The 41,922-nt window shown below is 70.4% G+C and carries 43 protein-coding genes and 1 riboswitch (1 of these 44 cut by a window edge); of the genes, 13 read left to right on the forward strand and 30 right to left on the reverse strand.

Annotation, left to right across the window (positions count from 1 at the left end):
- The 3 genes from RBJ65_RS20695 to RBJ65_RS42130 all read right to left on the reverse strand — a co-directional run.
- A protein-coding gene (locus RBJ65_RS20695; protein ID WP_306323240.1) for a Gfo/Idh/MocA family protein crosses the window boundary here: on the reverse strand, nt 1-815 show its 5' portion. The gene continues 91 nt to the left of window position 1, outside the view; 815 of the gene's 906 nt are visible here — the first part of the coding sequence; it begins with the start codon at nt 813-815; its stop codon lies off the left edge, out of view.
- Between the two features lie 17 nt (nt 816-832).
- The gene (locus RBJ65_RS20700; protein ID WP_372341439.1) at nt 833-1,576 is read right to left on the reverse strand and encodes an FAD-dependent monooxygenase; all 744 of its coding nucleotides are present in this window, start codon (nt 1,574-1,576) and stop codon (nt 833-835) included.
- 94 nt (nt 1,577-1,670) lie between these two features.
- Complete coding sequence (locus tag RBJ65_RS42130) at nt 1,671-1,889, reverse strand: hypothetical protein (protein WP_372341438.1); 219 nt, start codon at nt 1,887-1,889, stop codon at nt 1,671-1,673.
- 120 nt (nt 1,890-2,009) lie between these two features.
- Between RBJ65_RS42130 and RBJ65_RS20705 the strand changes: the two genes are divergently transcribed.
- Both RBJ65_RS20705 and RBJ65_RS20710 read left to right on the forward strand, forming a co-directional pair.
- Nucleotides 2,010-2,588 (forward strand): TetR/AcrR family transcriptional regulator, encoded by a 579-nt coding sequence (locus RBJ65_RS20705; protein ID WP_372341445.1) that lies wholly within the window; start codon nt 2,010-2,012, stop codon nt 2,586-2,588.
- Between the two features lie 191 nt (nt 2,589-2,779).
- Nucleotides 2,780-3,280, forward strand: a complete 501-nt coding sequence (locus RBJ65_RS20710) for a hypothetical protein (RefSeq protein WP_306323239.1) — start codon at nt 2,780-2,782, stop codon at nt 3,278-3,280.
- Nucleotides 3,281-3,315: 35 nt separating this feature from the next.
- Here RBJ65_RS20710 and RBJ65_RS20715 read toward each other — a convergent pair whose 3' ends face one another.
- The 7 genes from RBJ65_RS20715 to RBJ65_RS20745 all read right to left on the reverse strand — a co-directional run bounded on the left by RBJ65_RS20715 (nt 3,316) and on the right by RBJ65_RS20745 (nt 9,516).
- Entirely contained in the window at nt 3,316-3,888 is a 573-nt protein-coding gene (locus RBJ65_RS20715; protein ID WP_306323238.1) for a hypothetical protein, read from the reverse strand.
- A gap of 67 nt (nt 3,889-3,955) precedes the next feature.
- Complete coding sequence (locus RBJ65_RS20720) at nt 3,956-4,639, reverse strand: uracil-DNA glycosylase (protein WP_306323237.1); 684 nt, start codon at nt 4,637-4,639, stop codon at nt 3,956-3,958.
- Between the two features lie 170 nt (nt 4,640-4,809).
- Nucleotides 4,810-6,387 carry an ABC transporter substrate-binding protein gene (locus RBJ65_RS20725; RefSeq protein ID WP_372341437.1) on the reverse strand — a complete coding sequence of 526 codons (1,578 nt, stop codon included), beginning with the start codon at nt 6,385-6,387 and terminating at the stop codon, nt 4,810-4,812.
- 164 nt (nt 6,388-6,551) lie between these two features.
- Entirely contained in the window at nt 6,552-7,319 is a 768-nt protein-coding gene (locus RBJ65_RS20730) for an SDR family oxidoreductase (RefSeq protein WP_306323236.1), read from the reverse strand.
- Nucleotides 7,320-7,336: 17 nt separating this feature from the next.
- The gene (gene fabG / locus RBJ65_RS20735; protein ID WP_306323235.1) at nt 7,337-8,098 is read right to left on the reverse strand and encodes a 3-oxoacyl-ACP reductase FabG; all 762 of its coding nucleotides are present in this window, start codon (nt 8,096-8,098) and stop codon (nt 7,337-7,339) included.
- A gap of 222 nt (nt 8,099-8,320) precedes the next feature.
- Nucleotides 8,321-8,710 carry a DUF3037 domain-containing protein gene (locus RBJ65_RS20740; protein WP_306323234.1) on the reverse strand — a complete coding sequence of 130 codons (390 nt, stop codon included), beginning with the start codon at nt 8,708-8,710 and terminating at the stop codon, nt 8,321-8,323.
- The gene (locus RBJ65_RS20745) at nt 8,707-9,516 is read right to left on the reverse strand and encodes a HipA family kinase (protein WP_306323233.1); all 810 of its coding nucleotides are present in this window, start codon (nt 9,514-9,516) and stop codon (nt 8,707-8,709) included. The genes RBJ65_RS20740 and RBJ65_RS20745 overlap by 4 nt, the downstream gene beginning before the upstream one ends.
- Nucleotides 9,517-9,683: 167 nt before the next feature.
- Between RBJ65_RS20745 and RBJ65_RS20750 the strand changes: the two genes are divergently transcribed.
- Complete coding sequence (locus RBJ65_RS20750; RefSeq protein ID WP_306323232.1) at nt 9,684-10,184, forward strand: Rieske (2Fe-2S) protein; 501 nt, start codon at nt 9,684-9,686, stop codon at nt 10,182-10,184.
- Here the strand turns inward: RBJ65_RS20750 and RBJ65_RS20755 are convergent.
- Nucleotides 10,171-10,854, reverse strand: coding sequence for a cysteine hydrolase (locus RBJ65_RS20755; protein WP_306323285.1), 684 nt, complete (start codon nt 10,852-10,854; stop codon nt 10,171-10,173). The two genes, RBJ65_RS20750 and RBJ65_RS20755, sit on opposite strands and share 14 nt — an antisense overlap.
- Before the next feature lie 140 nt (nt 10,855-10,994).
- On the opposite strand from RBJ65_RS20755, the gene RBJ65_RS20760 reads away from it, so the two are divergent.
- On the forward strand, nt 10,995-11,459 hold the full coding sequence (locus RBJ65_RS20760; protein WP_306323231.1) for a pyridoxamine 5'-phosphate oxidase family protein: 465 nt from the start codon (nt 10,995-10,997) through the stop codon (nt 11,457-11,459).
- Between the two features lie 176 nt (nt 11,460-11,635).
- Here the strand turns inward: RBJ65_RS20760 and RBJ65_RS20765 are convergent, their stop codons facing one another.
- Nucleotides 11,636-12,553, reverse strand: a complete 918-nt coding sequence (locus RBJ65_RS20765) for a LysR family transcriptional regulator (protein WP_306332159.1) — start codon at nt 12,551-12,553, stop codon at nt 11,636-11,638.
- 75 nt (nt 12,554-12,628) lie between these two features.
- Here RBJ65_RS20765 and RBJ65_RS20770 point away from each other — a divergent pair, with 75 nt between their 5' ends.
- The gene (locus RBJ65_RS20770) at nt 12,629-13,591 is read left to right on the forward strand and encodes a DMT family transporter (protein WP_306322608.1); all 963 of its coding nucleotides are present in this window, start codon (nt 12,629-12,631) and stop codon (nt 13,589-13,591) included.
- Nucleotides 13,592-13,701: 110 nt separating this feature from the next.
- On the opposite strand, the gene RBJ65_RS20775 is transcribed toward RBJ65_RS20770, so the two are convergent.
- Nucleotides 13,702-15,033: an aminotransferase class I/II-fold pyridoxal phosphate-dependent enzyme gene (locus tag RBJ65_RS20775; RefSeq protein ID WP_306322609.1), complete on the reverse strand. Its 1,332-nt coding sequence runs from the start codon at nt 15,031-15,033 to the stop codon at nt 13,702-13,704.
- 37 nt (nt 15,034-15,070) lie between these two features.
- On the opposite strand from RBJ65_RS20775, the gene RBJ65_RS20780 reads away from it, so the two are divergent.
- On the forward strand, nt 15,071-15,784 hold the full coding sequence (locus tag RBJ65_RS20780; protein ID WP_306322610.1) for a pyridoxamine 5'-phosphate oxidase family protein: 714 nt from the start codon (nt 15,071-15,073) through the stop codon (nt 15,782-15,784).
- A complete protein-coding gene (locus RBJ65_RS20785; RefSeq protein ID WP_306322611.1) occupies nt 15,784-16,434 on the forward strand; it encodes an FMN-binding negative transcriptional regulator in 651 nt (216 codons plus the stop codon). The genes RBJ65_RS20780 and RBJ65_RS20785 overlap by 1 nt, the downstream gene beginning before the upstream one ends.
- 4 nt (nt 16,435-16,438) lie before the next feature.
- Here RBJ65_RS20785 and RBJ65_RS20790 read toward each other — a convergent pair whose 3' ends face one another.
- The 3 genes from RBJ65_RS20790 to RBJ65_RS20800 form a co-directional block, all read right to left on the reverse strand.
- Nucleotides 16,439-17,404 carry a DMT family transporter gene (locus tag RBJ65_RS20790; RefSeq protein ID WP_306322612.1) on the reverse strand — a complete coding sequence of 322 codons (966 nt, stop codon included), beginning with the start codon at nt 17,402-17,404 and terminating at the stop codon, nt 16,439-16,441.
- Nucleotides 17,405-17,687: 283 nt separating this feature from the next.
- Nucleotides 17,688-18,701, reverse strand: a complete 1,014-nt coding sequence (locus RBJ65_RS20795) for a DMT family transporter (RefSeq protein ID WP_372341411.1) — start codon at nt 18,699-18,701, stop codon at nt 17,688-17,690.
- Between the two features lie 126 nt (nt 18,702-18,827).
- Nucleotides 18,828-19,337: a Clp protease N-terminal domain-containing protein gene (locus RBJ65_RS20800; RefSeq protein ID WP_306322613.1), complete on the reverse strand. Its 510-nt coding sequence runs from the start codon at nt 19,335-19,337 to the stop codon at nt 18,828-18,830.
- A gap of 257 nt (nt 19,338-19,594) precedes the next feature.
- Here RBJ65_RS20800 and RBJ65_RS20805 point away from each other — a divergent pair, with 257 nt between their 5' ends.
- Entirely contained in the window at nt 19,595-20,023 is a 429-nt protein-coding gene (locus RBJ65_RS20805) for an SRPBCC family protein (RefSeq protein ID WP_306322614.1), read from the forward strand.
- Between the two features lie 117 nt (nt 20,024-20,140).
- Here the strand turns inward: RBJ65_RS20805 and RBJ65_RS20810 are convergent, their stop codons facing one another.
- Complete coding sequence (locus RBJ65_RS20810) at nt 20,141-20,791, reverse strand: PadR family transcriptional regulator (RefSeq protein WP_306322615.1); 651 nt, start codon at nt 20,789-20,791, stop codon at nt 20,141-20,143.
- Nucleotides 20,792-20,974: 183 nt separating this feature from the next.
- On the opposite strand from RBJ65_RS20810, the gene RBJ65_RS20815 reads away from it, so the two are divergent.
- Nucleotides 20,975-21,787, forward strand: coding sequence for a PhzF family phenazine biosynthesis protein (locus RBJ65_RS20815; protein ID WP_306322616.1), 813 nt, complete (start codon nt 20,975-20,977; stop codon nt 21,785-21,787).
- Nucleotides 21,788-21,805: 18 nt separating this feature from the next.
- On the opposite strand, the gene RBJ65_RS20820 is transcribed toward RBJ65_RS20815, so the two are convergent.
- The gene (locus RBJ65_RS20820) at nt 21,806-22,585 is read right to left on the reverse strand and encodes a CPBP family intramembrane glutamic endopeptidase (RefSeq protein ID WP_372341412.1); all 780 of its coding nucleotides are present in this window, start codon (nt 22,583-22,585) and stop codon (nt 21,806-21,808) included.
- A 213-nt stretch (nt 22,586-22,798) separates the two neighbouring features.
- On the opposite strand from RBJ65_RS20820, the gene RBJ65_RS20825 reads away from it, so the two are divergent.
- Complete coding sequence (locus RBJ65_RS20825; RefSeq protein WP_306322618.1) at nt 22,799-24,562, forward strand: substrate-binding and VWA domain-containing protein; 1,764 nt, start codon at nt 22,799-22,801, stop codon at nt 24,560-24,562.
- Nucleotides 24,563-24,600: 38 nt separating this feature from the next.
- On the opposite strand, the gene RBJ65_RS20830 is transcribed toward RBJ65_RS20825, so the two are convergent.
- On the reverse strand, nt 24,601-26,121 hold the full coding sequence (locus RBJ65_RS20830) for a glutamate-cysteine ligase family protein (protein ID WP_306322619.1): 1,521 nt from the start codon (nt 26,119-26,121) through the stop codon (nt 24,601-24,603).
- A gap of 589 nt (nt 26,122-26,710) precedes the next feature.
- Between RBJ65_RS20830 and RBJ65_RS20835 the strand changes: the two genes are divergently transcribed.
- Nucleotides 26,711-27,295, forward strand: coding sequence for a hypothetical protein (locus RBJ65_RS20835; protein ID WP_306322620.1), 585 nt, complete (start codon nt 26,711-26,713; stop codon nt 27,293-27,295).
- A 392-nt stretch (nt 27,296-27,687) separates the two neighbouring features.
- Complete coding sequence (locus RBJ65_RS20840) at nt 27,688-27,888, forward strand: DUF5999 family protein (protein WP_306322621.1); 201 nt, start codon at nt 27,688-27,690, stop codon at nt 27,886-27,888.
- A 57-nt stretch (nt 27,889-27,945) separates the two neighbouring features.
- Here the strand turns inward: RBJ65_RS20840 and gcvP are convergent, their stop codons facing one another.
- The gene (gene gcvP, locus RBJ65_RS20845) at nt 27,946-30,831 is read right to left on the reverse strand and encodes an aminomethyl-transferring glycine dehydrogenase (RefSeq protein WP_306322622.1); all 2,886 of its coding nucleotides are present in this window, start codon (nt 30,829-30,831) and stop codon (nt 27,946-27,948) included.
- Between the two features lie 185 nt (nt 30,832-31,016).
- Nucleotides 31,017-31,112: riboswitch (glycine riboswitch) on the reverse strand.
- Between the two features lie 174 nt (nt 31,113-31,286).
- On the opposite strand from gcvP, the gene RBJ65_RS20850 reads away from it, so the two are divergent.
- The gene (locus RBJ65_RS20850) at nt 31,287-31,670 is read left to right on the forward strand and encodes a PRC-barrel domain-containing protein (protein WP_306322623.1); all 384 of its coding nucleotides are present in this window, start codon (nt 31,287-31,289) and stop codon (nt 31,668-31,670) included.
- Here the strand turns inward: RBJ65_RS20850 and RBJ65_RS20855 are convergent.
- From RBJ65_RS20855 to RBJ65_RS20900, 10 genes are all read right to left on the reverse strand, one after another.
- On the reverse strand, nt 31,637-33,043 hold the full coding sequence (locus tag RBJ65_RS20855) for a DNA polymerase IV (RefSeq protein ID WP_306322624.1): 1,407 nt from the start codon (nt 33,041-33,043) through the stop codon (nt 31,637-31,639). The genes RBJ65_RS20850 and RBJ65_RS20855 overlap by 34 nt on opposite strands.
- Before the next feature lie 70 nt (nt 33,044-33,113).
- Nucleotides 33,114-33,734: a MerR family transcriptional regulator gene (locus tag RBJ65_RS20860; RefSeq protein ID WP_306322625.1), complete on the reverse strand. Its 621-nt coding sequence runs from the start codon at nt 33,732-33,734 to the stop codon at nt 33,114-33,116.
- 193 nt (nt 33,735-33,927) lie between these two features.
- Nucleotides 33,928-34,401: a bifunctional nuclease family protein gene (locus RBJ65_RS20865; protein ID WP_005475662.1), complete on the reverse strand. Its 474-nt coding sequence runs from the start codon at nt 34,399-34,401 to the stop codon at nt 33,928-33,930.
- 86 nt (nt 34,402-34,487) lie between these two features.
- Entirely contained in the window at nt 34,488-35,225 is a 738-nt protein-coding gene (locus tag RBJ65_RS20870) for a MerR family transcriptional regulator (RefSeq protein ID WP_306322626.1), read from the reverse strand.
- Between the two features lie 27 nt (nt 35,226-35,252).
- The gene (locus RBJ65_RS20875) at nt 35,253-36,203 is read right to left on the reverse strand and encodes an FHA domain-containing protein (RefSeq protein ID WP_306322643.1); all 951 of its coding nucleotides are present in this window, start codon (nt 36,201-36,203) and stop codon (nt 35,253-35,255) included.
- Nucleotides 36,204-36,285: 82 nt separating this feature from the next.
- A complete protein-coding gene (locus tag RBJ65_RS20880) occupies nt 36,286-37,236 on the reverse strand; it encodes a DUF881 domain-containing protein (protein WP_306322627.1) in 951 nt (316 codons plus the stop codon).
- 5 nt (nt 37,237-37,241) lie between these two features.
- Entirely contained in the window at nt 37,242-37,574 is a 333-nt protein-coding gene (locus RBJ65_RS20885; protein ID WP_266722032.1) for a small basic family protein, read from the reverse strand.
- Nucleotides 37,571-38,479 (reverse strand): DUF881 domain-containing protein, encoded by a 909-nt coding sequence (locus RBJ65_RS20890; protein WP_306322628.1) that lies wholly within the window; start codon nt 38,477-38,479, stop codon nt 37,571-37,573. Before RBJ65_RS20890 ends, RBJ65_RS20885 begins: the two co-directional genes overlap by 4 nt.
- Nucleotides 38,480-38,567: 88 nt before the next feature.
- A complete protein-coding gene (locus tag RBJ65_RS20895) occupies nt 38,568-41,063 on the reverse strand; it encodes a mannose-1-phosphate guanyltransferase (RefSeq protein WP_306322629.1) in 2,496 nt (831 codons plus the stop codon).
- Nucleotides 41,064-41,176: 113 nt separating this feature from the next.
- Nucleotides 41,177-41,785 (reverse strand): CDP-alcohol phosphatidyltransferase family protein, encoded by a 609-nt coding sequence (locus RBJ65_RS20900; RefSeq protein ID WP_306322630.1) that lies wholly within the window; start codon nt 41,783-41,785, stop codon nt 41,177-41,179.
- Nucleotides 41,786-41,922 lie beyond the last annotated feature (137 nt).

The raw sequence follows: 41,922 nt of genomic DNA on the forward strand, positions 1-41,922 counted from the left end.
CGCACACCATCAAGAAACGCCAACACGGCCTGCTCAATACCCCGCTGTCGCGCCACCGGCACCCAGTCCCCCCGCCGCCGAACACTGGGCTGCCCCTTGTGGTCAACCACATCGGAGAGATTCAGCACCTGCCGCTTGGAGTCCTGCCCGGACACCTCCAGGACCTCCTCCGTCGACCCGCTCAGCCGGTTCATGACGCCGATCGCCGTGAACCCGTCACCCGCGAGCTGCAGCACCACGTGCTCGAGCAACCCGTCCACGACCCGCGACCGCACACTCACGTCGTCGACAGGCCCCGGTACCAGGAACCGCAGCGTGTCGACGACGTGGATGAAGTCGTCGAGGACCATCGCGCGCGGCTCCTCGGGCAGCCCGACGCGGTTCTTCTGCATCAGGATCAGCTCGCGCGGATGCTCGACGCACTGCGCGTACCCCGGCGCGTACCGCCGGTTGAAGCCGACGGCCAGGCTCACGCCGCGCTCCTCGGCGAGCCGCACGAGCCGCTCGGAGTCGGCGAGTTCGTACGCGAGCGGCTTGTCGACGTACGTCGCGACGCCCGCTTCCAGCAGCCGCGCCACGATCTCCGGGTGCACGGCGGTGGGCGCGTGCACGAAGGCGGCGTCGAGCCCCTGCGCGAGCAGCGCGTCGAGGTCGGCGTGGCGCTGCGGCTCGGGCACGCGGAGCTGGTCCGCGACCTCGGTCAGGGTCGCGGGCGTCCGCGTCTGCAGGTGCAGTTCGAGCGCGGGCTGCGCGCCGAGCACCGGCAGGTACGCCTTCTTGGCGATGTCTCCGAGTCCGATGACGCCGACTTTCACGTCTGTGTGCTCCTTCTTCAGGGCTCCGATGGCGGGTTGCGGATCCCGGCAGCATACGGGGGTACGCCCGGACAGCGCCCCCGCTGAGGCGGCCGCCAGTCCGCGATGCCGTCCATGCCGCGCAGCAGGAAGGCGGGCCCGAGCGCGCCGACGGCACGGATCGCCGCGTTCCGCAGGGCGATCACCGGCCGGTTCGCGGTCATGTTGACGCGGCTCACGGTCATCACCTCGCGCGCGATCATCGTCGTACGAGGCTGTGTCGTACGAGGCTGTCGCGCGGCCGTGTAACCGGCCAGGTCGAGCGGGGCGTCGGGCGCGGCGTGGTGGGCGAGGACGACCGCGTCCTCGATGGCCTGGTTGCCGCCCTGGCCGAGGGTCGGCGCCATGGCGTGCGCGGCGTCGCCGAGGAGCGCGACCCGGCCGCGGTGGTGGGCGGGCAGCGGCTCGGCGATCTGGTGCACGTCGTGCCGCAGCACCTGCCCCGGCTCGACGGCGTCGAGGATCGCCGGAATCGGATCGTGCCGACTCCCGTACAGCCGCCGGAGCTCCGCCTTCTCGTCACCGCCGGGAGCCCGCCGCCCGGCCGGCGCCATGGCCGCCGCGTACGCGTAGACGGTGCCGTCGGCGAAGGGGTGGGTGCCCCAGATCCGGCCGGGCCCCCAGGTCTCATGCTGGGCGAAGGGCCGGCCGAGCGGCGGCACGAGCACCCGCCACGTGGTGAAGCCGGTGCATGCGGTGCCGGGATGCTCAGGAGAGAGCACGCCCCGCACACCCGACCCGATCCCGTCGGCCGCGACGACCAACTCCGCCTCGATCTCCCCGTCGTCGGTACCTACGCACGCAGAACGGCCCGAATCACCCGGACACCCGGATCACCCGGATCACCCGGATCACCCGGATCACCCGGATCACCCGGATCCACGAGCCACGCCTCGACCCCGACACGCACAACGCCACCCGGCACCCGGCACCCGGCACCCCACCGGCCAACTTGTCGACCAACGTCGCCCGACGCAACAGCACAATGGACCCGCCGAACCGCTCGGCCGCGAGCTTCGGGTCGGCGCGCGACACCCACCGCCCCTTCGGCGTGAGCAGCCCACCGTCCCCCTCCCACGCTTCCAGCGCCCGGATCTCGTCACTTAGGGCCCTTCTGACGGATCTTGCCGGAGTCGCGGGCCCTGGCACGCACATCTGCCGCGTTGTCGTCGCATGCGCGGACTCACCCACCGCGCTGTCGACGAGACCGCCCACCTCCCCCAGGGCTCCACCTCGAACCACGCCCGCACCCGCCTCGCCCTCCTGGAGACGGCGGTACGCCGACTCGCGGCGCGCGAGAGCCAGGTCCTCTCGGTGGACGAACTACCGACCCCGACCGGCGGCCCCGCCTCCCTGGCCGACGGCATGGCCCTCGCCCTCCACCGCTACCTCACCCACCACCCCCAACTCCTCATCTGCCGCTACGAATTGGCCCTGGAAGCCACCCGCCGCCCCGAACTCCGCACCTTCTGCGACGAAACCGCCCGCCAATTCCGCGAACCCCTGACCGCCCTCCTCCAAGCGGCAGGCTCCCCCACCCCCGAACGCCACACCCTCTCCCTGGTGGCCTGGACGGAAGGCATCATGTTCTCCTGCGTGGCAGGCTCCTTCCACACCTCCACCCCCACCCTCCCGGACCTCCGCACGGGCTACACCGAACTCCTCAACGCCATGCTCAGCCCATCCCTCACCAGCCCAAGCAACCCTGGCAATTCAAGCCCCTCCGACGCTTGAGGAGCGGGGCATGGGGCAGCGCCCCAATCCTTCCAGCCCCTCCGGCGCTTGAGGAGCGGGCCCCGGGGCAGAGCCCCGCGACGTAGGAGACCCCCAGCGCAACACAACACAACACACCCCCACGTCACCCATGCGGGGCATCATCACGACGACCCCACCCCCACCCCCCGGTTCTCCACGAAAGTGGCCCCGTGCCCAGAACCACAACCCCCACCACCATCCTGCTCACGGCCGCCGCCGCAGCCGCCGCCGCGGTATCCACCACCGGCTGCGTCAGCGTCCACACACCACCCACCACCCCCAACACCCCACCCTCCCCCTCGGTCTCCGCCCCGGCCCCCCGCCCAGACGGCCACACCAACCACCACCCGGTCGTCCAGGCCCCCGCCCGCGAGGCCCTGGAACGGATGAAGTCGACCGCGCCGCACCACACCTCGCCCCCCGACGCCGAGCAGCCACCCCCACCCGGCGCCGCCACCCCGGCACCCCACCGCACACCCCCGAAGTCTCACCCCGCGCCGCACCGGCCGGCCGCCCCCGAAGCCCCACAGGCCCCACGCCTCCCGGTCGTCGGCCAGCCACCGGGCACCGCCCCCGGCCACCCCGACGTCTGCGCGCTGGGCCGCAAGTACGGCAAGTGGGACCCGGACAGCCCCCAGTCGGCCATCTGCCGCGACACGTACGGCAATTGACCTACGCCCCTCACCCCCTCCCCCCTCTCACCCCCTCACCCCCCACTCCTCGGCGGCCCCAACGGCTCCCCGCCAGACCACCCGTCATCACGCCCGACCCCACCCCCATCACCCGGTTCCCCGGCCCCCGCCCCCATCCCGGCCACCTTCTCCTCGAGCCGGGTGAGGGCGGCCCGCACCCCGTCCCCGTACCCGTCGTCCCCCAACGCCCCCGCCGCCGCGCGGGCCCGCGCCAAGTGGCTGCGCGCCGCGGCGGGGCGGTCCAACTTCACGTAGTCCGCCGCCAGGTTGAGATGCAGCGACGGATAGAACGCCCGCACCGCGAGGGACCCCTCGTGCTCGCTGAGCCGCTCCTGGGTGAGGGAGTCGGCGGCGGACAGCGCACGCAGATCCCAGGCCAGTTCGTCCGAGGGGTCGTCCTGGGTGTCGGCCATGTAGTGCGCGAGCGTGCAGCGGTGCAGCGCGTCACCGTCCTCGCCGATCTCCGCCCACAGTCCGAGGAGGCGGCCCTGCGCCTCCTCGCGGTCGCCGCCGTGGTGCAGCATGACCGCCTGCCCGATGCGGCTCATCATGGCGTCACCCGCCGCCTGTTCACGCTGCTTTTCCACTGTCTCCTCCAAGTTCGACCCCGACCACTATGTCCGGAATGTCGTACCCAGTGACGCTAACCGCCACTCACCCCAAATCCGGCACCGCCCAGTCGATCGGCGTGTGCCCCTGCGCCGCGATCGCGTCATTGATCTGCGTGAACGGCTGCGAGCCGAAGAACTTGCGCGCCGAGAGCGGCGAGGGGTGCGCGCCCTTCACCACCGCGTGCCGCTCCGTGTCGATGAGCGGCAGCTTCTTCTGCGCGTAGTTCCCCCACAGCACGAACACCGCCGGGTCCGGCCGCTCGACGACGGCGCGGATCACCGCGTCCGTGAACTTCTCCCAGCCCTTCCCCTTGTGCGAGTTGGCCTCGCCGGCCCGCACCGTGAGCACCGCGTTGAGCAGCAGCACGCCCTGCTCGGCCCACGGCATCAGATATCCGTTGTCGGGGATCGGGGTGCCGAGCTCGGCCTGCATCTCCTTGTAGATGTTCCGCAGCGACGGCGGCGTCCTCACCCCGGGCCGCACCGAGAAGCACAGGCCGTGCCCCTGACCCTCGCCGTGGTACGGGTCCTGGCCGAGGACGAGGACCTTGACCTTGTCGTACGGCGTCGCGTCGAGCGCGGCGAAGACCTGCTCGCGCGGCGGGTAGACGGGACCCTTGGCGCGCTCCTCCTCGACGAACTCGGTCAGCTCCTTGAAGTAGGGCTTCTGCAGTTCGTCGCCGAGGACGCCGCGCCAGGACTCGGGCAGCATCGCGGTGTCGGTCACGTCAACAACCTCCGGGGTACGGGCTAGTGCGCTCCCGCGCCCCACCGTGCCGGGGACGCGGTCGCATCGACACCCAAAAACCTACCGGCGCCCACTGACAATCGACGCCCGCACCCGACGAGCCCGCATCCGACGAGCCCGCCCCCGGCCGACCCCTTGAGGAACCCGTCTCACCAACTCGTCTTGCGGTGCAACTCCCACATCATCATGATCGTCGACGGGTCGAGCGCCCGCTCCCCGCCCGAGATCTCCTCGCTCGCCGCGATGTACTGCTTGCCCTGCCACAGCGGCAGCAGCCGCGCGTCCCGCACCATGATGTGCTGGGCCTGCTCGAACTGCCGCACCACGGCGCCGCGGTCGCTCACCTTCCGGGACTGCGGCAGCAGTTGGTCGGTGATCTCCGGCGAGTCGTACGGCGTACTCAGGGCGTTCTTCTTGCCCACGAAGGGGGCGATGAAGTTGTCGGCGTCCGGGAAGTCGGGGAACCAGCCGCGCCCGAACACCGGGTACTCGCCCTTCTTGTAGCCCTGTTCGAAGGACTTCCAGGGGCGGCTCTTGAGCGTCACGTCGAACAGCTTCGACGCCTCCAACTGCCGCTTGAGCTCCTCGAATTCGGGCTTGGTGGCGGAGCCGTAGCGGTCGGACGCGTACCAGAGGGTGAGCGGGACGGGCGCGTTGATGCCCGCCTTGGAGAGGATCTCGGCGGCCTTCGCCGCGCTCGGTTCGTTGAACTCGTCGAAGAAGTCGGTGGTGTGGCCCGCGAGGCCCCTGGGGACCATCGAGTACAGCGGTTCCACGGTGTTCGCGTACACCTTCTCCGCGATGGCCCCGCGGTCGACGATCTGGGCGACCGCGCGGCGCACGGCGGTCTTGCCCGCCCACGGGTCCTTCGGGTTGAAGACCAGGTAGCTGATCTCCGTGCCCGCGCCCTCGACGAGTTGCAGGCCGCCTGCGGCCTGCTTGTCCTGGAGGCGCATGATGTCGTCGGCCGCGAGCCCGCGGAAGGTCGCGTCGATCTTCTTCGCCTTCAGGGCGTCGACCATCGCGGACGACGTCTTGTAGTAGCGGATCGTCACCGCGTTGTTCTTGCGGTTCGCGAAGCCGTCGTAGTGCTCGTTGCGTACGAGTTCGGCCTTGCGGCCGTCGACGTACGACTGGAGCGCGTACGGCCCCGAACCGGTCACCTTGCCGTCGCGGCGCGCGGAGTCGGCCGGGTAGTCGTCGGGGTCGACGATCGACATGGCGGGGGTGGAGAGCACGAACGGGAAGGTCGCGTCCGGCTTGGTGAGGCGGAACGTTACTCCTCGCTCACCCCGCGTCTCCACGCGGTCGAGGCTGCCCAGCAGACCCGCCGGGCCGCCGCCCCCGCCGACCTTGCGGACCCGGTCGATGGAGTACTTCACGGCCTTCGCGTCGAGCGCGTCGCCGTTGGAGAACTTCATGTCCTCGCGCAGCTCGCAGTGGTAGACGCGGTTGGCGGAGTCCTCGAAGCGGCACTCGGCCGCGTCCGCCTGCGGTTCGGCGGCGCCCGACGGCAGGGACACCAGCGTCTGGTACACGTTGCGGAACAGCTCCCAGGAGCCGTCCCAGGACGCCGCGGGGTCCAGCGTGCTCGGCACGCTGGTGGTGCCCACGGCGATGGGTTTCTCGTCGGAACCCTCGCTCGACCCCATCAGCCCGCACCCGGCGAGCAGGGTCATCGACGCGAATGCCGCCCACGCGCGCGGGGCAAGGAACCGGTTGAACACGCGCTCGCTCCTCGATCAGCCATGCCAAGGTCGGCCGACAATATCGCAGTGCCCCGCCGGTTCAACTGGTTGAACCGGCGGGGCACTTCAGGAGCGCGACCCTTTGTCGGACGTTGTCGCCAACGCCCGGAATCTGACGTCGGCGCGGGCCGCTCACGACGGATCTATTCGACGCCTGCGTTGAGGAACTTGCCGCCGTCCACGACGAGGTTCTGCCCGGTGATCCAGCCGGACTGATCGGAGGTCAGGAACGCGGCGGCGCCCCCGATGTCCTCCGGCACGCCGAGCCGGCCCAGCGGGTACGTCGCCGCGACCTCGGCCTCCCGGCCCTCGTAGAGGGCCTCGGCGAACTTGGTCTTCACGACCGCCGGGGCGATCGAGTTGACCCGCACCTGCGGCGCGAACTCGTGCGCCAGCTGCAGCGTCAGGTTGACCATGGCGGCCTTGCTGACGCCGTACGCGCCGATGAACGGCGAGGCGGAGACGCCGGCGACGGACGCGATGTTGACGATCGCGCCGCCGTTGTCCCGCTGCCACGCCTTCCACGTCTGCTGGGCGAAGCCGAGCGCGGAGACGACGTTGGTCTCGAAGACCTTGCGCGCCACGTTCAGGTCGAGGTCGGCGATCGGGCCGAACACCGGGTTCGTACCGGCGTTGTTGACGAGGTAGTCGACGCGGCCGAACGCCTCCATGGCGCGCTCGACGGCGGCGGCCTGGTGGGACTCGTCGTGCGCCTTGCCCGCTACGTAGATGACGCGGTCGGAGCCGAGCCGCTCGACGGCCTCCTTGAGGGCGTCCTCGCCGCGTCCGGTGATGCAGACGCGGTCGCCGCGCGCGACGAGGGCCTCGGTGACGCCGTAGCCGATGCCGCGGCTCGCACCCGTGACGAGGGCGACCTTTCCGGAGGGCTCCGGGAGTGCGGAAGTGGTCATGTCCGTTTCCCCCGGCCTCAGTTGAGCGGTCCGCCGGCCACGTACATGACCTGGCCCGAGACGAATCCGGCGGCCTCGCCGGTGAAGAAGGCGATGGCGTTGGCGATGTCCTCGGGGCGGCCCACGCGCTGCACCGGGATCTGGGTCGCGGCGGCGGCCTGGAACTCCTCGAAGCCCATGCCGACGCGCTCGGCGGTGGCCGCCGTCATGTCGGTGACGATGAAGCCGGGGGCGACGGAGTTGGCGGTGACGCCGAACTTGCCGAGCTCCTTGGCGAGGGTCTTCGTGAAGCCCTGCAGACCGGCCTTGGCGGCGGAGTAGTTGACCTGGCCGCGGTTGCCGAGCGCCGAGGACGAGGACAGGTTCACGATGCGGCCGAACTTGGCGTCCACCATGTGCTTCTGGACGGCCTTCGACATCAGGAACGCGCCGCGCAGGTGCACGTTCATGACCGTGTCCCAGTCGTTGGCGCTCATCTTGAACAGCAGGTTGTCGCGCAGCACGCCCGCGTTGTTCACGAGGATCGTGGGGGCGCCGAGCTCCTCGGCGATGCGCGCGACGGCGGCCTCGGTCTGCGCCTCGTCGGAGACGTCGCAGCCGACGGCAAGGGCCTTGCCACCGGCGGCGGTGATCTTCTCGACGGTGTCCTTGCAGGCGGCCTCGTCGAGGTCGATCACGGCGACGGCGCGGCCCTCTTCGGCCAGACGGATCGCGGTGGCGGCGCCGATGCCGCGCGCGGCTCCCGTGACGATCGCTACGCGCTGCTCAGTGGTGGACATGCTCTTCGGTCTCCTCGCCCTAGAGGTGCGGCCGCTCCGTCCGGTGCGGGTGAGCAACCGCTTAGTACCCTGTGCGAGCGACGCTAGAAGCCCTGGCACCCGGTGTCAACGTGGCCACCAGGTGCCGCTGATCACTTGCCGTACCGGAGCCGGGCATTCAGCGCCCGGGCCCGGTCGTCCGGCGTCCCGGAACCGATCGTTCAGCGCCCCGGAACCGGTCGTTCAGCGCACCAACAGGTCGAGCAGGCGCGCCGCCTCGGCGGCCGGGTCGGCGGTCAGGCCGGTGTGCACGGGTCCCGGCTGCACCACGGTGGAGCGCGGCGCGACGAGCCAGCGGTAGCGCCGCCCGGCATCGTCCTCCCCGGCCTGACCCGCGGCCTCGCCCCCGGCGCAGTGCCGCTCGACGGCGCCGAGCACCGCCCGGACACCGGTGACGTCGGCCTCGGGGTCGAGGGCGAGCAGCCGCTTCTCGTCGAGGTGGGTGAGGGCGGTGACGAAGGACTTGGCGCGGCAGTAGACGACGACCCCGGCGTTGATCTGCTCGCCGCGCTCGATGCTCGGTACGACGCGCAGCAGGGCGTACTCGAAGACGTGACGCTCGCGCGTGCTCATCGGGCTGCTCCTTCGGTCACCCAGCCGGGAGTTCCGGCGGGTCGGGCGCCGCCGGCGGGCAGCGCGACGCGTTCGTGAATCGTGGCGGCACGCGCGCGTAGCGTCTCGACGTACGCGCGGCGCACCGCGTCCGGGGTGTCGAAGCCGGGCTCGTCCGTCAGCCATACGTCGGGTACGTCGGCGGCGGCCTCGGCGATCAGCTCCTCGGTGACGCGCGGCGCGAGTTCGGCGGCGGCCGACTCGATGTCGGGCCCGAAGGGCGCGAGGGCGTGATCGCTCGCGTCGTACGCCTTGTCGGCCCAGGCCGCCGCGCCCCGCCAGTTGTGGTGCCAGATCATGCTGGCGCCGTGGTCGATGAGCCACAGCTCGCCGCCCTTGACCAGCATGTTGGGGTTGCGCCAGGACCGGTCGACGTTGTTGATCAGCGCGTCGAACCAGACGATCCGGCCCGCCTCCGCCGGATCGACGACGTACGCCAGCGGGTCGAAGCCGAGCGCCCGCGGCAGGAACCGCATGCCGAGGTTGCTGCCGCCGCTCCCCTTGAGCAGCTCCTGCACCTCCTGGTCGGGCTCGCCGAGACCGATCACCGGGTCGAGGTCGAGCGTGACGAGCCCCGGCACGCGGAAGCCGAGCGCGCGGGCCAGCTGCCCGCAGATCACCTCGGCGACGAGCGTCTTGCGCCCCTGTCCCGCGCCGGTGAACTTCATGACGTACGGGACGTGGTCCACGCCCTCGACGAGACCGGGCAGCGATCCGCCTTCCCTCAATGGGGTGACATAGCGGGTCGCGGTGACTTCGGTGAGCATGCGCCCAGGTTATGAGATCGGGAAGGCGTTGAACGTCGAGGGATCACCGTACGTACCACAGGGAAACCCCACGGGATCCGCACGGCCCTCGATCACAACGCTCGATCACAGCTCTCGATCACAGCTCTCGATCCGACCGAACGAACCGATGGAAGGAACCCCCACCCATGACCGCTTCGCAGGAGCCCGCGACCACGAGCCACGTCCCGTCGCGCCGCACCGTCGTCTCGGCGGTCGGCGCCGCCGGGATCGCCGCGGCGCTGACCGCGTGCGGCGGCTCGGACGAGGACACGTCGCAGCCGGCGGGCAACGCGTCCTCGGGCAGTGAGTCCTCGGGCAGTGAGTCCTCGGGCAACGCGTCCTCGGGCAGCGGCGACAAGGGCAAGGAGATCGCCAAGACCTCGGACATCCCGGAGGGCGGCGGAAAGGTCCTCGCGGACGCCGGGATGGTGGTGACGCAGCCCAAGCCGGGCGAGTTCAAGGCGTTCACCAACGTCTGTACGCACCAGGGCTGCAAGGTCAACAAGGTCGCCGGCGGCAGCATCGACTGCCCCTGCCACGGCAGCAAGTTCTCCATCGAGGACGGCAGCGTGTCGCACCCGCCGGCCACGAAGCCGCTGGAGGAGAAGCAGATCAAGGTCAGCGGCGACTCGATCACGCTGGCGTAGCGCGCCCTTCGGGCGCCTCTTCCGCTGCCGGGCGCTTCCAGACGCCCAGCACGTCCGCGGTCGTCGCCACGGTGGCGACCAGGGCGAGCGTGTTGTCGATCATCGCGGGGGTGTACTCGGCGGGCACCCCCGCGATGGCGTCCCTGGGCACGACCACCGTGTAACCGAGGTTCACGGCGTCGAACACCGCGTTCGGGATGGCTACGTTGGCGGAGACCCCGGTGACGACCAGCGTCCGGCAGCCGAGATTGCGCAGGAGCGCGTCGACGTCGGTCCCGGCGATCGGCGAAAGCCCGTGCAGCCGCCGTACGACGAGGTCTTCCTCCGCGACCTCGATCTCCGGCACGACCCGCACCGCGTCCGACCCCGTCAACTGCTTCACGGGCAGCCGCTCGGCGGCCCGGAAGAGCCGGGCGTTGCGACTGGCCCCACGCCCGTCGGCCCGCCGCTCGGCGACGGCGTGCACGACCTGCACGCCGCACTCATGGGCGGCTCCCACGAGCCGGGCCACATGGTCCAGCGCCCCCGACGCCCGCGCCTGCTCGGCGAGTTCGGGCAACGCGCTGTCGCTCCCCACGACTCCCCGCTGACACTCGACGGTCAGCAGCACCGTGCTCGCCGGGTCGAGCGACTCGGCCAGCTTCCCGTACGACTTCCCGTACGACGACATGAACGCCCCCTGCCAGTCCGCTGTTTCGGGCGGCTGGAGGCTACCCACCATTGCGTATGCATGGAAGAGACAGCATGCTGCGTTCCTGACGCAGAGTCAGACACCGGACGAGAATACCGGACAGGAACAAAGGAGCCCGCATGACCACCGCCCAGCGCCGCGGCCGGAAGATCATGATGTCGCCCGAGGAGCGCGACGCGTTCCTCGCCGAACAGCGCACCTGCCGCGTCGCCACGGTATCGGCGGACGGCACGCCGCACGTCAGCCCGCTCTGGTTCGCCTGGGACGGCACGTCCCTGTGGCTCTACTCCCTGTCCCGCAGCCGCCGCTGGGCCGACCTGCGGGCCGACGGCCGGGTGGCGGTGGTGGTCGACGCGGGCGAGGACTACGGGGAGCTGCGCGGCGTCGAACTCTCCGGCCACATCGAATTCGTCGGCGAATCCCCCCGCACCGGCGAACCCCACCCCGAACTCGACGCCCCCGAACGCCTCTTCGCCCAGAAGAACTTCGGCATGCCCGAAATGGTCTACGACACCCGTCACGCCTGGGCCCGCCTGACCCCCACCAAAATCACTTCGTGGGACTTCCGCAAACTGTCCATTTGAAGCCCCACCGCCACATCAAGCCCCCACCGCCACATCAAGCCCCCACCGCCACATCAAGCCCCCTCCGCCACATCAAGCCCCCTCCGCCACATCAAGCCCCTCCGGCGATTGAGGAGCGGGGCCCGGGGCAGAGCCCCGAGTCGTCACCCCCGGCCAGCCGACACCCCCGGGCAACGTCACCCACCGACCAGCCGCCCCAAATCCGCCCCCACCTTCTGAAGCGCCCGCACCGCCGCCCGAATCGACGGACGTCGATCCGCATCGGCCCGCCACACCACATACACATGCCTCCGCACCTTCTGCCGCACCGGCACCGCCACCACCCCCTCCGGCATCGGATCCCGCCCGAGCAACGGCGCGACACACACCCCCAACCCCGCCGCCACCAGCCCCAGTTGCGTATGCGTCTCGGCGGCCCGATGCCCCACCTTGGGCTCGACCCCCTTGCCCCGCAACGTGAACATCAGCCACTCGTGACAGAACTCCCCCTGCCCCCAAGTGATCCACTCGTCGTCGGCGAACTCCTCGAGCCCGACCTCCTCGCGCCCCGCCAGCGGATGGTCCACCGACATCGCGACATCGGCGGGATCGTCGAGGACGGCGGCCTTGACCAGCCCCTCGGGCATCGGCATGGGCTTGTTGTACCAGTCGAGTACGACAGCGAGGTCGAGGTCACCACGGATCACCCCGGACACCGCCACCTCGGGCTCCAACTCCTGTGACCGCACCCGCAGTTGCGGATGCTGCTCCCGCAACGCCCCGAGCGCCCCCGGAAACAAGCCGCGCGCCGCCGTGGGGAACGCGGAGATCCGCAGCTCCCCCACGACCTGCCCGCGCTGCGCCTCCAGATCCGACTGCGCCAGCTCGACCTGCGACAGGATCCGCGCCGCGTGCTCCGCGAGCAGCCGCCCCGCGTCGGTGAGCCGCACCCCGCGCCCCCGCTTGGCGAGCAGCCGCTGCCCGGCCTCGCGCTCCAACTTGGCCATCTGCTGCGAGACGGCGGACGTGGTGACGTGCAGCCCCTCGGCCGCGCCGCTGACGGATCCGTGCCGGGCCAGGGCGTCCAGGACGCGCAGGCGCTCCAGGTTCAACATGTAAGCGATGCTAATGGGTACCAGGCAAAGAATCTCGCTTGTGCTACGACGATACGCGGAGCCAACCTGGTCCCCATGAGCACGACGACCGCGCGCCGAGCCTCGACCTCCGCGACCTCCTCCGCCGCAGCGACCACCCCCATCGCCATCCCGCACCGGACCTTCGACTGGCGCATCCGCTTCGGCGTACTCGCCCTCATCTGGGGCTTCAGCTTCCTGCTCATCAAGGTGGGCACGGAGGGCTTCGCCCCGTTCCAGGTGACGCTCGGCCGCCTGGTGTTCGGCACGGCGGTGCTGGCCGTGGCCATGATCGTGAAGCGTCAGGGGCTGCCGCGCCGGGCCCGTACCTGGGGGCACCTGACGGTCGTGGCGTTCTTCCTGAACGCGCTGCCGTTCTCGCTCTTCTCGTTCGCCGAGGAGACGATCCCGTCGACGCTCGCCGGTATCTGCAACGCGACGTCGCCGCTGTGGGGCATGGCGCTGTCGCTGGTCGCGCTCTCCGAGGACCGGCCCACCCGGCGCCGGGTCGCGGGCCTGGGCATCGGCTTCCTCGGCGTGCTGACCGTGCTCGGTGTGTGGCAGGGCTTCCACGGCCTGGACGTGGCGGGCACGGCGATGGCGCTGCTCGCCTCGCTCAGCTACCCCGTCGGCTGGATCTACCTGCGCCGTACGCTGGCGAATCCGGGCGAGTCGAACCTGACGATGATCGGCGCGCAGCTCCTCCTGGCCACGGCCCAACTGGCCGTCGTCACCCCGCTGTTCACGTCCTGGCCGACGCGCTTCGCGATGGGCCCGCTGCTCGCGATCGCCGCCCTGGGCGCGCTCGGCACGGGCGTGGCGTTCCTCATCCAGTACGGCCTCGTGGCCGAGGTCGGCCCGACGACGGCGCAGATGGTCACGTACTTCGTGCCGGTCATCGCGACAGCGGCAGGCGTCGCGGTCCTCGGCGAATCCCTGACCTGGTCAACCCCGATCGGCGCCGCCATCGTCCTGGCCGGCGCCGCCCTCACCCAATCAAAGCCCCGCCCCCGAAGCTAACTGGGGCCATTCAAGCCCCTGCGGCGATTGAGCAGCGGGGTCTGGGGCAGAGCCCCAGCGCGCACCCCCGGACCCCGCAACAGCCCCCACGCCCAAGCTCACGCTCACGCTCACGCATACCTCCGATCCGACCCCACCCTCGTCGCCCCCACCACCGCATCCGCAACCGCCCCCACCTCCGCAACCCCCAACCGGGAAACAGTAATCCGCACTGCCGGCGCCGCCTCCATCCGAAACCTCGCCCCCGGCGCCACCGCCCACCCGGCATGCAGCAACCGCGCCACCGCCCCGGTCTCGTCCGGCACCGGCACCCACACGTTCATTCCGCTGCGCCCGTGCGCCACCACACCCCGCTCGGCGAGCGCGGCGATCAGCGCGTCACGCCGCTCCCCGTACGACGCGGCGACCGCCCCCGCGTCCACGGCCCCGGCCGCCCACAGCCCGGCCACGGCCCGCTGTGTGATGCGGCTGACCCAGCCGGGCCCGAGCCGCTGCCGGCCGCGCACCCGGTCGACCGTAGTGGCGTCCCCTGTGAGCACGGCGAGCCGTAGATCGGGGCCGTAGGCCTTGGCCACCGAGCGGACGAACGCCCAGTGGTAGGTGGCCCCGGCGAGCGGGTGCAGCGGCAGGTCGACGATGCCGTGGCCGTGGTCGTCCTCGATGACCAGCACCTCTTCGTACGCGGCCAGCACCGCCCGCAGCGCCTTCGCGCGGGCCGAACTCACCGCCGCCCCGGTCGGGTTCTGCGCCCGGTCGGTGACCACCAGGGCGCGCGCCCCGGCGCCGAGCGCCCGCTCCACGTCGTCCGGCAGCGGCCCCTCGTCGTCCACCCCGACCGGCACCGTCCGCAGCCCGAGCGCGGGCACGAGGTCGAGCACGCTGCCCCAGCCGGGGTCCTCCACTGCGACCGCGTCCCCCGGTCTGAGGTGCACGGCGAGCACCCGCTCGATGGCGTCGAGCGAACCGGAGGCCACGGCGACGGGGCCGGGCGGCACCCCGTCCGCGTCGAGCCCTGCCCGCGCGCGGCGCACCAACTCCGGCTCCAGGGAGTCGTCCCCGTACAGCACCGGTTCGTTGTCGGCGACGGTCGCCGCGGCGGTGAACGCCTCGACGAGCGAGGGCAGCAGCGCGGTGTCGGGGTTGCCGTCCGACACGTTCCGCACCCCCTCCGGCACGTCCACGCGGATGGCCTCGCGCCCGGTGATGGCCGGTTTCGGGCGCACCCGGCTGCCGCGCCGCCCGGCCGTCTCGATGACCCCGCGCTCGCGCAGCGAGCGGTACGCGGCCGCGACCGTATTCGGATTCACCCCGAGCCGCTCCGCCAACTCCCGCATGGGCGGAAGCAGTTGGCCCGGCTCCAGGTCTCCGGCGATCACCGCACGCTCGACGCTCGCGCGAATCTCCGCTGCGCGACTCCCACTGATCGGATACTCTCCTAGCACAAACAATATTTTGCACTAGTACAATGGAGTTCGCAACATGAGCGTCGCCCAGGACCAGTCAGCCGCACAGCCGACCACCCCGCCGGCCACGGACTCGCCCGCCTCCTACGCGCCCACGGACCGCACGATCCCGACCCGCGCCAAGGAGCGCGCCGCGTACGACCGCGAACTGGTGCACTCGATACTCGACGAGACGTACATCTGCCACCTCGGCTTCGTCCGCGACGACGCCCCCGTCGTGCTGCCGACGCTGTACGGCCGGGTCGGCGAGCGGCTCTACGTGCACGGGTCCAGCGGCTCGCGCCCGCTGCGCATGGCGGGGCAGCGGGACCCCGGTCTGCCCGTGTGCCTGACCGTGACGCACGTCGACGGCCTGGTCCTCGCCCGCTCCGCCTTCCACCACTCCATCAACTACCGCTCCGTGGTGGTGCACGGCACGGCGCACCAGGTCACGGACGCCGAGGAGAAGCGGCTCGCCCTGGACGCGATCGTCGACCACGTGGTGGACGGCCGCGCCGCCGACTCCCGCGCCGCGAACGCCAAGGAGCTCGCCGCGACGGCCGTGCTCCGCCTCGACCTCTCCGAGGTTTCCGCGAAGGTCCGCGCGGGCGGCCCGAACGACGAGCCGGAGGACATGGAGCTGCCGCACTGGGCGGGCGTCGTCCCGGTGCAGCGCGGCTACGGCGAGCTGATCCCCTCCGACGACCTCGCCGAAGGCATCGACGTCCCCTCGTACCTGAAGGGGCTGTGATGCTGATCCACCCCTGGGACGCGGCGCGCGACACCGCCGAGTGGCAACAGTGGCTCGCCGCCCACGACTTCGGGCAGCTCGCCGTCAACGGCCTGGACGGCGAACCCCCCTTCGTACAGCCCATGCACTTCGCGTACGACCCTCAGGGCGCGGGCGCGTACGGCGAGGTCGTCGCCCACCTCGCCCGCCCCAACCCCCTGTGGCCCGCGCTCGACGCGCACCCGGAGGTGCTGCTGAGCGTCGTCGACGACTACGCGTTCGTGCCGGGCCCCTGGCAGGCGCCGGCCGACGTCCCGCCGGAGCACGGCACACCGACCAGCTTCTACGCCGCCGTCCAACTGCGCTGCACCGCGCGCGTGGTGGACGATCCCGAGGAGAAGGCGGCGCTCCTGAACCGGCAGGTGGGCCACTTCCAGCCGCCCGGCATGTCCGTGCCGGTGGCCGCGGGCGAAGCCCCGTACGGGCGGATGCTGCCGGGCATCCGGGGCCTGCTGCTCGAAGTGACCGACGTACGCGCCAAGTTCAAGTACGCCGGGCACAAGCCCGAAGAGGTCCAGGACAAGATATCCACCGGCCTCGCCGGGCGCGGCGATCCGCGCGACGCCGCCGCCCTGGCCACGCAGCGTCGGCGGCGCCACCAGCCCGCGTAGGAAGTCAGCCGGTCGACCGGGCCTCCGCCACCGCGAGGCCGGTCACCGCCGCGAGCATCAGCGCCGTGCCCACGACGGTCGCCGCGGTCAGCTCCTCGCCGAGCAGCGCGACCGCGATGACGGCTGCGCTCACCGGTTCGAGGAGCGTGATCACGGAGACGGTGGCGGAGCGCACGACCTCGGCGCCCGCGAAGTACAGGGCGTACGCGAGCGCGGTCGGCACCGACACGATGTACGCCAACAGGCCGAGCACGGCGAGGTGGTGACCGGTGTGCGGCACCAGGCCCTCGGCCGCGCCCAGCGGCAGCAGCGCGAGCGCGGCGACGGCGAACGTGCCGACGGTCGTGCCGAGCCCGCCGCCTCCCCCGCCGCGCCGCCCGAACCACCGGGTGAGCAGCGTCATCACGGCGTACCCGGCCGCCGACAGCAGCGCCCACAGCACGCCGCTCGGCCGCACGGTCGCCTCCCCACCGCCGAGCACGAGCACCGCGAGCCCACCCAGTGCCCCGGCCACGGACACCAGGCCACCGACGCCGAGCCGCTCCCCGAGCAGCACGCGCGCGCCCACCGCGATGAACACGGGTCCCGCGCCGAGCGCGACGACGGTGCCCACGGCGAGCCCGGTGGCCTGCACGGCGGCGAAGTAGGCGGTCTGGAACACGGCGAGCGACACCCCGAGCACGCCGAGCCGCACCACCTTGCGCCCCCACGTCTCGTACGACACCGGGCGGGGTGTCCGCCGCGTCACGCGCGCGAGGACGAGCAGCACCAACCCGCCCACGCACCGCCAGAACGACAGCGCGGCGGGCCCCATGTCACTGGCGCGGAACACCAGCGAGGCGGCGGCCCCAGCGGTGCCCCAGGCGAGCCCGGCGACGACGAGGTACAGCAGGCCCCGGGCGACCGACAATTGACGTACGGCAGAAGCGGCGGCAGGCGCGAGCGCCCCCGCCTTCACGGCATCCGACACGAAACACTCCACGGAGAGCGGCCCTCCGGTACGCGCCGGGGGCCGGGAACACGGACCGTCGTCGGCGGACGGCCGCGCCCACACCGGGAAGCACCGCCCGCGGCAGGGGCCCTGCACGGCGCCCGGGGATCACTGCGACAGCACGGCTCGGACCGGCACCTGCAGGTGGCGGTCACCGTGGCGGATCCCCCGGACGAACCGGACCCGGCAACGACGGCCGGGCGGGCCCTAGACGGCCGGCGGAGAGAAGAAGACGAGTGCTCGTGCGTGCATGCCCGGCACCCTAGACAGCCCCGCCGGACCGCGACAACACGTTTTCCGGCGCCTCATCGGGCACCGGTGCGGCCTCCGGCTTCGACGACTGCGCGATGAACGCGCCGACCAGGACCATCGCCCCGCCGAACAACTGCGGCGCCGACAGGTGCTCGCCGAGCATCACCCAGGCGAGGACCGTCGCGACGACCGCTTCCAGGCAGGCCACGACCCCGGCCACCTGCGGCGAGAGCATACGTACGGACACCACCCCGGTGACGTACGCGACGACCGTGGCGAGCAGCACGATCCAGCACAGCAGCAGCCAGGCGGGCACCGACGTGCCGTCCATGGAGGCGTTGCCCGCGAGCACCGACCAGTCCATGCCCCAGGGGCGGGCGATGACCGTGAGCAGCGCGGCGCCGATGAGGAGCCCGTACGCGATGACACCCAGCGGATCGGGCACGTCCGCCGGTTCCGCGTCCGCGCCCCCGCCGTGGTCGGACAGCACGAAGTAGCCGACCTGGCAGCAGGCCGCGCCGAGCGCGAGCAGCAGGCCGAGCGCGTCGAAGCCGAGCCCCGACCACACCTCGACGACACACGCGAGGCCCGCGACGGCGATCACGACGCCGATCGCGGCGGCGCGCGTCACGGGCTTGCGCTGGACGAAGCGGACCCAGCCGAGCACGAGCGCGGGCGCCAAGTACTCGATGAGCAGGGCGACTCCGACGGGGATGCGGGAGATCGCGGCGAAGTAGCAGGCCTGGACGCCCGCGACCGCGAGCAGTCCGAACCCGGCGAGCAGCGCGGGCCGGCGCAGCACGAGCGCGCGGTGCCGCCAGGCGACCGGCAGCATGACGAGGGCGCCGCCCGCGACGCGCAGCCACACCACGTGGAGCGGGTCGAGGCCCGCCTCGATCAGCGGCTTGGCCGCCACTCCCGAACCGCCGAACGCGAGCGCGGAGAGGAGGGCGAGGCCCAGTCCCATGCCGCGCCCGCGGGTTGCCTGCTTCCCCGAAGACACCGTTGACTCGTGCACCGGCACATCATGACAGGGACCGTCAGGAGCGTCATCCCCGTTGACCCCTGTCTCACGGGATGGACGCGAGGGACGGTCGCGAACCCCTTGCACACGCGGCCGGTTGACCAGTTGAGCCGCTGCCGCAGTTGATCAGTTGAGCCGCTGCCGCAGCCGCTCCACATCGACCCCGGCCCGGCCGAGCACCTCGACCGCCCGGCACTCGACATCCGCGGCGAGCGCGGCGAGCACATCGACGCCGCGCGCCAACTCGTCCCCTCGGGACACGGCCCGCTCCACACTCGCCTCCATCGCGGCGGCCGCGACGGGCGACCAGCCGGGGGCGGTGGGCACGACGGGCACGGCGCCGGAGTCCTCCACCGAGCCCTGCCAGCGCAGCCCGTACCCGATGCTGCGCTGCACGAGATAGCCGAGCAGCCGCACGACCTGCTCGCCCTCCGGGAAGGCGGCGCGCACGTCGGGGTCCGTCTCGAGGAGGGAGTGCAGCAGGTGCGCCGTGTCGATCTGCCGGTCCCCGTCCCTGACCGCACGCCGCCGAGCCCCCGCGACGACCGCCGCGAGCTCGTCGCTGAGCTGGGCGTCTACAGGTTCTTCACTGGTGGGGCCGATCGCACCGGCGTCGGACGGGGTTGAACTATGCACATGCCCCACCCCATCAGCGCCGACCGGCGGGAACATCCGCGAGGAGGAGCATTTTCGGGTCCGACACAGGTTGGGCACTGATCATGAACATCTCCTCCTTACGGATGAGATCGAGCCAGTTCTCCCCGAGGGGACCGGGACACACGGACCAAGATCTGACGGTTCATCAGTATTGAATGTTCGAGGCCACACGGCTACTTTCCGCGACGACGCGACACCGAAGCCCGTCATGGCTCACGACTCAAAGGGGTGGCCACATGGCCGAAGTCAGCGCGGAAGCCCGCATGGAAGCACCCGCGGAGAAGGTCTGGGCGCAGCTCACCGACTTCTCCTCGTACGGGAAGTGGAACGCCACCCACACCGACTTCCCGAAGGGTGGGCCCGCATCCCTGGAGGTGGGCGGCCAGTTCGAGGAGAACATGAAGCTGATGGGCTTCCCGGCCGAGGTCACCTGGACCATCGAGGAGCTGGAGACCGCCCGCACCTTCGCCATCAGGGGCAAGGGCCCCATGGGCGTGAATCTGTTCATGCACTACTCGCTCGCGCCGGACGGCGACGCGACGACGGCCCGCATCAAGGGCGAGTTCACGGGCGCGGCGGTCTCGCTGATGGCGGGCAAGCTCAAGGACTCGGCGACGGCCGCGCTCGACGAGTCACTGCGCAAGCTGAACGGCCTGGTCACCTGAGCCTCCGTACGTACTACGTACGTCCACGTACTACGTACGTACGCGAAGAGGCGCCCCGCACTGTTCGTACGGGACGCCTCTTCCGCGCTCTGCCAACGGTCCGAGCCCGCACGGGGCTCAGTCCTCGTCGGCGAGGATCAGGTACAGCTTCTTGCGCGCGTCGTTGATGACGGAGATCGCCTTGTCGCGCTGCTCCTTGTCACCGGTCTTCCAGACCTGCCCGAAGGCCTCCATGAGCCCGAAGCTCGCCGTCCGGATCTCGTTCATGGCCTCCCAGTCGACGCCGCGGCCGGCCTCCTCCCAAGGGGCGTCGGGCCCCTCTTCGGCGGCGGAACGGCCGTCGTCGGTGAGCGAGAAGAGCTTCTTGCCGCCCTCGCTCGCGCTGGCGATCAGACCCTCGTCCTCGAGCAGCTGAAGCGTCGGGTAGACCGAGCCGGGGCTCGGCTTCCACGCGCCGCCGCTGCGCTCGGCGATCTCCTGGATCATTTCGTAGCCGTGCATCGGGCGGTCCTTCAGGAGGGCCAGGATCGAGGCGCGCACATCTCCGCGCCGCGCCCGTCCGCGCCCGCCACCGCGGCCGCCGCGACCGCCCCAGGGGCCGGGGCCGCCGGGTCCGCCGAAGCCGGGCCCGAAGGGCCCGAACGCCGCGCGCCGACCCTCGAAGCCACCGGGACCCCCGGGGCCGCCGAAGCCGCGCTCGAATCCACCCCTGCCGTGCAGGCCGGGGCCGAAGTGTTCATGTCCGTGGTCGTGTCCGTGGTTACGCATGGGAATCAGTCCTTTCACAACTGATCGTGGGTTTCGTTGACCGCGATCATCAACCGATCGCGATGCCTCAACGATATATCGGAACTATTCGGCTGGCAAGCCCCGGCCGGGAACGGGAAAAGAGGCCAGACACCCCGGATTGGCCTTGGCCCGTTGTCAGTGGGCTCAACTACCGTGCGTGACATGCGTATTCGTATCGTCGACGCCTTCACCGACCGGCCCTTCGCCGGCAACCCCGCCGGCGTCCTGCTCCTGGACGCCTTCCCGGACGACGCCTGGCTGCAGAGCGTCGCCCTTGAGGTCAATCACGCCGAGACCGCCTTCGCGCACCCGCTGCCCGAGGGCGGCGAGGCCGACTGGGCGCTGCGCTGGTTCACGCCCGCCACCGAGGTCAACATGTGCGGGCACGCCACCCTGGCCACCGCCCACGTGCTGCACTCCACCGGGGTGACGCAGGGCCCGGTGCGCTTCGCGACGCTGAGTGGCGTGCTCGTGGCGACACCGGGTGAGGACGGCTCGCTCACCCTGGACTTCCCGACGGCCCCGCTCACCGAGGAGTCCGCCGCCCCCGCCGGACTCGCCGAGGCCCTGGGCGCCGAGCCGATCGCCGTGCACGACACGGGGTCCTCGCTCGGCGACCTCGTCGTCGAACTCGCCGACGAGAAGACCGTGCGGGCGCTCGCCCCCGACTTCAGGGCGCTCGCGGGCCACTCGAAGCGCGGCGTCATCGCCACCGCGCGCGCCGCGGCCCCCGCCCAGGGCTACGACTTCGTGTCGCGCTGCTTCTTCCCGAACGTCGGCATCGACGAGGACCCGGTGACCGGGAGCGGGCACACGGCGCTCGCCCCGTACTGGGCGGCGCGCCTGGGCCGCGACGAGCTGACCGGGCTGCAGGCCTCCGCCCGCAGCGGCCTCGTCCGCGTCGCCCTGCGCGGCGAGCGCACCCTCCTCACCGGCCACGCGGTCACCACCATCGAGGGGGAACTCAACGTGTGACGTGTACCCCCCGGCGGACTACGGAGTGGGCAGCCAGCCCACCTTCCCCGCGAGCAGCCCGTATCCGACGAACGCCCCGATGTCCAAGAGGGAATGGGCCACCACCAGTGGCCCGACCCGCCCCCACCGCCGGTACAGGAACACGAAGACGACGCCCATCGCGAGGTTCCCGAAGAACCCGCCGATGCCCTGGTACAGGTGGTACGAGCCGCGCAGCACGGACGACGCGACGAGCGCCGTGCCCGGCGACCACCCCAACTGGCCGAGCCTGCGCAGCAGATACCCGACGACGATGACCTCCTCCACCACGGCGTTCTGCACCGCGGAGAGGATCAGCACCGGGTACTTCCACCACACGTCGGGCAGCGCCTCCGGCACCACCGTGAGGTTGAAGCCGAGGCCACGGGCGGCCAGGTAGAAGGCGATGCCGGTGCTGCCGATGACGGCGGCCACCGCGGCCCCGCGCCCCGTGTCGAACCACGGCCGCTTCCGGTCGAAGCCGATCGTGCGCATCCCCTCGCCCTCCCTGAGCAGGAAGTGCGCGACGAGCGCGACCGGCACGAGCGCGCTCGCGATGCCGAACAGCTGCCAGGCGAGGTCGAGCCACGGACGGCCGGGCGCGGCCGAGGCGTTGAGGGTCGCCGCCTGGTCCTTGAGGCCGCCGGGTTTCGTGACAGAGCCGACGAAACTGATGAGCGCGGACACAGCGCTCGCACCGAGCGAAAGCCCCAGAACGAGCAGCGTCTCGTCCCGCAAAAAGCGCCGTGAGAGCCGCCCTTCGGGGGAAGAACCCGGCATCGGCTCCGCCTCCACCTGCACACCTGCCTCCAGTTGGTCATTCCCGCCGCATCCGTCACAGCGCCCCGCTAGGGTCTCGAATGCAGGTACGAAGATCGCGTGCGACAGGCCGAGGGGGGCCACGACGCCGCAGTTTCGGCGCACCGCTCCCCTCCACCGCTCCACCGCTTATATCGCAACTGCCTTTGTGGCTCAGGGAGGGGCTCCACCGCCATGGGACGTCACAGCAGCATGCCCGACGAGTACGGGACGGCCGACGCCGCACCCCGTCCCCGCTCGCGCGGCCGCACCGTAGCCATCGCGACCGCCCTCGTCCTGGTCGTCGGGGCGGGCACGGCCGCCTTCTTCCGGCCCGATCTGCTCGGCCTTGGCGACGGGTGCGAGGACGAGGTGCACCTCGACGTGGTGGCCTCGCCCGACATGGCACCGGCGCTGCGCGAGACCGCGGAGCACGCCCGCCGCGAGCAGATCACCTCCGACGGCAACTGCCTCGACATCGCCGTCACCGCCCGCGACGCGTACAAGGTGGCGGACACCCTGCGCGCGGGCAAGGGCGCCTCCGACTACCAGGTGTGGGTGCCGGACTCGGACGTATGGGTGCAGCGGGTCACCGCGGACACCGGGGCCACGCAGATCACCCCGGCGGGCAACGTCGCCTCGTCGCCGATCGGCGTGGGCATGGTGCCCTCGGCCGCGAAGTCGTTCGGCTGGCCCCGGAAGACGTACACCTGGGCCCAGTTGACGGGCGCCGCGCTGCAGAGCGACAAGCTGCGCCTCGGCGCCGCCGACCCCGCGCGCAGCGCCAGCGGGCTGCTCGCCCTGACCAAGCTGGCGGCCGCCTCCGGCAAGGGGGACGACACGCAGGCCGCCTCCATGGCGAAGGCCCTCTCCGAGCGCACGTCCGACAGCGATACGCAGCTCATGGACACGGTGCCGCGCGACAACTCGGGCACCGAGCAGGGCAACCCGCGCCGCAACTCGGCGCTGATCCTGTCCGAACAGGCCGCGTACGCGCACAACAAGGAAGCGGGCAGCGCGGGTTCGGTCGACCTCTTCTACCCGAAGGACGGCTCCCCCGCCCTCGACTACCCGTTCTCGCTGGTCGGCGAGGACACACTGAGCACCGACGAGAGCCGGGCCGCGGTCCGCTTCATGACGCTGCTCGGCGACGACGAGGGCCGCCGCATCCTGGAGAAGCACGGCTTCCGTACGGACGGGGACCGGTCCCCCGCGACGGTCGTGTCGCGGGCGGGCGGCCGCGCCCCGCAGCCGTACGCGCGCGTGGCGGCCAAGGCGCCCACCGAGCAGCAGCTCGAAGAGACCCTCGGCATGTGGACGATCACGGTGCAGAGCGCCCGCATCACCACGGTCGTGGACGCCTCGGCCTCGATGGGCAACATCGTGCCGAGCCGCGGCGAGTCCCGCATGGAGGTGACGAAGGCGTCGATGCTGGCGGCCCTCTCCACGTTCACGCCGGAGGACGAGATCGGCCTGTGGGAGTTCGCCACGTTCCTCGACGGAAACCGCGACTACAAGAAGCTCGTGCCGACGCAGCGCCTCGGCGACCACGTCGGCTCCAGCACCCAACGCGACCGCCTGTCGGCCGCGTTCACCGGGCTGCAGCCGGTGCCGGGCGGGGCGACGGGCCTGTACGACACGACACTCGCGGCCTACAAGGAGGCCACGTCCACGTACAAGAAGGGCATGTTCAACGCCGTGGTCGTGGTCACCGATGGCGTCAACCAGGACGACGGCTCGATATCCCGCGAGAGCCTCGTCAAAAAACTCGAGGCCCTCACCGACCCCAGCCGCCCCGTCCCCCTGATCGCCATCGCCGTGGGCCCGGACACCGACAAACGGGAGGTCGAGCAGATCGCCGAGGCAACGGGCGGCTCAGGCCACCAGGTCAGCGACCCGGCGGACATCCAACAGGTCATCCTGAAGGCCATCATCGACGCAGGCGCCAAATCCGACTGACCCACCTCACCGCCCCGTCACCCGTCAACCGCCAACCATCACCCCAACGGAACCGCCGGCTCCGGCAGCCCCACCGGCCACTCGTGCACCGGATCGCCCCGATGCATCAGCTCGCAGTACCGGCGCGTGGTCGCCGCGAGGGCCGCGTCCCGGCCGAGGCCGCTCTCCAGCGCCCGGTGGTACGTCGCCGACTGCCACGCCGCGCCGTTGGTCCGCAGCCGGCAGCGCTCCTCGATCACGCCCAGGTACAGATCCCGGTCGGCCGGCTCCACGCCCCACGCGTCGAGCCCGGCCGCCGCGAGCGGCAGCAGCTCGTCCCGCACGAGGTGCACCGCCGGCACCCGCTCCGTGCCGCCGAACCGGCCCCGCCGCGGCCACTCCAGGCGCGCGTCGATGCCGTACCGGCAGGCCGCGTCGAAGTTGCGGGAGGCCGCCTCGAAGGGCAGCCGCGACCACACGGGCCGGGAGTCCTCGGCCAGCGCGCGTACGACGCCGTAATAGAACGCGGAGTTGGCGACGACGTCGACGACGGTGGGCCCCGCGGGCAGCACCCGGTTCTCGACGCGCAGGTGCGGGACGCCGTCCGCGATGCCGTACACGGGCCGGTTCCAGCGGTACACCGTGCCGTTGTGCAGGACGAGTTCGGCGAGGTTCGGGGTGTCGCCCTTGGCGATCACGTCGAGCGGCCGCTCGTCGTCGAGGATGGGCAGCAGCGGCGGGAAGTACCGCAGGTTCTCCTCGAAGAGGTCGTACGCGGAGTCGATCCAGCGCTCCCCGAACCAGGTGCGCGGCCGCACGCCCTGCGCCGCGAGCTCCGGCGGCCGGGTGTCGGTGGACTGCTGGAACAGCGGCGGCCGCGACTCGCGCCACAGCTCACGGCCGAACAGGAACGGCGAGTTGGCGCCGAGCGCGATCTGTACGCCGGCCACCGCCTGCGCCGCGTTCCACACATCGGCGAAGCGCCCCGGCGTCACCTGAAGGTGCAACTGCACGGAGGTGCACGCCGCTTCGGGCGCTATCGAGGAGGACGTGCAGGTCAGCCGCTCGACACCGGCGATGTCGAGCGCGAAGTCCTCGCCGCGCGCGGCCGTGATCTGGTCGTTGAGCAGGGTGTAACGGTCGACGTCCGACAGGTTCGCGGAGACCAGGTCGGCCGCGCCCAGCGTCGGCAGAATGCCGATCATCACGATGCCGGCATCGACCTCGTTGGCCTTCCTGTGCGCATATCCGAGACCGGTGCGCAGTTCCTCGGCGAGCTGGTCGAGAACGCGTCCGCCGAGCCGGTGCGGGGCAATGTTCACTTCGAGATTGAACATGGCGAGTTCGGTCTGGAAATCCCGGCTCGCGATGCGCTCCAGTACTTCCGCATTCATCATTCTCGGCAGCCCGTCGGGCCCGGCGAGATTCAGCTCGATCTCCAGACCCATGAGATTCTGTGGACGGTCGAAGCGCTTCTCGTCCAGCAGTCGCCCGAGCCCCTCCAGGCACTCTTTGAGCTTCTCCCGATAGCGCCGCGGATCGGCCAGGTCGACCGCGTCCGCAACGACCTTGTCCCCCATGGAAGCGTCCCTCCTCACATGGGCAGCCCGCCCACCCGGCCGCGTGTCACGGAGGATGATGCCCAAGCAATGTGATCGATAACGTCCGCGCGGGCCCACGGAGCAGTACCCTCAAGGGAGTTACCCACGGGCACATTCCTTAGGCATGCGGCCCCTCGAAGATTCCATCGCTCGCGGCCCTGGTAAAAAACGCCGACAAGAACAGGCCGACCGCTTGACCGAAAGACATCGAGGTCACGCGGGACCGGTCCGGCGAAAATGGGGAGGTTAGCCCACAAAACCCCATGGAAACCGCGCCCGAATAGCACCTTGCGATATCCGCCCGCGGTGCTAGCCGAAACACTCTGAGAACACGCGTCGTATAAACTCCGCTGGCGAGACGGAGAGTTGACGCCCGCGGCCCGGGCGAGAACCGGACCCCCGCCGCCACTGCCCCGTCCGTGTACCCGAGTACACCCGCAGTACCCCAGTACACCCGCAGTACCCCCGTACACCCGTAGCACCCAAGTGCATCCGCAGCAGACAGCGCCGTCCGCTCGTCCCGCACCGCCCTCGCAACATGTGCCTGTCGAATGAGAGGCGACCCACCATGCCGCTGCACGTCCCACCGGCTCCCGCGCCCGCCCTGCGCACCGTACTCACGGCCCTCGGTTCCCCCACCGCCGTCCGCGAGGCGCGCACCCCGTCCCTGCGCTCCGCCCAGGGACCCGCCACCCCCGAACTCCCGTTGCCCCTCCACGTGTTGGACCACATCACCGAGGCCACAGGGCCGTCCAGGACCCGCCTCACCGGCTGGCGCTTCCTGATCCGCTGCGGGGAGCGCGCGGTGGCGGCGGCCGACACCAGGCTCACGCCGGACGGCTGGGCCTTCTCGCACTTCTTCGAGGGCCCCTACGTCAGGTCCACCGAACGGGCCCTGCTCCAGGCTGAGTCGCTGCCGCAGGCCTACCAGCCGCGGCTGCTCTCGGTGCCCGAGCTCTACATGCTGACGCTGTGGCTGCACGGAAACCACGCCGCCGACCCGACGGTCGGCCAGCCGGCGGCCGACGACATCCTCGTCCCGCTGGCACCCGCACCGCCCGGCATCGCCCCGCACCGCCCGCACCGGGTGGCCGAACTCCTGCCGGTCCTCACGCACCGCCTCACGCCGGCCCCCGCGGGTCTGCTCGCCTGAACCCGACCGGGGCCCGCCGACGGCTCCGGTCGCATATGCCTGTGCCCCGCACCGTCCGCCGTCCGGTCGCGGGGCACAGCCCTGTCCGAGTGGACTAGCCCGTACCGGTCACTCCGAACCACCCATGGGGAGAGTCGAGTTGGGCTGAACCGTCCGCACGGGTGATGCGTCTTCAATCCATAAGGACCGCTGCAACGAAATACCTGCGGATTGACGCCCACAGGGCAACACTGGGTTCCAGAACTCACGACAACGGGGGTGCGGCGATGAACAAGCCTTCAAGCCGCAGCACGACGAGCAGGAACAGTACGAGCAGGAACAGCACGAGCAGGAACAGCACGACCGGCAACGCCGACATCATCGAGATAACTTCGCAGCGAAAGATCCCATCCATGTGCCAGCACCAGCCACCTTGCCCGACAGCGGAATCCGAGGACAGGGAGGCCGCGCTTCCCGTCGCTCACCACCCCGAGCAGGGGTGGAGCCTCCTCTGCAACGGCGTCCTGCTCTTCGAGGACACCGGCGAGCTGCTGCCCAACGGCACGATCATCGCCCCGCACCGCCCACTGGGCAGGGTGGTCACGGCGGCGTAGGGACCTACGCGAAGGGGGCCGTACGACCGGTGGTCGTACGGCCCCCTTCTGCCGTCGTCAGCCCTCGTAGGCGTCGAGCGGCGGGCAGGAACACACCAGGTTCCGGTCGCCGAACGCCTGGTCGATGCGGCGCACCGGCGGCCAGTACTTGTCCGAGGCCGCCACCCCGGCCGGGAAGACGCCCTCTTCACGGCTGTACGCGTGCTCCCACTCGCCACCGAGCATCCCGGCGGTGTGCGGCGCGTTCCGCAGCGGGTTGTCCTCGGCCGTCCACTCGCCGGACGCGACCCGCTCGATCTCGCGGCGGATCGCGATCATCGCGTCGCAGAACCGGTCGAGTTCCTCGATGCCCTCGCTCTCCGTCGGCTCGATCATCAGCGTCCCGGCGACCGGGAACGACATGGTCGGCGCGTGGAAGCCGTAGTCGATGAGCCTCTTGGCGACATCGTCGATGCTCACGCCCGTCGCCTTGCTGAGCGGCCGCAGGTCGACGATGCACTCGTGCGCGACGAGCCCACCCGGCCCGGTGTAGAGCACCGGGAAGTGCGGCTCGAGCCGCTTGGCGATGTAGTTCGCCGACAGCACGGCCACCTGCGTGGCCCGCTTCAGCCCCTCGCCGCCCATCAGACGTACGTACGCCCAGGAGATCGGCAGAATCCCGGCGGAGCCCCACGGCGCGGCGGAGATCGGGCCGACACCCGTCTCAGGACCGGCGGCGGGCTGCAGCGGGTGGTTCGGCAGGTACGGCGCGAGGTGCTCGCGGACGCCGACCGGGCCGACGCCGGGACCGCCGCCGCCGTGCGGGATGCAGAACGTCTTGTGCAGGTTCAGGTGCGAGACGTCGCCGCCGAACCGGCCCGGCTTGGCAAGGCCCACAAGGGCGTTGAGGTTCGCGCCGTCGACGTAGACCTGACCGCCGGCGTCGTGCACGGCGGCGCAGATGTCGGCGACGTGCTCCTCGAAGACGCCGTGCGTCGACGGGTACGTGATCATCAGGACGGCGAGCTGCTCGGCGTACTGCTCGATCTTGGCGCGCAGGTCCTCGATGTCGACCTCGCCGTCGTCGGCGGTCTTCACGACGACGACCTTCATGCCGGCCATCACGGCGCTCGCGGCGTTGGTGCCGTGCGCGGAGGACGGGATGAGGCAGATGGTGCGCTGGTCATCGCCGTTGGCCCGGTGGTAGCCACGGACCGCGAGCAGCCCGGCGAGCTCGCCCTGCGAACCGGCGTTGGGCTGCAGCGACACCTTGTCGTAGCCGGTGACCTCGGCGAGCCGCTCCTCCAGCTCACGGATGAGCGTCAGGTAACCCTGCGCCTGCTCCGCCGGGACGAAGGGGTGCAGCTGGCCGAACTCGGGCCAGGTGACCGGCTCCATCTCCGTCGTCGCGTTGAGCTTCATCGTGCAGGAGCCCAGCGGGATCATGCCGCGGTCGAGCGCGTAGTCGCGGTCGGCGAGCCTGCGCAGGTAGCGCAGCATCGCGGTCTCGGAGCGGTACTGGTGGAAGACGGGGTGCGTCAGGTAGTCGTCGCCGCGCAGCAGCCCGCCCGGCAGCGCCTCCGCGACCTCGGCGTCCAGCGCCTCGATGTCCGCCTCGACGCCGAACGCCGCCCACACCGCGCCCAGTTGGTCCCGCGTCGTCGTCTCGTCGCAGGCGACCGAGACGTGATCGGCGTCTACGAGGCGCAGGTTGACGCCGCCCTCGCGCGCGGCGGCGACGACCTCGGCGGCCTTGCCGGGCACCCGCGCGGTGAGAGTGTCGAAGTACGCGCCGTGCACGACCTCGACGCCGCCCGCCGTGAGCCCGGCCGCGAGCACGGTGGCGTACCGGTGGGTGCGCCGCGCGATGGACTTGAGGCCGTCGGGCCCGTGGTACACGGCGTACATGCCGGCCATGACGGCGAGCAGCACCTGCGCGGTACAGATGTTGCTGGTCGCCTTCTCACGGCGAATGTGCTGCTCACGCGTCTGCAGCGCGAGGCGATACGCCTTGTTCCCGTCGGCGTCCACGGAGACACCGACGAGGCGGCCCGGCAGCGAACGCGCGAACTTCTCGCGCACGGCCATGAATCCGGCGTGCGGACCGCCGAAGCCCATCGGCACACCGAAGCGCTGCGTCGTACCGACGGCGATGTCCGCACCCAGCTCGCCGGGCGAGGCCAGCAGCGTAAGAGCGAGAAGATCGGCGGCGACGGTGACGATCGCGCCCAGCTCGTGCGCCTGCTCGATCACGGGCTTGATGTCCCGGACAGCCCCCGAGGCGCCCGGGTACTGCACGAGCACACCGACGACCCCGCGCTCGGCGACCTCGGCCGGGATGCCCTCGCTCAGGTCGGCGACGACGATCTCGACACCGGTCGGCTCCGCGCGCGTCTCGATCACGGCGATGGTCTGCGGCAGGGCATCGGCGTCGACGACGTAGACACCGTTCTTGACCTTGCCGACGCGGCGCGAAAGCGCCATCGCCTCGGCGGCGGCCGTGCCCTCGTCGAGCAGCGAGGAACCCGAAGTGGGCAGGCCGGTCAGCTCGGCGACCATGGTCTGGAAGTTGAGCAGCGCCTCCAGGCGGCCCTGCGAGATCTCCGGCTGGTACGGCGTGTACGCCGTGTACCAGGACGGGTTCTCCATGACATTGCGCAGGATGACGGGCGGCGTGAACGTCCCGTAGTAGCCGAGCCCGATCATCGAACCGAGGACGTCGTTGCGCTCGGCGAGTGTCTTCAGCTCGGCCAGCACCTCGGCCTCGCTGCGGGCGGCCGGAAGGTCGAGCGCCTCGGCGCTCTTGATGACATCGGGCACCGCGGCCGCGGTCAGCTCGTCGAGCGAGCCGTAGCCGACCTGCGCGAGCATCTTGGCCTGAGCGGCGTCGTCGGGACCGATGTGACGCTGCTCGAAGGGGATTCCTCGCTCCAACTGGGAGAGCGGAATACGGTTGGCGGTCATTGCGGAGGCCTCCTGGTCACCTGGACCTACGAGGGGCACCACGGCGCGGGTACCCGGACGGCCTCCCCCTCTGTCATCTCAACCTGAGAGCTTCACCGGCCCACCCCGCGAGAACACGGAACACACCGGCTTGCACCGTCGGTGAGAGCGGAAACCGTGCACCCCGCCCTGCTTTCCAGAGTGACCTCGTCCGTGCGGTACAGGGGCCTGAGAGATTCCGGGGAGGATTTGCTCCTTCGGCGCCCCCGACAACCGTCGGAAGACTCTCCCGCACGGGGTCAACAGCCATCTGCCAGCCTACCAGCGGCTACTTGCCCCAAGCCCTCGAGTGGCCACCTTCCTGAATGTGCTCTTTCGTAGTGCTTACAGACCAGTTGCGATCACTGCGATCACTTCGATCACCACGATCCTCATGATCATCGCGATCAGGATCGTCTCGATCAGTTGGAGGACCCGTGCAGACCGATGTCGATCCGCGCAATCTGATCGGCCGCAAGGCGTTCGACCGCAACGGGGCCAAGATCGGCACCATCGACGAGGTGTACCTGGACGACGCCACCGGCGTCCCGGAGTGGGCCGCGATACGAACCGGCCTGTTCAGCCGCGACGCCTTCGTCCCGCTCGAGCCCAGCGAACTCGTGGAGGGCACGCTGCACGTCCCCTTCGAGCGCTCCCTGATCAAGGACGCCCCCGACTTCGGCGTCGGCCGCCACCTCTCCCCGGAGCAGGAGCTCCAGCTCTACCACCACTACGGCCTGAACATCACGGCACCGGCGGACTCCCCCTCCCCTGACGTCTCCTTCGGTCACGTGGCGGGCGCCGACGACGACCCGACCTGATCCTCGGCCCCCTCGACGAGCGGCAGCGGCTCGGCCGGCACCAGCTCCGGATCATCGACCCGAAACGTCCGCACCCGCCCCCGCACCGCGTCGTACGGCGTCTCGAACCGCACGGTCACCCGCCCGAGGCCGCTCCCCTGCACCCACCCAGGACCGAACTCGGCGTGCCGCACATCGTGCCCCGCCAGCCACCGCCGCTCCACGTGCTCCGGCTCGGCCTCGGCCTCCTCCGCCGCCTCGACCGGGGCGACGGCCGTCCCCTCCGGCTCCCCGGCAGCGGCCTCGGCCTCCTCCTCCGCGGCAGCGAACTGCGCGAACAGGTCCTCCTGCGTGAAGTCGGCGAGCCCACTGACGCCGACCCCCAGCAACCGCACGCCTCCCGTCGTGTCCACGGACTCCAGCAACCGCGCGGCGGCCTCCCGCACGACCCCCGGATCGTCCGTGGGCCCCCGCAGCGTCTCGGACCTGGTCAACGTGGAGAAGTCGTAGCGCCGCACCTTGAGCACCACGGTCCGCCCCGACCGCTCGGCGGATCTCAGCCGCTCCACGCACCGGTCGGCGAGCCTGCGCACTTCCATCCGCACCCGCACCCGGTCGTGAATGTCCACGTCGTACGTGTCCTCCACGGACACCGACTTGGAATCCCGCTCAGCGACCACAGGACGCTCGTCGCGCGCGAGCGCCATCTCGTAAAGGTGACTGCCGTGCGCCTTCCCGAGCAGCCGGACCATCTCGTCCTCCCCGGCCCCGGCGATCTCCTCCACGGTGAGGATCCCGGCCCGCCGCAGATGGTCCCCGGTCGCGGGCCCGACGCCCGGCAGGATGCGCACGGACCGCGGCCCGAGCAGCGCGCGCTCGGTGCCGGGGCGTATGAGCACGAGCCCGTCCGGCTTGGCCTCCTCCGAGCCGATCTTCGCGAGCATCTTGGACGCGGCGAGCCCCACGGATCCGGTCAATCCGGTCACGCGCCGGATGTCGTCCCGCAGCCGCCGCCCCACCGCCTCGGCGGAATCGGCGTCCCAAGCCGCTTCACCGGCCTCCAGATCGACGAACGCCTCATCGAGGCTCAGGGGTTCCACCAACGGCGAGAGAGCGCCCAGGAGCCCCATCACCTGCTCGCTGATCGCCCGGTAGAGCCGGAACCGCGGCACCAGATACGCGGCGTGCGGGGCGAGCCTGCGCGCCTGCCCCATCGGCATCGCCGAGTGCACCCCGAACTTCCGCGCCTCGTACGACGCCGTGGCCACGACCCCGCGCGGACCGAGCCCGCCCACGACGACGGCTTTCCCGCGCAGGCTCGGCTTGGCTGCCTGCTCCGCCGAGGCGTAGAAGGCATCCATGTCGAGATGCAGGATCGTGGGCGCGGTTCTCACATGTCCGATGCTGCCCTACGCCACTGACAATGCGGCCGTGCGCCATGAAACGGCGGCCGCACGGGTCGCGTCACACGGCCCGGTTGCGCCGCCTCGCCAGCTCGTCGGCCGGGTTCGGCGGCACGACCGTCTCCCCGGTGTCGAGGCGCTCGCCGTGCAGTTGCGAGAGCGCGGCCTCGACGTCCCGCCAGACCACACCGACAGCGATGCCGAAGACTCCCTGGCCGCCCTGGAGCAGGTCGTGCACCTCGTCGGGCGACGTGCACTCGTACACGGTCGCGCCGTCGCTCATCAGCGTCATCCGCTCCAGGTCCCGGAAGCCGCTCTCGCGCAGGTGCTGCACGGCGGTCCGGATGTTCTGCAGCGAGACGCCCGTGTCCAGGAAACGCTTGACGACCTTGAGGACGACGACGTCCCGGAAGCTGTAGAGCCGCTGCGTCCCCGACCCGTAGGCGGAACGCACGCTGGGTTCGACCAGGCCGGTCCTGGCCCAGTAGTCGAGCTGTCGGTAGGTGATGCCGGCCGCCGCACATGCCGTCGGCCCCCGGTACCCCACCTGCTCACGAGCGACAGCGCCGCTCTCCCCCGCCACCACAGGCACGGCCTGCGGGCGCTGCGGAGTGTGATCGGCCGCGCTGCCGTGAAACAGGTACGGACCGCCCGTCGCCGTACCGTCGCCGCTGCTTCTCACGCCGACCTCCTCTTTGACCTGCCTCATCGACGGTAGGCAGTCACAGGGGGTGCGTCAACGAACGCCACACTAGGCACGCCGAGTGATAATCACCCTAAGAGTGGTTTCCCGTGACCCACCGCGGGGAAAGGCTAGCCGAATGTCTTGAGGGCGCCGCCGCTCGACGGCCGGAGCCCGACCGTCGGCCGGGCGGTCACTGACTGTTGGTCCCGAAGTCCTCGGGGGAGATCTGGTCGAGGAACTCGCGGAACTTCTCCACCTCGTCCTCCTGTTCGTCGGGGATCGCGATCCCCGCGTCGTCCAGGACCCCGTCACTACCGAAGATCGGCGTTCCGGTGCGCAGCGCCAGGGCTATGGCGTCGGACGGGCGGGCACTGACCTCGACCCCGCTCGCGAACACCAGCTCCGCGTAGAAGACGCCTTCGCGCAGGTCCGTGATGCGCACTTCCGTGAGCTCCTGGCCGACCGCTTCAAGGACGTCCTTGAAGAGGTCGTGCGTCAGCGGACGCGCGGGCGCCATGCCCTGCTGGGCGAAGGCGATCGCGGTCGCCTCCCCCGGTCCGATCCAGATGGGGAGGTACCGGTCGCCTCCCACTTCACGCAGGAGCACGATCGGTTGGTTGGAGGGCATTTCGACCCGGACACCTACGACGTCGAGCTCGTTCACACAGCAACCCTAGGACGTGCCCGGCCGGTTTGGGTAGTCGGGCATCCACCGAGGGCCGGGCCATCGGCGCTCACCCGCGCCCACGATCAGGGCAGACGCACCCCGAGCGCGGTCTGCACAAGTGCCGAGTGCAGCTTCACGGTGAGGCCTGCGAGCTCCTTGGCACGGGCCTCGGCATGGGCCCGCGTCTGCGGGTTCCTGTGCACCTTCAGTGGGGCCACCACCTGGTCCACCAGGCCGGCCTCCCGGTCCGCGGCCGCCCGCATGACCCGCAGGTGCCGGGGTTCGATGCCGAAGCGGCCCAGCTCGCCGATCAGCTCGGCGACCGACACGGCGGAGGCGTCGTAGCCACCGTCCTGCAGGGGCGTGAGGAGCCCGTACGACTCCCATTCGTCGAGCTCTTGCTCCTCGACACCGACGGCGGCCAGCAATTCGTCCCGGCCGACCCGGGCGGCGGTCGGCACCTCGATGCCGTCCTCCGCGTCACCGGGGCGTCCCGGGGCGGGCACGCGCAGGCTCTCGCCCGGCTCCAGGGCGTCGAGCTGCTCCTTGATGACCTTCAGCGGCAGATAGTGGTCCCGCTGCATGCGCAGCACATGGGCGAGCCGGTCCACGTCGTCCGAGCTGAACTTGCGGTAGCCCGAGGGCGTGCGCCGCGGCTCGACGAGGCCCTCGGACTCCAGGAACCGGATCTTGGAAATGGTGACTTCGGGAAACTCTTCTCGGAGCACGTTCAGTACGGTGCCGATGCTCATCAGCCGACTGTCCGTGGTGGCGGTGCCTCCTGTGCCTCCTGGGGCACCGCCACTCGTCGTGTGCAGCATGGACCTTCCTGAAGGGTCGCGGACGGTTCAGATACCGCGCTGGCTCGCGTAGAACACCAGCCGGTACTTGCCGATCTGCACCTCGTCCCCGTTGTTCAGCGACACCGAGTCGATCCGCTCACGGTTCACATACGTGCCGTTGAGGCTGCCGACGTCGGCGACGGTGAACGAGCCGTCCTGAACGCGACGGAACTCCACGTGGCGGCGCGACACGGTCACGTCGTCCAGGAAGATGTCGCTCTGCGGGTGCCGCCCCGCGGTGGTCAGCTCGCCGTCCAGGAGGAAGCGGCTGCCCGAGTTCGGGCCGCGCCGCACCACCAGGAGCGCCGAGCCGAGCGGCAGCGCGTCCACGGCGGCCTGGGCCTCCGGGGACAGGGCCGGGAGCTGCGTCTGACCGGTCGACTCCGGGTCGTAGGACTCCAGACCCGAGATCGAGATCGTGGACGTCGTCTCGGACGGCCCCTCCGGCGACGCACCGCCGCGCAGCGGAGCACCGCAATTGGAGCAGAACCGGCTGTTCTCCCCGTTCCGGTTTCCGCACCTCGTACACACCAGGGCCGACATGGACGGATCCTCCTGCCGCGGCTGCCCCGCGGGGGCGTGGGACGCGTACGGGTCGGGGGTCAACCCTCCACCCGTACTTGAGGTTGACGGTTCTCCGAAACCTATGCGGCCGGAACCGGCAGGGTCAACAGACGACGCGCCCTGTCCGCCCGAATTGTCTCCGCCGACCTGGTCGCGGAACAGGGGGCGCTCGCCCACCTGCGTCTCCGGTGCGTCTCCTTGGCGCGGCGCACGGTGACGGTTGTCCTCACGTGCGCTCTTGCCGAACAACTTCGCAAACAACTTCACGGGCGATTCCCCTTGACCGAAACAGACCCGCCCGTGGGGCAGGACGAACCCTGACTGCACACATCGGCGTACATCGCGTACATCATTGACACGGACACCCTCACAACGTCCGTATCCGCCAAACAGTTTCCACCACGCACCCCACCCTTGCTGCGGCGACCCCCCGCAACGTCATGCCCTCGCACGGTATCCACCATGCACCCCCGCCTCACTCCGAGGACGACCGAGCGTAATCAGGCCGTTGCGCCGACCGCAAGGCATCCACAATGATCTTGTTCGAGCGGCTCACGACCGTCGTGGCCTGCTCCTTCTCCAGCGTCTGCACGACACCTCCGGGAATGTTCAGGGCCGGTTCGAGGTCCTGCGGCTTGCCGATGACCTTGAATCGGTACGGCTGGCTGATCTCGTGCCCGTCCACGCTGACCCCCTTCCCGCCGCTTCCGTCCGTCAGATACGTGTTGGCCACGACGCGGACGTCATTCACCTGGATCGCCTCCGCGCCGGCGGCGCGCAGCTCCTGGACCGCGTCGAGCAGCATGTCCGCCTCCACGGCCCCCTTCGTGTCGGTGACGGTCATGTTGATCCCGGGGCCCTGCGCGCCGACGGTGCCCGCCAGAATGCCGAGCTGCTTCTGCTTCTCGGCCGTCTGCTTGCGAGCCTCGTTCGCCTGGTTCGAACTGCTCTCCAGCTCGGTGCGCTGGTCCTCGAGACCTTGCTTCTCATCCTCAAGACGCTGAGTTCGATCGTCCAGTTCATCGAGGATGCGAACGAGATCTTCCTGACGCGCACCGCGCAGGGCACTGTTGTCGCTGGTGGACCGCACCTGGATGGCGAGCCCGAGCCCCAGGACGAACAGCAGCACAGCCATGATGAGTTGGGCGCGCGACGCGCGCGGCGGCCACAGACCCTTCACGAGCCGTTGCCGCCCGGTCAGCTCGGGCTCGACGGCGTCGGCCGCCGGTTCCACCGAGACGGACTCGGGCTCGGGCTGCCGCGCCGGCTCCGGTTCCACCTCCGGCGTTTCGGGTTCCGCCGGAACCTCGGCCGGCAGCTCCTTGCGCAACTGCTCGACGTCGCCGTCAGGTTGCACGTCCCGCCCGTCCTCGCGGTTCTCTGCGGGCTGCTCTGCGGGGTGTTCTGCGTTCTCGTCGTTGCTCATCGGCCTCACGCCCGGAACACGTGCCGACGGATCGCGGCCGCGTTGGAGAAGATGCGGATGCCGAGCACCACGACGACACCGGTGGACAGCTGCGCGCCGACGCCCAACTTGTCGCCCAGGAAGACGATGAGCGCGGCCACGACCACGTTCGACAGGAAGGAGACGACGAACACCTTGTCGTCGAAGATCCCGTCCAACATGGCGCGCAGCGCGCCGAACACCGCGTCGAGCGCCGCGACGACGGCGATCGGAAGGTAAGGCTCGACGACCGCCGGAACCTCTGGCCGGACGAAAAGCCCGACCACGACTCCCACGACGAGTCCCAGTACGGCGATCACGATGTGCCCTTCTGCTCTTCATCACTCGGCTGTGCTGTACGTACGATCACGCTGGGGGCGGCCGGAAGCTTGACGTCGTCCTGGGCCGAAATGCTGGTCCTGATCCCGAAGTTCTCCTGCAGCGCGTGCAGGTACAGGCCGTCGGGACTGTTCTGGAACCGGGTGCTGAGCCGCTGCCCGTCCCCCACCGCGAGCACCGTGTACGGCGGCGCCAGCGGCTTGTTGTCGACCAGTATCGCGTCGCCCGCGGCCCTGATCGCGGACAGCGAGGTGAGGCGCTGCCCGTTGATACTGATGGCCTCGGCGCCGGACTGCCAGAGGCCGTTCATGACCCGCTGCATGTCCCGGTCGCGCAGCCGCCCGGTGTCGGAGAAACCATTGCTCTCACGTGGGCCGCTGCCCTCGCCCGTGGTGGCCGACTTGGCGTCGTCGACGACGAGCTTCACCCCGGGGCCGTGCACGGCGACGGCGCCCGAGAGCACCCCCGCCAACTCCCCCTGCTCACCGCCGTGCTTCTTCAGCGCCTCACGCTGCATGTCCCCCACGTGCCCCCGCAGCGAGTCGACCTGGCCCTCCAACGTGTCGGCGGACTCGGTCTCCTGGTCGATGCGGTCGATGAGCTCCTCGCGCTCCTTGGCCATCACAGGCGCGGCGATACGTGCCTGCGCCGCGCCCACCGTCACCACCAGCGCGGCGAGTACGAGCCCGGCCGCGAGCCCCAGCTTCGCCCGCAGCGTCTTCGGCATGCCGCTCAGGCCCGCGGCCTTCTTGCGTGCCGCGGCCTCCGCGTATCCGTCGTCCAGGCTGTGGTCCATGACGTTGGTCAGCAGCGACATGGAGGCGTCGGGGCGCGAGGGGCGCTCTGGGGTGCTCCGATTGGGGGGCTGCTGCGGCATGCCGCACATCGTCGCACGTCGTGGCCGCTACCTCCCAATGGCCCCACTGGCCCGCTGCTCCGCGCCCGAAATGGGCGCGGAGCAGCGGATATCCGGGTCAGCGACCGGCGCTGTCCACGACGGCCGACCACTCGTCGAGCAGCTGTTGGGCGGAGGCGTCGTCGGGCCCCTCGGCCCACAAATGGGTGACGGCCTCTGCCGGGTCGGGCAGCACCATCACCCAGCGCCCGTCGGCCTCCACGACCCGCACACCGTCCGTCGTGTCCACGGACCGTTCGCCGGCCTCCTCCACGACACGGCGCATGACGAGCCCCTTGACGGCCCACGGCGTCGCCAGATCCCGCTTGAGGACATGCGCCCTGGGGATCCGCGCGTCGATCTGACTGAGCGTCAACTGCGTACGCGCGACGAGCCCGATCAGCCGCACAAAGGCCGCCGCCCCGTCGAACACGCTGCTGAACTCGGGGATGAGGAACCCGGCCCGCCCATCGCCACCGAAGATGGTCCCGTCCGCACGCCCGACCCTCGTCAGATCGTCCGGCGACGTGGTCGTCCACTCGACCTGCGTCCCGTGATACGCCGCCACCTGCTCGGCGATACGCGTGGTGGTCACGGGCAGCGCGACCCGCCCACTCCTCCGCTCGGCGGCGACAAGATCGAGCATCACCAACAACGCCCGGTCGTCCTCGACGATCCGCCCCTTCTCATCGACGAGCGACAGCCGCTCCCCTACCGGATCGAACCGCACCCCGAACGCGGCGCGCGCCGAGGCCACGATCTCTCCGAGCCGTACGAGCCCGGCCCTGCGGGCGTCCGCCGTCTCCGTGGGCCGCGACTCGTCGAGCCCGGGGTTGATGGTCAACGAGTCGACACCAAGCCGCCCCAGAAGGCTGGGCAGCACAAGCCCCGCACTCCCGTTGGACGCGTCGACGACCACCTTGAGCCCGGCCTCCGCGATCCCCGTCGTATCGACGTTCCGCAGCAACGACCCTGTATACGAGTCGAAAACGCTCGAAGGAAAGTGCAGATCCCCGATCTCCCCGGGGAACGCCCTGCGGTACTCCTGCCGCGCGTACACCCGGTCCAGCTTCCGCTGACTGCCCTGCGAAAGGTCGGCCCCGCGCTCGTCGAAGAACATGATGTCGACGGAGTCCGGCACCCCCGGCGTCGTACGGATCATGATCCCGCCGGCACTGCCCCGCGCGGTCTGCTGCCGCGCCACGGGCAACGGCACGTTCTCCAGATCCCGTACGTCTATGGCACTGGCCTGCAGCGCGGAGATGACGGCCCGCTTGAGCGCACGCGCACCACGGGAGTGGTCACGCGCGGTCGTGACGGTCGACCCCTTCTTGAGCGTCGTCGCGTACGCCCCCGCGAGCCGCACGGCCAGCTCGGGCGTGATCTCGACGTTCAGGATCCCGGAGACTCCCCTGGCCCCGAACAGGTGCGCCTGCCCCCGCGACTCCCAGATCACCGACGTATTGACGAACGCGCCGGCCTCGACGGTCTTGAACGGATAGACCCGCACGTTGCCCTGGACGATCGACTCCTCGCCGACCAGGCACTCGTCCCCGATGACGGCGCCGTCCTCGATCCGCGCGGCCCGCATGATGTCGGTGTTCTTGCCGACGACGCAGCCCCGCAGATTGCAGTGCCGCCCGATGTATACGTTGTCGTGCACCACGGCCTTGTGCAGGAACGCCCCGCTCTTCACGACGACGTTCGAGCCGACGACCGTGTGCTCGCGGATCTCGACATCGGCCTCGATCTTGGCGTAGTCACCGATGTAGAGCGGCCCACGGAGCACGGCGTCCGGATGCACCTCGGCGCCTTCGGCGACCCAGACACCCGGCGAGATCTCGAACCCGTCGAGTTCGACGTCGACCTTGCCCTCGAGCACGTCGGCCTGGGCCTTCACATAGCTCTCGTGTGTGCCGACGTCCTCCCAGTAACCCTCGGCGACATAGCCATAGATGGGCTTGCCTTCCTTCATCAGCTGCGGGAAGACGTCCCCCGACCAGTCGACCGGGACATCGGCCTCGACGTATTCGAAGACCTCGGGCTCCATGACATAGATGCCCGTGTTCACCGTGTCCGAGAAGACCTGCCCCCAGGTCGGCTTCTCGAGGAAGCGCTCGACCTTTCCTTCCTCGTCGACGATGGTGATACCGAATTCCAGCGGATTGGGCACACGCGTCAGACAGACCGTGACGAGCGCACCCTTCTCCTTGTGGAATTCGATGAGCTCGGTGAGGTCGAAATCGGTGAGCGCGTCACCCGAGATCACGAGGAAAGAATCGTCCTTCAGCGCTTCCTCAGCGTTCTTTACGCTGCCGGCAGTGCCGAGTGGCTTCTCCTCGTTGGCATAGGTGAGCTCCATCCCCAGTTCTTCGCCGTCCCCGAAGTAGTTCTTGACCAGTGAGGCCAAGAACTGCACGGTGACCACGGTCTCGCTGAGCCCATGCCGCTTGAGCAGCCTGAGCACATGCTCCATGATCGGCCGATTGGCCACGGGCAGGAGCGGCTTGGGCATACTCGAGGTCATGGGGCGAAGGCGGGTGCCTTCGCCTCCGGCCATCACGACGGCCTTCATGTCGGAAGCGTCCTCCTTGAAGAGACGACGGTCTTGCCGACTTCGCCCGTCCGGAATAGCCCGCGGTGGTCAGCGGCGGGCCTTCTGGCCTCTGCCAACGCGCAATGGCGAGCTCAATCGGCCATGGAGTCCGCCCTGACAAGCCGGCGGACCTGCACCACGTAGAGGATCCCTGCCCACCAGTACAGCGTCGTACCCCATCCAGCGAACGCCCATCCGAAAATAGCAGCGAGTTCATGGATCCAACCCGATCCGTCACTCAGCAGCAGCAAGGGGAAGGCGTACATCAGGTTGAAGGTCGCGGCCTTCCCGAGGAAGTTCACCTGAGGCGGCGGATAGCCATGACGCCTGAGGATCCCCACCATCACCAGAAGAACCAGTTCTCGCGCCAAAAGTACGGCGGTCAACCAAATGGGAAGAATGTCGCGCCAGGTCAATCCAACCAGGGTGGACAGAATGTAGAGGCGGTCGGCGGCGGGATCGAGCAGCCGACCGAGGCTGCTGATCTGATTCCAGCGCCGCGCGAGCTTCCCGTCGAGATAGTCACTCACGCCGCTCAGAGCCAGCACGAGCAGCGCCCAGCCGTCACTCTTGGGGCCCCCGAACTCAGGGCGCAGGATGAGCCACAGGAAGAGGGGCACGCCGACGAGACGCGCCATGCTGAGGATGTTCGGGATGGTGAGGACCCTGTCCGTCTGAACACGGGTCTCCTGGACCTCCACCCGGGGGCCTCCTGTGGGGAACGAACCAACGATGCCCCCTGACTTTACCCTCAGCGTCAGCCGACGAGAGCGAGGGGGGCGGCCTGATGCCATAACGCAGAAAAGCCCGGACCGTAACCCGGCCCGGGCTTCTCTAT

It is taken from the genome of Streptomyces sp. KL109B (assembly GCF_030766935.1).
Lineage (GTDB): Bacteria > Actinomycetota > Actinomycetes > Streptomycetales > Streptomycetaceae > Streptomyces.

Coding starts and splice junctions, on each gene's coding strand:
- RBJ65_RS20730 (WP_306323236.1), bottom strand. CDS start 7,319: ATGACCACTTCCGCACTCCCGGAGCCCTCCGGAAAGGTCGCCCTCGTC.
- fabG (WP_306323235.1), bottom strand. CDS start 8,098: ATGTCCACCACTGAGCAGCGCGTAGCGATCGTCACGGGAGCCGCGCGC.
- RBJ65_RS20740 (WP_306323234.1), bottom strand. CDS start 8,710: ATGAGCACGCGCGAGCGTCACGTCTTCGAGTACGCCCTGCTGCGCGTC.
- RBJ65_RS20745 (WP_306323233.1), bottom strand. CDS start 9,516: ATGCTCACCGAAGTCACCGCGACCCGCTATGTCACCCCATTGAGGGAA.
- RBJ65_RS20750 (WP_306323232.1), top strand. CDS start 9,684: ATGACCGCTTCGCAGGAGCCCGCGACCACGAGCCACGTCCCGTCGCGC.
- RBJ65_RS20755 (WP_306323285.1), bottom strand. CDS start 10,854: ATGTCGTCGTACGGGAAGTCGTACGGGAAGCTGGCCGAGTCGCTCGAC.
- RBJ65_RS20760 (WP_306323231.1), top strand. CDS start 10,995: ATGACCACCGCCCAGCGCCGCGGCCGGAAGATCATGATGTCGCCCGAG.
- RBJ65_RS20765 (WP_306332159.1), bottom strand. CDS start 12,553: ATGTTGAACCTGGAGCGCCTGCGCGTCCTGGACGCCCTGGCCCGGCAC.
- RBJ65_RS20770 (WP_306322608.1), top strand. CDS start 12,629: ATGAGCACGACGACCGCGCGCCGAGCCTCGACCTCCGCGACCTCCTCC.
- RBJ65_RS20780 (WP_306322610.1), top strand. CDS start 15,071: ATGAGCGTCGCCCAGGACCAGTCAGCCGCACAGCCGACCACCCCGCCG.
- RBJ65_RS20785 (WP_306322611.1), top strand. CDS start 15,784: ATGCTGATCCACCCCTGGGACGCGGCGCGCGACACCGCCGAGTGGCAA.
- RBJ65_RS20805 (WP_306322614.1), top strand. CDS start 19,595: ATGGCCGAAGTCAGCGCGGAAGCCCGCATGGAAGCACCCGCGGAGAAG.
- RBJ65_RS20810 (WP_306322615.1), bottom strand. CDS start 20,791: ATGCGTAACCACGGACACGACCACGGACATGAACACTTCGGCCCCGGC.
- RBJ65_RS20815 (WP_306322616.1), top strand. CDS start 20,975: ATGCGTATTCGTATCGTCGACGCCTTCACCGACCGGCCCTTCGCCGGC.
- RBJ65_RS20820 (WP_372341412.1), bottom strand. CDS start 22,585: ATGCCGGGTTCTTCCCCCGAAGGGCGGCTCTCACGGCGCTTTTTGCGG.
- RBJ65_RS20825 (WP_306322618.1), top strand. CDS start 22,799: ATGGGACGTCACAGCAGCATGCCCGACGAGTACGGGACGGCCGACGCC.
- RBJ65_RS20830 (WP_306322619.1), bottom strand. CDS start 26,121: ATGGGGGACAAGGTCGTTGCGGACGCGGTCGACCTGGCCGATCCGCGG.
- RBJ65_RS20835 (WP_306322620.1), top strand. CDS start 26,711: ATGCCGCTGCACGTCCCACCGGCTCCCGCGCCCGCCCTGCGCACCGTA.
- RBJ65_RS20840 (WP_306322621.1), top strand. CDS start 27,688: ATGTGCCAGCACCAGCCACCTTGCCCGACAGCGGAATCCGAGGACAGG.
- gcvP (WP_306322622.1), bottom strand. CDS start 30,831: ATGACCGCCAACCGTATTCCGCTCTCCCAGTTGGAGCGAGGAATCCCC.
- RBJ65_RS20870 (WP_306322626.1), bottom strand. CDS start 35,225: ATGCTGCACACGACGAGTGGCGGTGCCCCAGGAGGCACAGGAGGCACC.
- RBJ65_RS20880 (WP_306322627.1), bottom strand. CDS start 37,236: ATGAGCAACGACGAGAACGCAGAACACCCCGCAGAGCAGCCCGCAGAG.
- RBJ65_RS20890 (WP_306322628.1), bottom strand. CDS start 38,479: ATGTGCGGCATGCCGCAGCAGCCCCCCAATCGGAGCACCCCAGAGCGC.
- RBJ65_RS20895 (WP_306322629.1), bottom strand. CDS start 41,063: ATGAAGGCCGTCGTGATGGCCGGAGGCGAAGGCACCCGCCTTCGCCCC.